Genomic DNA, 57,671 nt, shown 5'->3' with positions numbered 1-57,671 from the left:
GGGGTGTGACCGTGGACGGTAACCGGACGCTGTTCACCCATCTCGCGGTGCCGGTAATGACGCGGCTGCGCCAGCCCGAGCGCAAGGTGCTCGACACCCTCGTCGACGCAGGCGTTGCTCGATCGCGTTCCGACGCGCTCGCCTGGACGGTCCGGCTCGCCGGCGAACACGCACAGGAATGGCTCGACGAACTCCGGACCGCCATGTCCAAGGTGGACGATCTGCGCTCCGAGGGCCCCAAGCTCTGAAGTGTGCCCAGCTCCAGCCGGTGCGAGGCGAAACACGTTGCACTCGGCGCGCCGGGGCCGATACCGTGGGAGTGTCTTGTCGTCGACGATCGGAGCGGAAGTTGCTCACTCGGAGGTAACGCTCGCGTAGCCCGCACACCGCGCGCTGCACTCGTTCGCACCTCTGGAGCACATTCGTGTCCACCATCATCCTTTCGGATCTGTCCTTCGCCTGGCCCGACGGCACCCCGGTTTTCGGCGGTCTCGATGCCGTATTTCCCAGCGGCCACACCGGTCTCGTCGGTCTCAACGGCACCGGCAAATCCACGCTGCTGCGACTCATCGCCGGTGAGCTGCGCCCCGCCCGCGGCTCGGTCACGGTGCCGGGCCGGCTTGCCTACCTGCCGCAGGACGTCACGATTCGCACCGACACCGCGGTCGACGTGGTACTCGGCATCGCGGACAAGCGAACCGCGTTGCACCGCATCGAGTCCGGTGCGGGCATCGACGCGGACTTCGAACTCGTCGGAAACGACTGGGACATCGAGGAACGCGCCGTCGCGCTGCTCGGCAGCCTCGGTCTCGGCCATCTCGTCGACGGCACCGACGGGCTCGACCGCACAGTCGCCACCATGTCCGGCGGAGAGACGACGCTGCTCGGACTCTCGGCGCAGTTGCTCGCCGAACCCGATGTGCTGCTGCTCGACGAGCCGACCAACAATCTCGATCTTGTTGCGCGGCAACGTCTCTATGACGCCGTCGATCGATTCGGCGGCGCCGTCGTCGTGGTCAGCCACGACCGCGCACTGCTCGATCGCTGCGGCAACATCGCCGAATTGCGCCGCGGCGAGGTGCGCATGTTCGGCGGTAATTTCACCCACTACGAGGAAATCGTCGCCGCCGAACACGAGGCGGCGCTCGCCGCGGTGCGCGACGCACGCAGCGATGTGCGCAAGCAGAGCCGCGAACTGGTGGAGGCGCGGATCAAAATCGATCGCCGGCAACGCTACGGCCGCAAGATGAGCGAGCAGAAGCGCGAGCCGAAGATCGTCATGGGCTTGCGCAAGATGGCGGCCGAGGAATCGGCGGGCAAGCTGCGCAACACGCACACCGAACGGCTGGAGAGCGCCAAGGAGGAACTATCGAGCGCCCAGGATCAGGTGCGCGACGACCGTGAGATCCGCATCGATCTGCCTGCCACACAGGTGCATCCGGGGCAGATCGTCGTCGAGCTCGAACCCAGGACGCTGCTGCCCGGCGGACCCGAGGTGACGCTCGCGGTGCACGGTCCGGAGCGGATCGCGCTGATCGGTCCGAATGGAATCGGCAAGACGACGCTGCTGCAGGCCATCGCGGGCACGCCGCCACGGGTGCCGTGGAAACTGCTGCCGCAGCGGCTCGACATCTTCGACCCGAATTCGACATTGGTGGACAACGTTTCTCGCGCTGCTCCACACCGCGATGCGGAGCAGATCCGAGCGAGCCTGGCCCGCTTCCTGTTCCGCGGCGCAGATGGTGATGCGTTGGCGTCCACCCTTTCCGGTGGTGAGCGGCTGCGGGCGGCGCTGGCGATGCTGCTGGGCGCCGAACCCGCCCCGCGGTTGTTGCTGCTCGACGAGCCGACGAACAATCTCGACCTGCCCAGCCTCGCGCACCTCACCCAGGCCCTCGCGGCGTTCCGGGGCGCGATGATCGTGGTCAGCCACGACGTGGCGTTCCTGCGCGATCTGGCCCCGACGCGGTGGATCGAACTGAGCGCGGACGGACTGGGGGACGTAGCGCCGCGCTGATCGGGCAGCCGGACAGGCAGACTGGCGGGATGCGCACCGCAGCCAATCCCACCGACGGGGTCCGCATCGCCTACGACATGTTCGGCGAGGGTCCGCCGTTGCTGCTTGTGCACGGCAGCGTGCTGACCCGCTCGATCTGGCGGGCGTACGGGTACGTGCGTGCACTGCGCGACGAACATCGCCTGATCCTGGTCGACCTGCGCGGACACGGCCGCAGCGACAAGCCACACGAGCGCGCGTCCTACCGCCTCGAACGTTTCGTCGGCGACCTACAGGCGGTGCTCGACGACCTCGACCTGGCGCGGGTGCACTGCTTCGGCTACTCGTTCGGTGCGCGCGCCGCGCTGTCGCTGGCGATCGCCGCACCGGACCGCGTGGACACCCTGATCCTCGGCGGTGGCAGCCACCGGCACCGGACCGGGGTCTGGGACAAGCTGTTCTTCCCCGGCTGCGTCGAGGTACTCGAAACCGAGGGCTGGGATGCGTTCCTGGCCGACTGGGAGCACGTCAAGGGCGGCGAGATCGACTCGGGAACCCGCGCGGTCTTCGCCGCGAACGACCCCAAGGCCATCGTCGCCTACTTCCGCGAGACCGAGGCCATGCCGAGCATTTCCGACGACGACCTGCGCGCCGTCGCGCAGCGGACGCTGCTGTTCGCGGGCTCCGGCGACCCGCAGCGACTTTCCGACTCGCAGGACGCGGCCGCGCTGATCCCGGACGCACGCTGTCACCCGATCGAGGGGTATGACCATGGCACGACGCCCGCGGCGACCGACGAGGTGCTCGCGCTGGTCCGGCCGTTTCTGCACCGGGCGAGCTAGCGGGAATCGAGTATTGCGGGTTGCTACGGTTTGACCATGGCCGAACAGCGTCCGATCCTCGTCCTCAACGGACCGAACCTGAACATGCTCGGTACGCGCCAGCCCGAGGTGTACGGCTCGTCGACCCTCGATGACGTGGTCGCGCTGTGCGAAAAGACGGCCGCCAAACACGGGCGCACCATCGCGCACTTCCAGTCCAATCACGAGGGCGCGATCATCGACCGGATCCATCGGGCCCGCGGGCAGGAATCCGCGATCGTGATCAATCCCGGCGGGCTCACGCACACTTCTGTCGCGCTGCGGGATGCGCTGGTCATTCCGGAGGTACCGATCGTCGAGGTGCACATCAGCAACGTGCATGCCCGCGAGGAATTCCGGCACCACTCGTTCGTGTCACCGATCGCTACTGCGGTGATTGCCGGTCTCGGTATCCTGGGTTACGCCTCGGCAATCGAGTTCGTCGCCACGCGCTGACGAGTTCGGCCGAGCCCGACCCAAGGAGCCGCCATGGCCAAGGTCAAACAGGGACGCTGGACCGCCGAGATCGAAGGCGACTTCGTCGTGTTCCTCATCGGCACCCGGCTCAATTCGCCCCGGCAGGCGCTGCGCTGGTTCTTCGACATCGGCGGACGCCGCGGCATGCCGCACATGCTGAAACATTTGATGCAGCACCCCGAAAAGGGACTACTCGGTTTCAAGAACTTCGGGCTCACCAACGTCCAGTACTGGCGCTCGTTCGAGCATCTCGAGGCGTTCGCCAAGGATCCGGATGACCCGCACTCCGCGGCGTGGCGCAACTACTGGACACGGGTCGGCAAAAGCACCCGCAGCGGCATCTGGCACGAGACGTTCCTGGTCCGCGCAGGCGAATACGAGGCGGTCTACGGCAACATGCCGCCAACCGGGCTGGGCAAGGCGAGTCGCCTGGTGCCGATATCCGGATCGACGTCCGCCCGCAAACGCCTGCGCCGCAAGGCAAGCTGAGCCAGCCGAGCGCCGGAGGCGCATCAAGTCGGCTCGAGTCCCGCCGCGATATCCCGACCCACCGCGCGCAGCAACTCCGCCGCGTTGGCCATCGACCGGCGGGCATCGGGCTCCCGGGCGGTCAGGGTGTACAACTTATCGAAACCCGCTGCTAGAAAATAGCTTTCGTCGAGCAGACTGCGCCCGGCAACCACCAGCACGGGCAGGTTGGCGCGCCGAGCCGCGGCAAGCACCCCGACCGGCGCCTTGCCGTGCAACGTCTGTTCGTCGATCGATCCCTCGCCGGTGATCACCAGGTCCGCACCCGCGACGACATCGTCGAACCCGATGAGGTCGAGCACGATATCGATGCCCGCCCGCGACTGCGCGCCGAGCACCGCGACCGCGCCGAAGCCGGTGCCGCCCGCCGCGCCCACGCCGCGTGTCAGCGAGACGTCGGAACCCGTTGCTGCGGTGACGATTCCACCCCAGCGCATCATCGCCGACTCCAGGATGCGCAGCTGATCCGGGTCGGCGCCCTTCTGCGGCCCGTAGACGAAGGTCGCGCCGTGCGGCCCGAGCAGCGGGTTGTCGACATCGCACGCGAGCACGAACCGCGCCGACCGCGTGCCGGGATGCAGGCCGCCGAGGTCGAGTGCTGCGGCGTCGAGAAGTGCGGCACCACCGCGCCCGAGCGGTGCTCCGGACCGGTCGAGCACCCGGGCACCGAGCGCTGTCAGCATGCCTGCACCACCGTCGGTGGAGGCGCTGCCACCGAGACCGAGCACAATCTCGGTCACGCCGTTATCGAGGGCGTGCGCGAGCAACTGGCCGAGCCCGAACGTGCTTGCGCCCAAGGCATCCGGCCGGCCGTCCGGCAGGGCCACCAGCCCGACCGCGGCCGCGAGTTCGACCACCGCGGTGTCGCCACGTCTGGCATACCTCGCCGGATGCGGCACCCCGGTCGGCCCGTCCACCTCGACCTCGACGGCCGACCAACCCGCCGCGACGAACGCGTCGACGGTGCCGTCGCCACCGTCGGCCACCGGAACTTCGACGACGGTCCAATCCGGTTGCTCGGCATGGATTCCCGCGGCCAGCGCACCGGCGACACCCGCCGCGCCGAGGGAGCCCTTGAACTTGTCGGGCGCGACGACGATGCGCACGGTCAGGCCGGTGGGTCGATCGGCGCCTCGTCGGCGTGGTCGATCGGGACGGTCCCGGAGTCGAGGTAGGTCAGCACCGCGTCGTCGACGGCCCGGTTGCCGCGGGCGAACAGCCCGTGGTCACCGCCCTCCACTGTCACCAGCGACCCGCCGAGTGTGGCGGCCATCGACGGCCCGCCCGGATACGGCGTTGCCCCGTCGCGCCGGCTCTGCAACACAATCGGCGCGGTCCGCAGGTCTGCACCCGACAGCGCCACCGGGGTCGTGACCGGATCCCATTGCGCGCAGTCCAGGCCGGCCCGAACCAGATCGGCTCTGGCATCGAGCGAGTCGCCGCCGCTCGCGAACTTCGCCAGCGCCGAGGCGATCATCTCCGGCCGGCCGGGGATCGCGTTCTCGTTGCAGGTCACCGCCGACAGGACGTTCGAGTTCGCGGAGTCCATCGGCATCCGGTCGACGATGTCGCGGATCGCGTCGGTGTCCGCCGGATCGGCGGACAGCGCGCCGAGCGCGGCAGCAAAGACCGGCCAGGAGGCGCGCGAGTAGCTGGCGATCGAGGTGGCCGCGAGCACCGGCACCGTCGCGGAGGCACCCTCGGTAAACGTGCGCACCACGTTGCGGAGCTTCTCGAGTTGCTCGCGCGAGCCCGTGAACCCGTCGCGCACAATGTCTTCGATGGCCTCGGGCAACGTCGCCGGGGCCTCGATCGACACCGGTGCGGCAGCAAGGTTCGCATACCACCCGCCGCCCTCGCGCTCCACGAGGTCCTGCCACGTGTCCTGCACGGCGCGGGCGTTGTCACCGAGTCCGTAGGCATCGTCGTGGGCGGCGATCCAGGCGAACATGTCGTGGTAGCGGTCACTGCGCGCGGACTGCTGCTGCGCGAACAGTTCGGTCCAAACCCACTCGGGGTCGACGTTCGAATCGAGGATCATTCGGTCGACCCGATCGCCGAACAACGAGCTGTACACGGCGCCGAGATAGGTGCCGTAGGACAGCCCCCAGTAGCTGATCCGGTCGATCCCGAGCGCCGAGCGCACCGCGTCGAGATCGCGCGCGGTGTTCTCGGTGGTGATGGTGTCGAGATAACCGGGCTGGGCAGCGGCGCAACGCTGCCGAAGCGACGTACGCGGTGCGGTCACGTCCGGTGCGCCGGCCTGCGCGCCGGACGGATCCGGGTCGCAGTACAGCGGGGTGGACCAGCGCAGGCCGCGCGGCTGCACGGCCAGCCGGTCGTAGTGGTCGATGATCTCGGCGGCCAGGCCCTTCGCCCTGGTCGCCCAGTAACCGAGCACGTCGGCACCCGGGCCGCCGGGATTGACGAACATGGATCCACGGCGATGCGACGGGTCGGCGGCGCGGATCCTGCTCACCGTCACGTCGATCGTCGGCCCGTGCGGGTCGGCGTAGTTCATCGGCACCGAGACGACCGCGCACTGGGTGCCGCTGGCCGGGTCGATGTCCGCCTCGGCGGGGCAATCGCCGAACTTCGGTCCCGACGGCGCCGCCGTCGCCACCGTCCTACCCGCGCCGGTGGCGACGAGCACAGCGGCGACCACGACTGCGGCGGCGAGTACCGCCTGCGTCTTTACTGCCGGCCACCCCGCACCCGAGCGCGTCATGTCACCCACTTCCAGCAAGGCACGCCCCCATCACCAAACGCGCCGTCTCGCACAGACAGTACCGTCGCAGTCATGGACACGCGGGTCGACCACAACGCTGCACTGCACCGCTACGAGATCTACGTAGGTGACGAGCTCGCCGGCTTTGCCACCTACGAGGACGCCGGCGCCAATCGCGCCTTCGTACACACCGAGATCGATGCCAAGTTCGAGGGCAAGGGTCTGGCGAAACAGCTGATCCGCGACGCACTCGACGACACCCGCGCCGCCGGACTCGGCGTGCTGCCGTTCTGCCCCTTCGTGCACCGGTTCGTCTCGAAGGACGAGGACTACCTCGCGCTCGTCCCGACCTGGGCCCGCGAGCGGCTGGGTCTGCCCGCCGCTTGAGCGTCAGTACCGCGCGACCGCTCCGGTGAGCGCGTCCTGCATGTGCGCGCGGACGAGTCGGGTGATCTCCGCGGGCTTGGTGGGAATGTCGGTGACGGGTGCGCCGAAGTAGTAGCTCGCCGATTTCACTTGGTCGCCGCGTGGCCCGTAGCTGAGCCCGACGAACACCAGCGCGGGTTCGACGCCGAGTTTGCGCGCCCGGAAGACGATGTGCCCGATACCGCTGCCAACGGGCTGCACCTGGGTGACGTCCTCGTAGTTGCAGGTGCCCTCGGGGAAGATCGCGAGGTCGTCCCCGTGCGCCATCCGGGTCGCACAGACATCCATCATCTGCTGACCGGCCGTGGCAACCGCCCGCACGCCGTGGTTCTTACCGCGGAACACCGGAATCGCGCCCATCATCTCGACCCGCTTGCGCTGCTTCGCGTCGAGGAAAAGTTCGTCCTTCGCCAGCACCCGCACCCGCCCGATGATCGGCCGCAGCGGGCTGCGCCAGGCCGCGGCGGCGAGCGTGTACGGGTCCTGCTCGGATAGGTGATTCACCGAGATCACCAGTCGCCGCCCGGCCACGACCAGCCGTTTCAGCTGTTCCTTCGCGCCATCGGCATAGGTCACTCTGGGATGGAATCGACGACCGAGGAGCGCGTAGGCACCCATCGCCTGCAATCGGTTCTGTCTGTGCCGCAAGTAGTACTCGTAGACCGCGTCGCTGTTCTCCAGGCGCACTTCCGGGGCAGGCATAGCCGAGACTGTACGGACCGTGACCGCCCGATACCTCGCGGGAATAGCCAATGCGTGAACCGGTTGTACACTCTGTTAGTTGAACTCTCAATCAGCGGAGGTGGAACATGCCAGCGGTGGGAGTGCAAGACATCCTTACATTGCCGAGGCTCGACGTTGCCGATCGCGATGCGCGGCCCCGTCCGGTGGTCAGCCTGACCACGGCGCCACGCGGCTTCGAGGGCGAGGGCTTCCCGGTGCGCCGCGCGTTCGCGGGCATCCCGATGCAATTGCTCGACCCGTTCATCCACATGGATCAGATGGGCGAGGTGGAGTACGCCCCCGGCGAGCCGAAGGGCACGCCCTGGCACCCGCACCGCGGCTTCGAGACCGTGACCTACATGATCGACGGCATCATGGAGCACCAAGACTCCAACGGCGGCGGCGGCACGATCGGCGGCGGCGACACCCAGTGGATGACCGCAGGCGGCGGCATTCTGCACATCGAGACCCCGCCCGAGCACCTCGTCGTCTCCGGTGGCCTGTTCCACGGCGTGCAGTTGTGGGTGAACCTGCCGCGCTCGAACAAGTTCGCCGCGCCGCGCTACCAGGACATCACCGGCGCGAAGGTGACACTGCTGTCCTCGCCGGACGGCGGTGCCCTGATCCGGGTGATCGCCGGTGAAATCGGCGGATATCACGGGCCGGGGTCGACCTACACACCTATTGCGCTGACGCACATCACGATCGCGCCCGGTGCGAGCCTGACCCTGCCGTGGAACCCGGAGTTCAACGCGGTGTTGTACGCGCTCGCCGGCGCGGGCACCGTCGGCGCCGAGCAGCGCCCGATCCAGATGGGTCAGACCGCCGTCTTCGGACCGGGTCATACCGGCGAAACCATCACGGTCACAGCGTCCGAGACGCAGGACGATCGTGCCGGCGCGCTCGAGGTATTCATCCTGGGCGGCAAGCCGATTCGCGAACCGATCGCGATGGCCGGACCGTTCGTGATGAACACCAGGCAGGAAGTGATCGACGCGTTCGAGGACTTCCAGGCCGGGCGACTCGGCACCATTCCCGCCGAGCACGCGGCGCTATAGCCGCCCGCAGTGGCGGTCCCTATCCGGGGCCGCCGCGCGTTGTGCTGCCGTAGTCTGGATTCACGTTCGGAGTACAGCAGAGGAGGTCGGGTGTGGCCGCGCCAGTGACACCGCACATCGATATTCACCGCGGCGGTGATCGGCTGAAAACCCGCGTGTCCTGGCTGGATTCGAAACACTCGTTCTCATTCGGCGCGAACTACGATCCCGAAAATACGCATCACGGTTTGCTGTTGGTGAACAACGACGATGTCGTAGCCCCTGGTGCCGGATTCGAGACCCATCCGCACCGCGACATGGAGATCGTGACCTGGGTGCTCGACGGTAGCCTCGTGCACCAGGACTCACTGGGCCACAGCGGCGTCGTCTATCCCGGTCTGGCCCAGCGGATGAGCGCCGGATCCGGCATCCTGCACTCGGAGAAGAACGATGCGAGCTCGCTTCGTGCGAGCGAAAACAACATCGCACCAGTGCATTTCGTGCAGATGTGGGTCGTGCCCGACGAGGCCGGACTCACCCCGGGCTACCAGCAACTCGAGATCGACGACGAGCTGCGTTCCGGCGACCTCGTCACCGTCGCCTCCGGTATGGCCACGCACCGCAACTCGACCGCAATCACGATCAACAGCAAACACTCCGCGCTGCATGTCGCAAGAATGACCGGTGAACGTGCGGTCAACGTGCCGAGCGCGCCCTTCGTCCACGTGTTCGTCGCGGCCGGAGCGGTCGACATGGAAGGTGCCGGACGCCTGCACGCCGGCGATGCCGTTCGACTGACCAACACCGGTGGACAACGGATCGAATCCGATGGCCCGGCCGAGGTGCTGATCTGGGAAATGCACGCCCGGCTCGGGATGCCGGACTGACGCGGGAGGACGACACATGACCCAGCCACCACCCGAAGGTCCCGGGCAGCCCAATCAGTGGGGTCCGCCGTACGGGCAACAGCCGCCGTACGGCCAGCAACCTCCGTACGGCCAGCAGCCGCAATATGGTCAGCAACCACCCCCGTACGGACAACCCCAGTACGGGCAGCAGCAGCCGCAGTACGGCCAGCCCCAGTACGGCCAGCAGCCCTACGGGCAGCCGGGCTACCCCGGATCTGGGTATTACGGAGAGCGGCGGCGCGGCGCCGGACTCGCGATCGCGGCGCTGGTGGTCGGCATCTTCGCCGTCCTGACGTGCTGGACGATCATCGGCGGGATCGGCCTTGGACTCGTCGCGCTTGTCCTCGGCCTCGTCGCAATCGGCCGGTCGCGCAAGGAGGGCGCGCCGGGGAAGGGGATGGCGATCGGCGGCATCGTCCTCGGCGTGGTGGGCATCATCGCCGCGATCGCGATGCTCGTGTTCGGAGTCTGGGTCTTCAACGAGTCCGGCGCCGGGACCTACGTCGACTGCCTCCAGAAGGCCGGCGACAATACCGCGGCCCAGCGGCGTTGCGACAACGAGTTCCAGGGCAATCTCGAGGACCGGTTCGGCGTCACCCTAGAGCCCTCCACTGCACCGACGCGCTGACGCCCAGCCCGGAACTGCGGCGATTGCCGGCCGGTGTAAATATGGTCAGATGACCGCGCAACTCTCCGGCATCGACCTTTCCCAACGCGCCACCGCGGTGCGGCCGCAGGACGACCTGTTCGTCCACGTCAACGGCTCCTGGCTCGACGGGTACGAGATTCCCGGCGACCGCGCGGTCGACGGCGCGTTCCGCACGCTGTACGACCAGGCCGAGATCGATGCACAGACGATCATCCTGGAAGCAGCAGACGCAGGCGCCGAGCGCGGCACCGACACCCAACGCATCGGCGACCTGTACACCAGCTTCATGAACGCCGCGGCCGTCGAGGCCGCCGGTATCGAGCCGATCGCCGCCGAACTGGACGCCGTTCGGTCGGTGCAGGACCGCGACTCGATGGCCGCATTGCTCGGCCGGCTGCAGCGCTGCGGCGTGCCGGGTGCCCTCGCGCACTACGTCGACACCGACGCGAAGAACTCCGAGCGCTACATCGTGCACTTCACCCAGTCCGGTCTCGGCCTGCCCGACGAGTCGTACTACCGGCTCGACGAGCACGCCGGGTTGCGCGCGGACTACGTCGCTCATATCGGGCGGGTGTTCGCGCTCGCCGGGGTGACCTACGACCCGGCCACGGTGCTGGACCTCGAAAGCAAGCTCGCCGCCGGGCACTGGGATGTGGTCAAGCGCCGCGACGCCGAGCGCAGCTACAACCTGGTCAGTTTCGACAATGTGGTCTCGGCCGCACCGAACTTCAACTGGATCGCCTGGATCGCCGGGCTCGGCGAGGGCACCGGCCACGCCACCGAGCGGTTCGCCGAGATCGTCGTACGCCAGCCGAGCTACGTGCGCGTTTTCGGTGACGTGTGGGCATCGCAGTCGCTTGCCGACTGGCAGGCCTGGGCGACGTGGCGAATTCTGCGTTCGCGGGCGCGGTTTCTGCCCGCGGCGTTCGTCGAGGAGCACTACGCCTTCTACGGCACCCGGTTGACCGGCACCAAGGAGATCCCCGAGCGCTGGAAGCGCGGCGTCGGCCTGGTGCAGGAACTGCTGGGCGAGGCCGTCGGCAAGCTGTATGTCGAACGGCACTTCCCGCCTGCCGCCAAGGAGCGGATGGTCGAACTCGTCGACAACCTGCGCGAGGCCTACCGGCGCAACATCGGCAACCTCGACTGGATGAGCGCGGACACCCGTGCCGCGGCGCTCACGAAGCTCGACAAGTTCACACCCAAGATCGGTTATCCGGACACCTGGCGCGACTACTCGTCGATCGTCATCGACCCCGACGATCCGATCGGCAACTACCGCCGCGGCTACGCCGCCGACAACGACCGCGACCTGGCCAAACTCGGCGGACCGGTGGACCGCGACGAATGGTTCATGACGCCGCAGACGGTGAACGCGTACTACAACCCGGGCCTGAACGAGATCGTCTTCCCGGCCGCGATCCTGCAGCCGCCGTTCTTCGACGCGACCGCCGACGACGCCGCGAACTACGGCGGGATCGGTGCCGTGATCGGGCACGAAATCGGCCACGGCTTCGACGACCAGGGCGCGAAGTACGACGGCGACGGAAACATGAGCGACTGGTGGAACGACGACGACCGCACCGAGTTCGGCAAGCGGACCAAGGCCCTCATCGCTCAGTACAACGAGTTCGAGCCGAAGGCGCTGCCCGGCCACCGAGTGAACGGTGAATTCACCATCGGCGAGAACATCGGTGACCTGGGCGGCCTGTCGATCGCGGTGGAGGCGTACCGAATCTCGCTCGACGGCAAGGAGGCGCCCGTCATCGACGGGCTCACCGGCCTGCAGCGGGTGTTCTACGGCTGGGCGCAGGTGTGGCGGACGAAGGCCCGCGACGAGGAGGCACTACGCCGACTCGCCGTCGATCCGCACTCGCCGCCGGAGTTCCGGTGCAACGGCGTCGTACGCAACATGGATACCTTCCACGAGGCATTCGACGTGCAGCCCGGCGACGCGCTGTACCTGGAGCCGGATCAGCGCATCAAGATCTGGTGACACGCGAAAGGGCCGCCCGCGGATGCGGGCGGCCCTTGGCGTCGGTGCGTAAGCGGCGCTGTCAACTAAGAGTTGACGATGGTCACCGCGTCGCCATTGTGCACGTTGTCGTAGTACCACTTCGCGTTCGTGGTGCTCAGGTTGATGCAGCCATGGCTGACGTTGCTGTTGCCCTGCTGATCGACCGACCACGGCGCGGCGTGCACGTAGATGCCGTCCCAGGTCAGCCGGGTTGCCCACTTGACATCGACCCGGTAGCCCTCGGGTGCGTCGACCGGCACGCCGTAGGTGGAGGAATCCATCACCACGTCGGCGTCTTTCTCCAGCACGTGGAAGGTGCCGTTCGGGGTTTCGTGGCCGGGTTTGCCGAGCGCGGCCGGGAAGGTGCGCACCACGTCGCCGCCGATCTTCACGCTGAACGTGTGCGCGGCGGCATCGCCGACGGACTCGAACGCGTCACTGATCTTGAACGCAGACTGCGCGCCCGTGGCCGCGACCGTCACTCCGGTGTTGCGCGGCCAGTAGTCGTCCGGCACCCACTGCAGGTGGCTGTCGTCGACCCAGTTGAAGTGGCCGGCGACAGGCGTCGACGGCGTGACGACGATGGTCGACTCCGCGGCGGGGCGGTCGACGATCGGTGCGCGGAAGAAGACGTCGACGGCACGCTTGGCACCGACGACCTCGCCGTTGGCCGGGAAGACCGCGGGCTGTTCCTGCGGTGCGAGCTGCTTGGGCGGTGGCGGCGTGCCGGGCAGCTGCGGCGGCGTCCAGCCCGGCGGGATCAGCGCAGGCACGCCGGGCACATCGGGGCCACCCGGCCACAATGGATCGGCCTGGGCCGGTGCCACGATGGCCAACCCGGTTACTGCAACACCTGCGACGGCGAGCACGGCGCGGGTAGCGGCCCGAGGCATGGTTCGATTCGGTCGGTTTGTCGTCATGGCGAATGCACCCATTTCCCTTAACTCTTCCGCGCGGCGTCACCGGCGGACGACAGTCCGGTCCCGCGGCAACTATGCGCCGCGCTCGGACGTTTCAACCATTAGTGCACAATCCACGCGCCTTGGCCAATCAGGACGAGCCACTTCCGGGGCCAAATGAGACGCGCGCAACACCTTTGGCGAGTACCCCGATGTGATGTAGCTCACGCAACCCGGGAGACGACGTCGAAAACGATCGGCCGCCGCGGACCGGTGCCGATGCTGTTCGGAACCGCGATCGGCGGGGCAGCAAGGCGTGTCCGCTCGGGCAGCTCGAGCCGCACCCGGGACAGCACGGTGGCGAGCACGATGCGCATTTCGTACTCGGCCAGCGCCGCGCCGATGCAGCGCCGGTGCCCACCACCGAATGGCGCGTACTCGAACGGCCCGTATTTCCGCTGGAGGAACCGGTCCGGGTCGAACCGGTCCGGGTCGGCCCACAGCTCGCGGTCGGAGTGCAGCAGCGCGAGCGAGACGCCCACCGCCGCGCCGGCCTCCCGCCGCACACCGCGCACTTCGAGCGGGGCACGCAGGCGGCGCAGCACGATCGGCACCGGTGGATGCAGCCGTAGCGTCTCGTGGCACACCGCGTCGAGGAACGGCAGCTTCACCAGCGCGAGCGGATCGTCCCCGGCGCCGGCCACCTCGTCGAGCAGCCGGTCCAGCACGGCGGGGTTCCGGTGCAGGTGAAACAGTGCCCAGACGACGGCCGTCGCGGTGGTTTCGTGCCCGGCGACCAGCAGCGAACGCAGCTGTTCGCGCAGCTCGGCGTCGCCGATCGCGGAGCCGTCGTCGTAGCGCGCGTCGAGCAGCATGCCGAGCACATCGGTCGAGCCGGTGACCCCCGCCTGCTTGCGCCGGTCGATATCGGCGGTCAACAGCGCATCGAAACGGTCCCGCAACCGCAGAAAATGTGCCCACGGACCCAAACCGAACACCTGCTTGCGCAGCGCCGGTGCGAGCATCAGCGCACCCGAGTACGAGCCGAGAAAGTCGACGACGGTCCGCGAGTACTCCTCGCGCCGGTCGTGGCTGTCGATGCCGAAAACTGCTTCGAGGATCACCCGCAGTGTGATCGCCCGCGACGCCGCCCGCGAATCGACGCGGTCACCCGGCCGCCAGCGGGCGATCTCGTGCAGCGCGGAGTCCCGGATCACCTCGGCGTAGGCGCGCATCCGGCGACCGTGAAACGTCGGCATCAGCAATGCTCGATCGCGCCGGTGTTCCTCCCCACCCACCAGGATCAGCGAGGCGTCACCCACCATCGGGGCGATCGGATTGGGTTGCGCTGCCTCGAACACGTCGATGGGCGCACGGAAGATGTCCCGAGCGCCCTCGGGGCTGCCGGTGAAGAGCACGTCGCCGAAGCGCGGAAACCGCACCACGAACGGATCGCCGTCGCAACTGCGCCGCCACTTGAAGTACCGATCCGGGTCGAGCGCGGCGGCGATCCCGTGCAGCGGCATCAGCCGCGGCGCGCGGGGATCGATCCTAGCGTTCATGCCGACAACACGTGGCGAAATGGCGTGCGGTTCACCCCGCTCATTTGTACGACCACAGTCCGACCGGGGTGGCGACGCAGAAACGCCCAGCCTGCGCATTCCAGGCCAGTGCACTCGGGCCCTGGCAGATCACGCCCTGATCCGCGTCGGCAACGAGGGCCTGCGAGTTGTTCAGCGCAAGCGCAAGCGACAGCGCCCCGCTGGCCACCGACGCGATCGCGACGCTGCCCGGACCGATCCCGACCGCGGCCGGGATGCCGCCCACGCCCTGGCTGGCACCGACACCACCGTCGAGCCCGACACCGATCGCCAGCGCGCCGCGCTGCGCCTTGGCGTAGCCGATACCGCCGTCGCCGTAGGCCGTCGCGTTGCCGGTGCCGTCGGACTCGGCGCCGCAGGCATTGATGCCGTCGATGATCGTCATGTTCGTGGCCCCGATCGAGGTGCACCTGGCCACAACGGCCCCCGCAGGCCCGGCGGCCGCGAACGGGCCGGCCACTGCGATCCCCGTGACGGCCACGCTGCACGCCAGGAATCTCACGAACATCGACGTCTCCCTTCACCCGACGTCGCCAATCACGCTACTCGTTCGAGCAGCGCAGCGCGGGCGGTTCGGCACTCGAGACGGACTCGCGGGAATGCGAATACGCTTGCCCGGCATTGTCCTTTTCGAAGGTGAACGCAAGACGACGGGCGGTGACCGGGCGTGGCCGAACAGACGATGACCGACCCCAAGCTGTTGCGTCGGCTCGTCGGCACGCTGCAGGACGCCCGCCGGGACGGGAATGCCGAATCGCTTGCCGCGGCCTTCCTGCTCGGCGCGACCGTCATCGCCCTGGTGTGGGCGAATTCGCCTTGGTCACAAACTTATTCGGACTTCTGGCACACGCCCGCCTCGGTCAGCATCGGCGACATGTCGTTGACGCTCGATCTGATGCACTGGGTCAACGACGGACTGATGACGTTGTTCTTCTTTGTCGTCGGCCTCGACGTCAAACGCGAGTTCACCACCGGTGAGCTCACCGATCGACGGCGCGCGATGGCGCCGATCATCGCCGCACTCGCGGGCCTCGCGCTGCCCGCTGCACTGTTTCTGCTGGTCAACCCGAGCGGCGAGGCGGCGAGTGCCTGGGGCGTGGTGATCTCGACCGACACCGCGTTCCTGCTCGGCGCGCTCGCGCTCATCGGCCCGGCCTGTGGTGCGCGCCTGCGGGTCTTCCTGCTCACCCTCGCGGTGGCCGACGATATCGGCGCCCTCGCGGTGATCGCCGTCGTCTACACCGACGATCTGCGCCTCGGGTGGCTCGCGGTGGCCGGCGTCGGCCTGCTCGCGATCATGTGGCTGCGGCGCCAGGGGGCATGGCGCGGCGTCGGGTACGCGGTGGTGGCGGTGGTGACCTGGGTGGCCACCTACGAGTCCGGCGTGCACCCGACGCTGGCCGGCGTGATGATCGCGCTGATCCTGCCGGTGTATGCGCCGCGACGCAGCGAGGTGGAACGGGCCGCGGAGCTGACCCGCGCATTCCGGCAGTCACCGAACCCGGAGTACGCCCGCTCGGCCCGGCTCGGCATCGACCGCGCGGTGTCGGTGAACGAGCGCCTGATGCGGCTGTACGAGCCCTACACCGCCTTCGTGATCGTGCCGCTCTTCGCCCTCGCGAACGCCGGCGTCACGCTGACCGGTGACACCCTGCGCGCGGCCGCGACCTCGCCGCTGACCTGGGGCGTGATCGTCGGACTCGTGCTCGGCAAGTTCGTCGGCATCGCCGGGGCGAGCCTGCTGTTGGCCAAACTGAAGCCGGGCAGCCTCGCGCCCGGCCTGCGGCCGACCTGGATCGCCGGCGGCGCGACGCTGTCCGGGATCGGATTCACCATCTCACTGTTCATCGTCGATCTCGCACTCGGCGACGGGCTGCTCGCCGACGAGGCGCGGGTGGGTGTGCTCGCGGCCAGCGTGATCGCCACGCTGCTCGGCTGGGCGATCTTCGCCGCCGACCGCCGGCTCAATCCCGAGTCGGACAAGCTCGGCGCTCGCCTGCTACGGCCGCTCGACTTCCGGCGCGACCATGTGCGCGGGGGTATCGGCGCACCCCTGACGCTGGTCGAGTACGGCGATTTCGAATGCCCGTTCTGCAGCAAGGCCACCGGCAGCATCCGCCAGGTGCGCACCCATTTCGGCGACGACCTGCGCTACGTGTTTCGCCACCTTCCGCTCGAGGAACACCACCCGTTCGCCCGGTATGCCGCGCAGGCGGCGGAAGCCGCTGCGGTACAAGGCAAATTCTGGGAGATGCACGACACGCTGTTCCTGCATCACGACGCGCTCGCCCCCGACGACATCCGCGAGTACGCCGCGCGGCTGGAACTGGACCTCGACCGCTTCGACGAGGATATGCGCACCGAGCGCTTCGCCGTGCGGGTGGACGACGACCAGATCGATGCGGCGTCGAGCGATATCGGCGGCACCCCAACGTTTTTCCTCGGCATCGGGGACAGCGTGCCGGTGCGGCATCGGGGGCACTACGACGCGGCGACGTTGATTGCGCGGTTGGAGGAAATACGGGCAGCGGACCTCTCGGACCACTAGCGGCAGGTTTCGGCGGGATCCCGTCAAATTCGGCCGCAACCGTTCAAGAATGTGCGCCTACTTCTTCCGGTCGGTATCCCGGCTCGGCTGCACCCGCTTCGGCTCGTCGGGCATCTTCGGATAATTCGGCGGGTACGGCAGCCCGGGCAGGCCGTTCGCCGTGTCCCGCTCGGCCATCTCCAGCAGCTTGTCGAGCGAGTGCGCGACGTCGTCGATGCTCCCCATCGGGTCGCCGCGCTTCGCCAGCAGGGCGGGCACGGTCGCGATGGTGCAGTCGTCGGGTTGCACGTCGCCGAGTTCGTCCCAGGTCACCGGTGTGGATACGGTAGCGATCGGGGTGCGGCGCACCGAGTAGGCCGACGCGATCGAACGGTCCTGGGCGTTCTGGTTGTAGTCGATGAACATCCGCTCACCGCGCTCCTCCTTCCACCACGCGGTGGTCACCCGGTCGTCGCTGCGCCGCTCGAGCTCGCGCGCGAGGGCGATCGCGGCGCGGCGCACCTCGAGGAAATTCCAGCGCTGCGCTATCCGGATGTACACGTGCAGGCCGCGACCACCGGAGGTCTTCGGGTAGCCGATGATGCCGAGTTCGTCGAGCAGCGGGTGCATCACCTCGAGCGCGACCGTGCGCGCCTCGTCGAAGCCGGTGCCCGGCTGCGGATCGAAATCGATGCGCAGCTCGTCTGGATGGTCGAGGTCCGGCGACCGGGGTGCAAGCGGATGGAACGTCACCGAGCCGAGGTTCGCGCCCCACACCACGTCGGCGGGGTTGGTGACGAGCAGCGCATCGGCGTGCCGACCGGACGGGAACGTCACGCTACAACTCTGCACATGCTCGGGACGTTTTGCGGGCAAACGCTTCTGGTAGATCTCCTCACCCTCGACGCCATCGGGGAAGCGCTGCAGGTAGGTGGGGCGATTGCGCAGCGCGGTCATAATCGCGCCGTCGAGCGCCACCGTCCGGTAGTACTCGACGAGGTGCCGCTTGGTGCCGCCGTCGGAACCCAGCTGCGGGAAGTACACCTTGTCCGGGTTGGACAGCCGCACCGCGACACCGTCGACGTCGAGTTCCTCGGCCGGCGCCTTCGGGCTCATCGGACGGCCTCCGCAGATCCGCCGGCGAGGACGTCCGCGAAGTCGTAGCGCACCGGAACCTCCAGTTGGTCATAGGTGCACGACTCCGGATCGCGGTCGGGCCGCCAGCGCACGAACCGCGCCGCGTGCCGCAACCGCGCGCCCTCCATCTGGTCGTAGGCAACTTCGACCACCCGCTCCGGGCGCAGCGGAATGAAGCTGGCGTCCGCGCTGGACCGCCAGCGGTTCACCTCGCCGGCTGCGGTGACGTCCTCGCCGACCCGCAGCGGTTCCAGCTCCGCGAGCAGTTCCTTGCGCCGGGCTTCGGTGAACGCCGACGTGCCACCGATCATGCGCAGTTCGTCGCCGTCGTAGAGCCCGAGCAGCATCGACCCGATGCCGTGAATGTTCTTGTGCATCCGGTAGCCCAGCACCACGGCGTCGGCAGTCCTGGCGTGCTTGACCTTCACCATCTCGCGCTTGTCCGACACATACCGGCCGCCGAGTCGCTTCGCGATCACGCCGTCCAGGCCGGCGCCCTCGAAATCGGAGAACCAGCGCTGCGCCGTCGCCGGGTCCATCGTCGCGACCGTGACATGTATCGACGGCCCGTCGGCGGCATGAATCGACGGCGCGTCGCCGACCACGCCGAGCAGTCGTTCCCGGCGCTCCCGCAACGGCGTCGCGGTGAGGTCCTCGTCGTCGATCGCGAGCAGATCGAAGCCGACGAACCGGGACGGGAACTCACCGGAGAGCAGCTGCACCCGGCTGTCGGCCGGATGGATCCGCGAGGACAACGCCTCCCAATCCAACCGGACCCGCCCGTCGATCTCCCGCGGCACCACCAGCTCACCGTCGACGACACAGCGCTCGGGCAGCTCCGCACGCGCCGCCTCGACCATCTCCGGGAAGTACCTGCCCAGGTCCTTGGTGTTGCGCGAGCCGAGCACCACCTCGTCGCCGTCGCGAAACACGATGGTGCGGAAGCCATCCCACTTCGGTTCGTACAACCACACCGGGTCGCCCTCGTCGGGCTGCTCGGGTACCGCGGCGGCGGCCTTCGCGAGCATCGGCTTCAGCGGTGGCCGGACGGGTAGGCGCATGGCTTCATCATGGCAGTACCGGCCGACACCGGGCCGGCAAATTTGGGGCCGCCACTACCGTGGCGCATCGCGGCGGGCGATCCACACCGTGCCGCTAGAGAGATCGATATCGCCCGCGATCGCGGCCTCCGCACGCGTAATCTGCTTGTGCTCGATCTCCTCGATCACGTGGCGATTGGACGGCGCGAACAAGTTCTGCATCTCGCCGAACATCCCCGCCGCGCCGCCCCCGCTGGACGCGGTGGTCTTGCGCCAGCGCAGCCATGCGTGTCTTTCCAGCCACAGCAACACCTGATCGAGCACCGCGCCGACCCCTATCAACGCGAGAACTGCCAGCAACGCCGTTCCCATAACGCGCACCCCCGTGCACCTGCGCCGGTATCGGCGCCGGGTCGATTGGAGCCAAGGTTACCTGCGTCGATGGCCCCGCTGCGATCCAAGCCGCGACTACAGTCGAGGGGGCACCCTGGTGAACACCGTTGGTTCCCATGCCGGGCAAGACGGTTCCGACTCGAGACAGGCACGGCACATGGGATTTCTGGCACCGATCGACTCGGTATTCCTGCTCGGCGAAAGTCGCGAGCACCCGATGCATGTCGGCGGCATGCATCTCTACGTTCCACCCGAGGGCGCAGGCCCCGACTACGCCCGCGAGATGTACGAGTCGTTCATCGCGCAACACGAAATGCACCCGCTGTACCGCAACCGTCCCGTCAACCCCGTCGGCACGCTGGGCAACATCCGGATGGTGCAGGACCAGGATGTCGACCTCGAGTATCACGTCCGGCTCTCCGCGCTACCGCGTCCGGGTCGGGTGCGTGAACTGCTCGCGCTGGTGTCCCGCATCCACGGCACGCTGCTCGACCGGCATCGGCCGTTGTGGGAGATGCATGTCATCGAGGGTCTCGAGGACAACCGTTTGGCGATCTACCACAAGATCCACCATTCGCTGCTCGACGGCATCACGGCGTTGAAGATGCTGGAACGGACGCTGTCGACGGACCCCGATGCGCGCGACTGCCCCGCGCCGTGGTCACCCCACGAAAAGCGACCGCGCACCAATTCGCGCAGCGGACCGAATCCGCTGGCGCTGCTCCGCTCGGGCGCCGATCTCATCGGTGACGTAGCCGGGCTGGCACCCACTGCGGTTCGCCTGGCCAATCAGGCACTGCGCGGCAGCGATGTCCTCGGCCCCATGCAGGCGCCGCGCTCGATGTTCAACGTGCCCATCGGTGGCGCGCGGCGGTTCGCCGCACAGACGTGGCCGATGGACCGGCTGAGCTCCGTCGCCAAGGCGACCGGCACCAAGCTGAACGATGTCGTCCTCGCGATGTGTGCTGGAGCGCTGCGCGAGTACCTGCTCGAGCAATCCGCACTGCCCGACGACCCGCTGATCACGGCCGTGCCCGTCTCCCTGCGCGCACCCGGCGATCAGGGCGGCGGCAACGCGGTCAGCATCATCCTGTGCAACCTCGCCACCGATCAAGCCGATCCGGTGCGGCGGCTCGAAACGATCGCCCACTCGATGCGGCAGAGCAAGGAGTTCATGCGCAGCGTCACCCCGTTGCAGGCGATGGCGATCGGCGCGGTCAACATGTCGTCGATCGCGCTAAACCAGATTCCCGGTTACGCCCGGTTCGCGCAGCCGTCGTTCAACATTCTGATTTCCAACGTGCCCGGCCCGACGGAGGATCTTTTCTACAACGGTGCCCGGCTCGACGGGCTGTATCCGCTGTCGATCGTGCTCGACGGGTTCGCGCTCAACATCACGCTCACCAGCCGTGCTGGTTATCTCGACTTCGGCCTCACCGGTGACCGGCACAGTGTTCCGCACCTGCAACGCCTGCTCACGCACCTCGAGGACTCGCTCACCGACCTGGAGAAGGCGACCGCATAGCGCAATCGGGACGGGCCGACTCGGCGTAGCTTGGAGCGGGTGAGCCAGCTCGAACTACCGCGGCTTCGCTCCGCACAGGGGCGATGGATTGTTCTCGCAACGGTTTTGGGCTCTTCCATCGCCATGCTGGACTCGACCGTGGTGAACGTGGCTCTCCCCGCGATCGGTCGTTCGCTCGACTCCGATATCGCCGGTCTGCAATGGGTACTCAGCGGCTACACACTCACCTTGGCCTCGTTCATCCTGCTCGGCGGAGCACTCGGCGATCGCCTCGGCCGGCGCAAGGTATTCCTTTGGGGCACCGCGGCTTTCGCGCTCGCCTCGCTATTGTGCGGTTTCGCGGTGAATATCGAGACCCTCGCCATCGCGCGCGTTCTGCAGGGCGTCGCCGGGGCGATGCTCACGCCGGGCAGCCTGGCGCTGATCTCCGCGTCCATCGACGAGCGCGACCAGGGTGCGGCGATCGGGCTGTGGTCCGGGTTCGGTGGCATCGCCGGCGCCGTCGGCCCGTTCCTCGGCGGCTGGCTGGTGGAGGCGGTGAGCTGGCGCGCGGTGTTCCTGATCAACCTGCCCCTGGCCGCGGTCGTGCTCTGGGTCGGATCGATGCACGTGCCGGAAAGCCTCGACCCCAACGCCCCGAAGCGGCTCGACCTGTTCGGCGCCGTGGTCGTCGCCGCCGGTCTCGGCAGCCTCACCTATGCACTGATCGAGCCCAACGCACTACTCGCGGTGGTCGGCATCGCACTACTGCTGCTGTTCGTGCTGATCGAGATGCACAGTGACCACCCGCTCGTGCCGCCGTCGTTGTTCGCGTCCCGCGTCTTCACCGCGGCGAATATCGTCACCCTCGCCGTCTACACCGCGCTCGGTGGGGTGTTTTTCCTGTTATTGCTGCAGCTGCAACTGGTTTCGGGATACAGCCCGATCACCGCAGGCCTGGCCACAATTCCGATCACCGTGCTCATGCTCGGCCTGTCCGCGAGCGCCGGCCGCTGGGCGCAGCGCCACGGCCCGCGGATACCAATGACAGTCGGACCGCTGGTCGCCGCCGCAGGCGTGCTGCTGATGCTGCGGATCGGGCCGGACGCGTCCTATCTACTCGACGTGTTCCCCGCGGTGGTCGTGTTCGGTCTGGGGCTCTCCGCCCTGGTTGCCCCGCTGACCGGCGCCGTACTCGGCGCGGTCCCGACCAGGGAGGCGGGCATCGCATCCGGAGTGAACAATGCCATCGCCCGTACCGCCCAACTGCTCGCGGTCGCCGCCCTCCCGGGCCTGGCCGGCATTAGCGCCGCCGGGTTCGACGACGCCACCGCGTTCGATGACGGGTTCCGGACCGCGATGCTGATTTGCGCAAGCCTGCTGATCGCCGGAAGTGTGGTTGCCGCAGTCCTGCTCGGTGGCGGGAAGGCACCTCCGCGGCGCCGGGCCGAACCCGAAGCCATTGACTGCAGGCCGCACTGCGGTATTTCCGGCCCCGCGGTCGAACCGGCTGTGCGCGTGCGGTCTGCGGGCACGTCGTGAGCGTAGTCCCGGCACTGCGGGCCTCCTTCGCGGCCGGACCGACACACGGATAGCATTGCCACCCAACGACTTCGACGCAGCCACGGCCGCGGTGCAGGCTCAGGTAGGCACCGCGGCGATCGCCGAGCGTGATTCCCCGGACCGTTCGGGCAGGGCGCCGAATGGTTCCTTGGTAGCGCGTCAGCGGGACTGCAGCGGGCGTAACGTGACTGCGATGAGCACCGGTGAACAGCAACCCACCAGCATTACGCCCGCCGGGCGCACCGGCGTCGACATCAAGCCGCGCAGCCGCGACGTCACCGACGGCATCGAGAAGACCGCTGCACGCGGCATGCTGCGCGCGGTCGGCATGGGCGACGACGACTGGGGGAAATCCCAGATCGGGGTCGCGTCGTCGTGGAACGAGATCACCCCGTGCAATCTGTCGTTGGACCGGCTCGCCAAGGCGGTGAAGGACGGGGTGCACGCGGCGGGCGGCTACCCGCTCGAGTTCGGCACCATCTCCGTCTCCGACGGCATCTCGATGGGCCACGAGGGCATGCACTTTTCGCTGGTGTCGAGGGAGGTGATCGCCGACAGCGTGGAGACCGTCATGCAGGCCGAGCGCCTCGACGGTTCGGTGCTGCTCGCCGGGTGCGACAAGTCGCTGCCGGGGATGCTGATGGCGGCCGCGCGCCTCGACCTCGCCAGCGTGTTTCTCTATGCGGGATCCATCCTGCCCGGCGTCGCGAAGATGTCCGACGGCACCGAACGCGATGTCACGATCATCGACGCGTTCGAGGCGGTCGGCGCATGCGCGCGCGGTCTCATGAGCGAGGCGGACGTCGATGCGATCGAGCGCGCGATCTGTCCCGGCGAGGGTGCGTGCGGCGGCATGTACACCGCCAACACGATGGCCAGCGCCGCCGAAGCCATGGGAATGTCGTTGCCGGGCAGCGCTTCTCCGCCCGCGACCGACCGACGGCGGGACGGCTTCGCGCGGCGCAGCGGCCAGGCCGTGGTGGAGCTGCTGCGACGCGGCATCCGGACGAGCGACATCCTCACCCGCGAGGCGTTCGAGAACGCGATAGCGGTGGTGATGGCATTCGGTGGCTCCACCAACGCGGTGCTGCACCTGCTCGCGATCGCAAACGAGGCCGACGTGCCCCTGAACCTCGACGACTTCGCCGAAGTCGGCTCGCGGGTACCGCATCTTGCCGACGTGAAACCGTTCGGTCGCCATGTGATGAAGGACGTCGACCATATCGGCGGCGTGCCGGTAATCATGAAGGCGTTGCTCGATGCCGGACTGCTGCACGGCGACTGCCTCACGGTCACCGGCCGTACGGTCGCGGAGAATCTGGCCGAGATCGCACCGCCCGACCCGGACGGCAAGGTGCTGCGCGCAATGGGCTCACCGATTCATCCCACCGGGGGCATCACGATCCTGAAGGGATCGCTCGCACCCGGCGGCGCGGTGGTGAAATCTGCCGGCTTCGACGAGTCCGTATTCGAAGGCACTGCACGCGTTTTCGAGCGCGAACGGGCCGCGATGGACGCTCTCGAGGACGGCACGATCACCGCGGGCGACGTGGTGTGCATTCGCTACGAGGGCCCGAAGGGCGGCCCCGGGATGCGGGAGATGCTCGCGATCACCGGCGCGATCAAGGGCGCCGGCCTCGGCAAGGACGTGCTCTTGCTTACCGACGGTCGCTTTTCCGGCGGCACCACCGGGCTGTGCGTGGGGCATGTCGCGCCGGAAGCGGTGGATGGTGGGCCGATCGCGTTTGTCCGCGACGGTGACCGCATCACCCTCGACGTCGCGAACGGGACACTCGATCTGCACGTGCCTGCGGACGAGCTCGCCGCGCGCAGGCAGGGGTGGGAGCCGCTGCCGCCGCGCTACCGCAAGGGCGTGCTCGCGAAATACACCAAGCTGGTCGGCTCGGCGTCCGAAGGCGCCGTCTGCCGCTAGCTCGGAGAACCCAGAACGAGGGGCCTCCCAGGTGTCTGGAAGGCCCCTCGCAGCATGCTCGAGTCGAATATTAGATCGGCCGGAATCCCGATCCCACGATGCCGCGACCGTTCAGGTCGCCCAGGATCGCGTTCATGTTGGTGCCGACCTCCGGGCCGAAGCAGGCGTAGCCGAGGTAGGCGTTCACCATTCCGACCAGCGTGGTGCCGAGCACGACCGGCGCGCCCGAGTCACCCTCGACGACGCACATCTGGGTCCACGTCTCGACGCCGGTCTGGAAGACGTCGCCCCAGGTGATGCCACAGGTGTTGCCGGTGGTGCGGCCTTCCTTGCAGACAATGTGCGGGAACGCCGCCGGGTCGCCGAGTCCGGTGATGGTGACGTTGCCGATCCGGTTCACCGGCGCCACCCTGGCCGGATCGAACTGGATCACCGCATAGTCGAGATCCGGGTTCGAGTACGTGAACGTCCCGATTTCGCCAAGGAACGGGTTCGCCTCGGACAGGACGCTGGCGCCGGCATCACCACAGTGACCGGCAGTGAGTCCGACCAGCCGACCGGCGCCATCATGGCCGATCGTGGTGACCGTGCACTCGAATTGCTTGTCGACGATGATGCCGGATCCGCCGCCGATGACAACGGAACCGCCTTGGGCCGCCGCAGGGGCCGCCCCGAACACCGCCAAGCCGAGCAGTACCGCGCCAACCACCGTGGCGAGCTTTCTGAACATGTCTCTCCAAGTCTTGGGAACCCGAACGATATCAACTCGATCGTTCGCGCCGGGTCCCTTTGTTTCGCAACTGCCGCGACGGCCCCTCGCTCGAGGCACCAAGCGCCGCGAGAGTACCCCGTGCCCGCTCCAACTGCCGAGTCAGCTCTTCTACCCGGGCCGCTGCCGCTCGGCGCGCGGTGTCGAGCGCGGCCTGCACCGCACGCAGGGCGCCCGGTTCGCCGAGTTCGGCGATGGCCTTCTCGACCGCATCGGCGTCCACCGTCACCGCCTTCCCCGGCGCCCGGTCCCCGAGTTGCACCGCCACGGTCCACGCACCGTCCAGGTCGGCGTGCAGGGTGACGGTCACCGTGGTCGGCGCCTTGCGCCGGGCGCCGCCCGCGCGCGGTGTGGGTGCGGGCTTCGCGGGCGGAGTCTCGGTCGGCGCTGGCTCGACCGTGCGCTCGGCAGGCTGCACCACGGTGGCGGGCCGCGTCTTGCGCGGAGCCTTGGGAGTCGGTGCAGCCTTTGGCGCCGGGGTCACAGCCTTTCGCGCCGGGGTCACAGCCTTTCGCGTCATCCGTAGCTCGTCGGCCTCGAAGGGCAACTCGTCGTTGACCCCGCGCGGACTGACCAGGACCGTCGCGCCGTCGACCGAGACGACCTTCGCCGAGACCGCCGCGGGCAGGCCGAGGCCGGGGACCGGGTCGCGCAGATAGACGGTCGGCCGCCGCCCCTGCGCCAACGCATCCGTGAGCTCCGCCAGATCTTCGGCCGTCAATCCGGCGCCCACCGCACCGCTCGCCATCGTCGTCCCCGCCCTTTCCGCCTTCGCACGCATCGGATCTGCAGCGGCAACTCTGGCATACAACTCCGACACGACACCCCCGCACGACAACACTGCCGAACCTGTTGGCCGGTCGAGTCGCGGACGGCATGCTGTTACCCGACACCTTCGGATGGAGAACCATGACCCCGACCGGGAGCGACGTCGCCGCCATTGTGCAGGCCGAGCTCGAGACCTACTTACTCGGTGACCACGCCTACGACCGGGATCGGCTGCTCGGCGCGGCGAACGTTCCGGTCGAGCAAGCGCGCGAGCAATGGGTCGCGATGGGGTTCCCCGTGCCACCCGACCCGGCCGCCGAGACCTACACCGAGGCCGACATCGACGCGCTCCGCACGATGACGGCGATGGTGAACGACGGGCTCATCGGCACCGAGATGCCGGTCCGGATCGCGCGCACGGTCGGCCAGTCGGTGGCTCGCCTCGCGGAGTGGCAGGTCGACATCCTCAACGCGCTCATCCTGCGGGAGATCGAGCAGTGCATGGCCGACCGCGACGGCGCGCAGCCAACCGCCGAACAACTGACCGAGCTGACCCATCGGGTCGCCGAGCGGACGGTGCCGGCGCTCGAGAAGCTCATGCAGTACACGTGGCGCAGGCATCTGGCGGCGGCGATGTCGCGGTCACTGGCCGCCGCCGAGTCCGGCGCGCTCGATGAGAGCCTCCGCACTTTGGTGGTCGGATTCGCGGACATGGTCGGCTACACCCGGCTCACGCGGCACCTGGACCGCACCGAACTGGCCGACCTCATCGAGACGTTCACCTCGCACACCACGTTCCTCATCACCAGCGCCGGTGGCTGGGTGATCAAGAATGTCGGTGACGAGGTGATGTTCGCGGTTGAGGATCCACGGGCCGCGGCCGAACTCGCACTCGATCTGCAGACCGCAACCGGACAATCCGACGCGACGCCTGCGCTGCGGATCGGGATGGCCGCCGGACCGGTCCTGCAACGTTTGGGCGACCTCTACGGGCCGGTGGTCAACACCGCCGCACGGCTCACCGGCGTCGCCCGGCCGGGCACCGTGATGATCGACGATCGCCTCGCCGAACTTTTGCACGACGACCCCAGCTACACCTTCCGCCACTTGCGCGACATCAAGGTGCGCGGAATCGACCACCTCGGGCTGCATGTTCTGCGCCGCGCACGTAAGGAAAACCACAGCTCAACCTGATAGTTACCGTTGCATGTGGACACCTTCGGCGGATGTGGGCGATTTCACAGTTATGATCCGGGTCACGACCGGGCTCCCGCCATAGACGTCTCTATTGTTAGGGTTCCCCCAAACCGCGCACTCCGACGGAAGCCGGTTGGAAGGAGTTTCGTGCACTCGACGCAGAGTCCGCCCGCCCGGTCGCAGGTCAGCGCAGCGGGAAGCTGGGCGCGTGGATACTGGCAGGACCACCCCAAGCGGTCGCTGGAGACCTTCGGTCGCCAGATCACCATGGGTGTCCAGGCCATCGTCGAGTTGTTCGTCGACCTCTTCCGCGGACGGTTTCCGTGGCAGGAATTCATCAAGCAGTGTGGCTTCATGGCCAGCGTCTCGGCGGCCCCGACGCTGCTCGTCGCCATCCCGATCGGCGTCGTCGTCTCCATCCAGGTCGGCTCGATCGCCGGGCAAGTTGGCGCCACCTCGTTCATCGGCGCCGCCAACGGACTCGGCATCATCCGGCAGGGCGCGCCACTGGTCACCTCGCTGATGATCGCCGGCGCAGTCGGATCGGCCATCTGCGCCGACCTCGGTTCGCGCACGATCCGCGAGGAAATCGACGCCATGAAGGTGATGGGCGTGGATCCGATGCGGCGTCTGGTCGCACCACGCCTGCTCTCGGCAATGCTGGTCAGCGTCCTGTTGTGCGGGTTCGTCATCTTCGTCGGCTTCCTGACCGGCTACATGTTCAACATCTTTGCCCAGAACGGAACCCCCGGTTCCTATGTCGGCACGTTCGCATCGTTCGCAGTGGCGTCCGACCTGATCGTCGCGCTGGTGAAGTCGCTGATCTTCGGTCTGCTCGCGGCGATCATCGCCTGCGACACCGGGCTGAACACCCGCGGTGGGCCGGGCGGCGTGGCGAACTCGGTGAATGCGGCGGTGGTGACCTCGGCGATCATGCTGTTCGCGGTCAACATCATCATCACCCAGCTGTACAACACCTTCTTCCCCTCACAGGTGGTGTGACGTGTCCGTTTCCACGCGCTACGTCCCACCCCTGCTGCGCCCGCTGCGTGCGCTGCGTGGGCTCGTCACCGGCCCGTTCAATCTGGTCGCCCGGATGGGCCACCAATTGGTCTTCTTCCTCAAGGCGATCGGCGCCGTCCCGCTCGCGCTGCGGCAGTACCCGAAAGAGGTATGGCGCCTGCTCTCCGACGTGACGTGGGGCAACGGCTCGCTCATAGTCGGCGGCGGCACCATCGGCGTCGTGCTGATCTTGTCCGTGTTCGGCGGCATCACCGTCGGTATGGAGGGCTACACGGCGCTGAACCTGCTTGGCATGGGCCCGCTCACCGGCGCGATCTCCGCGTTCGCGACCACCCGCGAGATCGGGCCGCTACTGGCCACGCTGGCCTTCGCGGTGCAGGCCGGCTGCCGATTCACCGCCCAGCTGGGTTCGATGCGCATCTCCGAAGAAATCGACGCGCTCGAGTCGGTCGCGATCCGCCCGATGCCCTACCTGGTCACCACCCGCATGATCGCCGCGATGATCGCGATCGTGCCGCTCTACTGCCTCGGCCTGGCCGGTGCCTACATCTCGTGCAAGCTCACCGTCACGCTGATCGGTGGCTCCTCCGGCGGCACCTATATGCACTATTTCTATCAATTCCTGGTCAGTACGGACGTGCTCTATTCACTCGCGAAAGCGATGATCTTCGTCGCGCTGACGACGTTCATCCAGTGTTACTACGGCTTCTTCGCCTCCGGCGGGCCCGAGGGTGTCGGCGTCGCGGCGGGCCGCGCGATCAAGATGTGCATCATCGTCGTGGTCTTCGCGAACATGTTCCTGACCTTGGCGATCTGGGGGATCACGCCCGGCATCAGGATTTCGGGCTGAGGGGGACCAAGTGATCATCGATCCGAGCGGACGCGGTCCGACGATCCGGCAACTTTTCGTGGCAGGCGTCGTGCTGATCGCGGTCCTGGCCTTGCTGTTGACCCTGCTGATGATGCGCTACCGCGGCGACTTCGAAGAAAAGGCCCCGGTTACCGCGTTGCTCACCACCACCGGTGACGGACTGCCCGCCGACGCCGACGTCAAGTTCCGCGGTGTGCTGGTCGGCCAGGTGGAAGGTGTGCAGGTCGCCGCCCAGGGCGAGATTCAGCGGGTGCAGATCAATATGGATCCGAACTACCTCGACGGTGTGCCGAGCAGCGTCACCGCGCGCGTCGTGCCGAGCAACATTTTCGCGGTGACTTCGGTGGAGTTGATCGACAACGGTCCGGCCACCCCGCTCGAGACCGGCGCGGAGATTCCCGAGGACAAGAGCAAGAGCACCATCGCGCTGCAGGACACCCTGACCCAGCTGCGAAATATCGCCGACCAGATCGATCCGGTACAGCTCGGGCAGGTGCTCGGCACGCTCACCACCGCGCTGGAGCCGGGCGGTCGCGCTCCCGGCTCCACCATCGCCCGGCTCGACAACTGGCTCACCGCAGTCGATGCGGCAATCCCCGATCTCGGTGCCGACCTGCAGAACTTCGGCGCGGCCGCCGCGGGGGTCAACGAGTCGATGCCCGAACTGATCGACGTGCTGAACAGCTCGGTCACCACGGCGAACACGCTTGTCGCCGAACGCGACAACCTCGTCGCGCTGCTCGCCTCCGCGGGCGGCACCGTCGACACCGTGAACGCACTGTTCGCGGCAAACCCCAACTCCGGCAAGGAACTCGTGGTCGGACTCGACAACGTCTTCGGCGCGATGGCGGGCGATCCGTCGGCGATCACGCAGACGATGGTCAATCTGAACAACTCACTCGCAGCGCTGAACACCACCTTCAACTGGGGTCCGGCCCAGCAGATGGCGTGGAGCATGGACCTCTCGTTCACGCCCTTCACGCCGTACACCCGGGCGGACTGCCCGCGCTACGGCGACATGGCCGGCCCGAGTTGCGCCACGGCGCCGATCGGCTCCAATCCCGGTGTGCTGCCCTCGGAGATGCTGCCGCGACGCCTCGACACGGCCGGCCCGGCGCCCGTCGCTGCACCGGAAGTGCCCGCGATACCCGCGCCACAGGTCCCGGCGCTGCCGCAACTGCCCAACCTCCCACTGCCCAACCTGCAGTTGCCCGCCCCGCAGTTGCCACAACTGCCCGGGCTGCAGTTGCCCAACGTGCCGCTGCCACAACTGCCCGGCGCGACCCCGGCGAACGCGACTACACCCGCATCGGTGCGGCCGGGCGGCCTGCGCGGGCAGGCAGCGGTGCAGGCGCTCTCCGGTCACCGGGCGAACGCGACCCAGCTGATGCTGCTCGGCGCTGCTCTCAAGGGTGGTGCGCTGTATCCGGTTTCGACGACAGCCGTAACGGACGGGGGTGTGCGGTGAGGACCGTCGCCAAGCCGCTGATCGGCTTCAGCCTGTTCGCGATCATCTCGATTGTGGTCACCTGGGTGACCTGGTCCACCCTGCAGCGCAACGTCGAAGGTGACACGCAGTCCTATTCCGCGACGTTCTCCGACGTGCTCGGTCTGCACGGCGGCGACGATGTCCGCATCTCGGGTGTGCGGGTGGGCCGGGTGGAGCGCATTGCGCTCGACTCGAACCACAACGCCAACGTCACTTTCGTCGTGCAGGACGATCAGCAGCTCTACTCGAACACCAAAGCTCTTGTGCGGTACCAGAATCTGATCGGACAGCGGTACCTGGCGCTGGCCCCTGGCAAGGGCGACGCCACCCCGCTCGAGGCAGGGGGCGCGATTCCCCTCGACCACACCGAGCCCTCGTTCGATATCTCCGGGCTGCTGAACGGGTTCGAGCCACTGTTCTCCACGTTGCAGCCCGAACAGGTGAATTCACTGTCCAACACGCTGATTCAGGCGCTGCAGGGTGACAACGTCTCGCTGAGCGCCTTCATCACGCAGGCCGCCGGCCTCGCCGTCACCGTTCAGCAGCGTGACGTGATTCTCGGCAGCGTCATCGACAATCTCAGCGGCGTGCTGTCCGGGTTGGCGAACCGCAGCACCGAGCTGGAATCACTGATCGCGCAGACCCAATTCCTGGTCGGCGGACTGTACGCACAGGGCCAGACGCTGCTGAACTCCACGCAACGAGTCGCCGGCGCGACCGATGCCATGGCCGACATGATCGGGCAGATTCAGCCGCAGTTGCAGACCACCTCGGACTCGACATCGACGGCGCTGAACTACCTGGTGGGCAATGGCGCCGCGCTCGACCAGGCCGCGATCGACCTACCGCCGGTGCTCACCGCGATCGCCCGAATCAGCCAGAACGGCGCCTGGGCGAACGCCTACTTCTGCAGTCTCGACGTGTCGCTGTGGGGCGTGCTGTTCCCGCCCGGTCTGTTTTCCCAGGTCGGCGGCAACTCGCATTCGGAGGTGTGCCGCTGATGGCGCGAATTCCACGGCCGGACTTCCGGCGCAACCGCCCCTTCTGGATCGGCCTGCTCGGCGCGGCCGTCATCGTCGTGCTGCTGCTCGGTTCGAGCGCGATCAAGTCCGTCGGCGTCGGCGAGAAGTCCGTCTCGGTAGAGTTCGTCCAGGCCGCAGGCATGCGCCCCGGTGACAAGGTGAAGATTGCCGGAATCGATGTGGGCCAGGTGCGGTCGGCGAAACTCGACGGCGACCACATCGTGGTGAAGCTGCAACTCGACCGCGGTCTCGCCCTCGGACCTGATGCGCACGCGACGATCAAGATGTCCACCATCCTCGGCGCGCACTACATCGACCTGGAGCCCGGTGACGGTTCCGGCTTGCCGGACAATCGGATTCGGCTGTCGAACAGCAGCGTTCCCTACGATCTCGCCGATGTCGTGCAGATCGGTACGCCGAAGTTCGAGGCGATCGATGCGAACAAGATCACCGAGTCGCTCACGCTGCTCGACCAGCAACTCGGCGACAGCCCACAGATCGCGGCGCAGGCCCTCGACAGCGTCGGCGCACTGGCCCAGGTGATCAACAACCGTCGCGACGAGGTGAACTCGCTGCTGCAGAACCTCGACCAGGTGACGTCACTGCTCGCCGACAACCGCAACAACATTCTGTCGATCATGGGCCAGGGTGAGGCGATCGGCAATCGGATCATGGAGCAGCAGGCCCTGATTGAGCAGTTGCTGGATTCGATGGCCACGCTGTCGCGGCAGTTGCAGGAGATCGGCGTCGAGAACAACGACCAGTTCGGCCCGATGCTGCAGACGCTCGACACGATGTCGCAGGGCCTGGAGAAGAACCGAGACAACCTCAATCACCTGCTGGAAATCATGCCGGTGACCGTGCGCCAGTTGAACAACGCGTTCGGCAACGGCAACTACGGTGACGTCGGTGCGCCGTGGATCTTCCCGGACAACTGGTTGTGCTTCGTCCAGGTGATCGAGGGGTGCCAGTAATGGGGTGGGTCATTCGAAACATCAAGGCACTCGCGGTGTGCGGCGTCGCGACGTTCGTTGCCGGGTGCTCGCTCGTGCCGGATTCGGTGAACGATGCACTCGGTAAGACCATCCACGTCACCGCCGACTTCGAGAATATCGCCGGAGTCTACGAGGGCAACGAAGTGGCTGTGCTCGGACTTACCATCGGCAAGATCGACAAGATCGAGCCCAAGGGTGAATACGTTCTGGTGCAGATGTCGCTGGACGGCGACACTCCGGTGCCCGCCGCGGCGATCGCGGCGTCGGTCTCGCCGTCGGTCGTGACCAACCGGCATATCGAGCTGACTCCCGCCTACGCCGGGGACGGTCCGAAACTCCAGGATGGCGACCATATTCCGCTGGGCCGCACGCGCACGCCGGTCGAAATCGGCACGCTGATCAAGACGATCGACGAGTTCGCCGCGGCGCTCTCCCCGAGCGCCGCCAACCCCACCGGGCCGCTGGCTGCCGACAACCTGTATCAGATCCTGAACGGTCACGGCGAGGACATTCGCCGCACTCTCGATGCGTTGTCGGGCGCGCTGAAGACCGGCCTCGACAACCAGGATGCCGTGTCCAACAGCATCATCAAGCTCAACGAGCTGACCCAGATGATCGCCGAGAACGATCAGACGGTCCGGGATTTCAGCAACAATCTGACCCAGATGTCCGGTCTGCTCGCCGATCAGGCGCCGGGCCTGGAGGCCGTGCTCGATCAGCTCGACGATTTCCTGACCAACACCAGTTCGGTGCTCGCCGAGAACAAGCAGGCATTCGGCGATTCGCTCACCCGGCTGACCGGAACCACGCAGCAGTTACGGCAGAACGCCCGCGGCCTCACCGAGATCGTCGACGTAGGACCGCTGCTGTTCCAGAACATCGACAACGCCGTGAGCCGCGAGGAGCGCGCCGTCCGACTGCACGCGCTCACGGACCGGGCGCTGTTCGACAACGAGTTGCTCAGCCTGTTCTGCGAACGCATCCAGATGCGGTCCGACGGTTGCCGCACGGGCAAATTGAAGGACTTCGGCCCCGACCTCGGGCTGACAGCCGCGCTACTGGGGGTGATCCGATGAGGCTGCCACGTATGGGTACGCGACCCAGAGCCCTGACCGGGCTCGTCGCCGTGGTCGCCTTGCTGGCCATACCGGCGTGCAGCGTCACCGTGGAGAACATTCCGCTCCCCAAGCCGCAGGTTGACGGTGAGACCTACACCGTTCATGCGATTTTCGAGGACGCGCTCAACCTCCCCGATCAGGCCAAGGTCAAGATCGGCGGTTCCGACGTCGGCATCGTCACCGACATCACCACCACGAATTTCACTGCCGACGTGGCGATGAAGATCCGCAAGGACGTCGCCCTGCCGACCAAGTCCACCGCGGAGTTGCGCCAGGCCACCCCCCTCGGCGACGTCTTCGTCGCCATCGCGATGCCGCCGAAAGAGCCTGGGCAGCAACTGCTTACCGACGGTTCCACAATCGAGCTCGAACAGACGTCCGCAGGCGCGACGGTCGAGGAGTTGCTGACCTCGTTGTCTCTGCTCGTCAATGGTGGCGGTCTGAACCAGCTGTCGAAGCTTGTCTCGGAAGCGGATTCGATCGTCGGTGGACGCGGACCGCAGATTTCGCACCTGGTCGTGGAGATGACCAACATCATCACCAGCCTGAACTCGCAGACCGTACACATCGACGAGACCCTCAACGGGCTGAACGCCACGCTTGGGACGATCAACCAGAACAAGGTCGCGCTCGGCCAGGTCGCCGACTCGCTGCCGGCGATGATCGGCGTTCTGGCCGAGAACAATCAGACGATCGGCGATCTGCTCGCCAAAGTGGCAGTCACCAGTGACGCACTCGGCGATTTCGCCACGACCACCCACGATCAGCTCAGCGGTCTACTCGACAACACGACGAAGCTGATGAACGGCTTGTCGGACATGGGCGACGACTTTCCGCAGACGTTGGCCACGCTGCACGAGGTGCGGCCGAAGGCGGTCGCCTCGATGCAGGGCACCACCCTCGCGGTGGGAGTGACACTGCAGTACCTCAGTGTCGGTGCGCTCAGCGACCCGTTGGGCAGCCGGGTCCCGGACGGCTCGGACGTGAAGGCCTTCATCGGCAGCTTGATCGAGGTGCTCGAGAGAGTTCAGTACCGGCTGCAGGGGGGCGCCCGATGAGTTGGGTTCGCCAACACAAGCTCTTGGTCGCCAATGTCGGACTGGTGCTCGTCCTGCTGATCGGCGCGGGCTACCTGATGCTCGGCATCGTCCGGTACAACCCGCTGCACACCACGTACACGGTGACGGTCAACATGGACCGATCCGGCGGGCTGCAACCCAACAACGACGTCACCTTGCGCGGGTCGCGGGTCGGCAAGGTGACCGGGATCGCGCTCACCGACAATGGCGTCTCGGTCACTGCGAAGCTCGATTCGAAGATCAAGGTCCCGGCCGGCGGAACCGTCGCCGTCGAGGCCCTTTCCGGTGCGGGCGAGCAGTACATCGACTTCCGCCCGGTTAGCAACGACGCGCCCTTCCTGACCGACGGTACGGTGATCGCCGCCGACCAGGTCGAGACTCCGGTGCCGTTGCCCGACCTGCTCGACCACACCAGCACCCTCATCAGCCAGATCGATCCGGCCGAGTACAAGGTGGTGCTCGATGAGCTCTACACCGCGCTCGAGGGTGGGCCGGACCAGCTGAAGAGCGTCATCGACGGCATCAGCGTGACGATGTCCGGCCTTGATTCGCTGCTGCCACAGACGACCAGCCTGATCGCGAACCTGCGCACCATTACCGCGACGACGAGCCAGATCCAGCCGGACCTGTCCACCCTGACGCGCAATACCGGCGTGCTGTTCGATGAGCTCAATGCGGCCGACGAGGAGGTTCGCCGCTTGCTCCAACTCGGTCCGGGCCAACTTGCCACAGTCGGCGGCGTGGTCGCCGACACGACGGATCCGATCACGAACCTGGTGACGAATTTCGTGGCAATCGCACAGGCGGCGCGGCTGCGTACACCCGCACTGCAGGCGCTGTTCCCGTCGCTGCGGGACGGTGCGCTGGCGCTCGGCGTCCCCGCGCACGACAACAAATTCAACGCCTTGGCCGATATCTGGGTCCGGCCGACCTGCGACTACAACACGACCCCGGTCTCGCCCGCGAACGTGGACGAGGCGCGCGTCCCGCTGTGGAACTACTGCGTGACCAACAACCCGAATATTCAGATTCGCGGTTCGGCGAATGCGCCGCGTCCGGATATACCGAACAACGGCGCGACGATTCCGCCGGACGTCGATCCGAACCAGATGTCGACCCCACTTCCGAACTGATGAGGTGGTCCACGTCGAAATGACACCCGGCATACTCGCCGGGGGACGTCCCGGGTGGCGTGCGGGGGGAGCAACCGCATCGCCCGCCGCGCGGGAAAGCTACGAGTCGGCGCGCCCGCGCCGAGGAAGTACGAGATGTATTGATGGCTGAAGACAAAACCGGACCGAACGACCAGAGCGCAGCCCAGCCGGGGGGCGATCCGGGAACGCCCGACGAACCCACCAAACGATTCGACGCGGACACCCCCAATCCGGCCGAGACGCCGGAGCCGACGCCCGCACCGGAGTCGGAGGTGGCGGCCGACACGACGTCCGACACGACACCGGTGAGTCCCGATCCGGAGGTTCCGCCGCAGCCCAAACAGCGATCCAACCGGCTGGCGTGGGTGGCGGCCGCCGTCGCCACCGTCGTCGCAATCGCGGCCATCGCCACCTCGGTCGTCTTCTACCTGAAATACCAGGACGCCCAGGACGTTCTCGACGCCCAGAGCGAGGCGCGGGATGCCATGTGCGACTACGCGAAGACGGTCGTGACCTACGACTACAACGACCTCGACACGTTCTTCACGAACGTGCTCGATGGCGCAACCGGGCAGTGGCACGACGAGTTCGATGCCAATAGCAAGGCGCTGCGCGACCCGTTGGTCGCCGGTCAGGTGCGCTCGAGCGGTGACGAGGTGCAGTGCGGTGTCCAGTCCGGCGACACCGAGAATGCGGTGATCGTCGTAGCGATCGGGCAGACGATCACCAGCCTCGGCACCCAGAATCAGCCGCAGCAGGGGCAGATCTCGCTGGTGGCGACAATGGAAAACGTCGACGGCAAGTGGCTGGTCAGCAAGATGGATGCGCCGCTGCTCAAGTCCTGAGACGCAGTCGCTATCCGATCGGCCCGGTGGTGGTGTCGTTGACACCACCGCCGGGCCGCTGCGACTAAGCGGCTGCTGCTGTTAGGAGGCCGCGGCCGGCGCCACTGCCGCGCGGGCAGCCAGGCCGGCTAGTTCGTCCGCCAGTTCGTTGAACGCGTCCCCGACATGGCCGCGGACCCAGCGGAATCGGACCGGCCCGGTTCGCTCGTCGATCGTGCGGGCCAACTGCTGAATCAGGTCCAGGTTCTTCACCGGGGCTCCCGCCGAAGTACGCCAACCGTTGCGTCGCCAGCCCGGCAACCACTGCGAGGCGCACCGGATGGCGTATTGCGAGTCGCTTTCGATGACCAGCGGCTCCGGCCCCGGATGCGCTCGCACCGCCTCCAGCACTGCCCGCAACTCCGCTATCTGGTTCGTTCCGGTGGTCGCGCCGCCGCTCGCCTTGGGGCCCTGATGGTTCACCCAGGCCCAGCCGATCGCGCCACCCGGATTCCGGAGGCAGGATCCGTCCGTGCTCACGATGATCATGAGCTCAGACCATACGCAGCGGCACCGACAGAAAGCCTGCGCCACGCGAATCAGACTGGTGCAAGAAGTTTTTCGGTGACGATTTCGGCGATCGGCAGCGCCGACGTCGCGGCCGGTGACGGGGCGTTGAGCACGTGCACCGAACGCGCTGTGCGCTCGATCAGGAAGTCGTGCACCAGCGTCCCGTCGCGCAGCACCGCCTGCGCCCGGATGCCCGCCTCGCGCGGACGCAGGTCGGCCAGCGTCAGGGACGGGCAGTACTTGCGGCACTCGGCGAGGTAGCCCCGCTTGAACAGCGAGTTGCGCAGCTCGCGTGCGCCGGTGCGGACGTTGGCACGCGCCACCCGGTAAAAGCCCGGGAAGCCGGCGATATCGCGAAGATCGCGGGCGGTGACGGAGCCCTTGCGGTAACCCTCCCGGGACAGCCCGAGTACCGCGTTCGGCCCGACGGTCAGGGTTCCCTCGATGGTGGGACTCAGATGTACCCCGAGGAACGGCAGGTCGGGATCGGGGATGGGATAGATCAACGTGCTGACCAGCCCGGCCCGTTCCGGCGGCAGTTCGTAGTACTCGCCACGGAATGGGACGATCCGGAAGTCGGTCCGGATACCCGCCGCACGCGCCAGCCGGTCCGCCTGCAGTCCGCCGCACACCACCAGCCGGCGCGCCTGCCAGGATCCGCTCGGACCCGACACCGCCACGTGGTCGTCGCTTTCGGAGATCGTGGTCACCTCACAGCCGAGCGCGATCTCACCACCGGCCGCAGTGACCAGCGCGGCGAGCGTCTCGGTAATCCCGCGATAGTCCACGATGCCGGTGCTCGGCACGAACAGCGCACCGAGTCCGGACACTTCGGGTTCACGGCGGGCCAACTCGGCCTTGTCGATAATCTCGACCTCGAGCCGGTTCTCCTTCGACCGCTCGTACAGCGCGGACATCCGCGCCATCTCGGCAGGACACGTCGCGACCAGCAGCTTGCCGCACTCGTCGTAGGCAATGCCGTGCTCGGCCGCGAAGGCCTTGGTCGCCGCGGCACCGCGCCGGCACAGCTCCGCCTTGAGGCTGCCCGGCTGGTAGTAGATGCCCGAGTGGATGACCCCGCTGTTGTGCCCGGTCTGATGCCGGGCCAGCGCGGCGCCCTTCTCGAGCAGCACGAGGCTGGCGCCGGGACGCTCCCGAAGGATCCGCTGGGCGGTGGCGACTCCGACGATCCCGCCGCCGATCACGCAGTAGTCGTACATTCCCGCAATCCTGTCAGTTGTGCTTGCCTCGCAACGCACCGACGGCGACGATCAGCTCATGCTGACGTCCGGCACCGAGATCATTCATCGGATCGATACGCGGGAACGTTTCGACGAGTTGTTTCAGACCGGTCCGACGGTCACCGCGGGAGCGCTCACCGAGCTGAAGTTCCTGATCGACCGGCAGGCGGGCCAGTTGTACTTCCTCCCGCCGACGTATCCGTTCCATTTCGTCTTCTACCAGCAGGTACTCGACGGCCGGCTCGACAACGCGGAGTTCAACACGCAGGCGTACAACCGACCCGACCGGACGTTCATCCCCGGCACCGTGACCGCCTACGACAGCTATGTGGACCCGGCCACCGGTGCGCGCGGTCAAATCTGTTTCAGCTACTGGCCCACCGACAAGTTCGATGTCGCGCTGCTCGCCGAGACGCGGGATGCGCTGCGCGGCGGTCTCGCCTTCCTCCCAGCCGCCGGCGATATCGCGTTCCGGCCCGGCGGCCCGATTCAGCAACGGATCGTCGACGAGCGGGCCGCCGAGATCGCGGCGGCTCGGCTGACAATCCGGACGAACCTGGAGATCTCGCGCGGACTGAGCTATATCGCGCTGTCGCTCGGCACGGCGATCGGGCGACTGGTGATCGTCGAACCGGGTGCCGCGGTACCGGCGCTGTCCCGGACCGATGTCGTGGCCTTCCTCGGCGACGTGCCGGCCGACGCTCCCCCGGTCGCGGCGATCTTCACCACGACGGTGCAGACCTACAACTCCCATCTCGGGATCAAGTACCGCCAGGACGACACCCCGTACTTCTACAAAGCGTTCACCCCGGAGGGGCGGGCCACTCTGCGTGGGCTGAGTGGCTTGTTCGTCTCGGTGGTCACCGACGCGCGTGACGCGACCGTCGTCGAGACCACGCAGGAACTGGCGCAGGAGTTCTTCGATCGGGTCAAACCGAGGGGTCGAATTCGGTTGGCGCCCAATCTCGGTGAGAACCGGGCCCGGGGTTTCGTCGATCTCGCCGAGCGCACGGTCGGCGCAGACGGCCGCTGGGATCCGGGCGCTTTGGCGGCGTACGGACGCAAGACGTGCGGGGTTGTCGAGTTGACCAAGCTCCATCTGGCCGGCACCTTCGCCCCAGCCGAACCCGGCGCACCCCAGGTGATTACGCCTGCCGAACCGATCGGCATCCCGGCCAACTGGTATGCCCGCTTCATGCGCAAGGCGGTCGACGGCAAGGACCGCTCGTTCGTCGACCGCACCGCGGCGCTCACCACGGATACCCGATTCGCCGACCCGGTGTGGAAAGCCCGGGCACTCGACAAACTGCGGACCGCGATCGCCGAGGCGAAGATGCCGAAGAGCCTGCGCAAGGACCTGCTCGAGCAGGTCGTGGAGCCGTATCTCGATCTGCATCCCTACGCACGCAACGCGCGGTTGCGCTCTTCGTCGCCGGTGGTCGAGGACTCCGGCACCGGGAAACTACCCAATATGGCCGGCGCCTTCGATTCCTACACAGCGCGTTGGGAATCCGGAAAGAACGACCGCAGAACCGCCGAGAACTGCCTCGATGCCATGGCGGAAACGCTGCAGCGAGTGTGGGCGTCGGTGTGGAACGACCGCGCCCTTGCCGAACTGGCTTGGCACAATGTCGATCTCGATATCGTGTCGGTGACGATGGCAGTGCTGGTGGCGCCGAACGAGGACAACGAACTCGCCAACGGAGTGGTGCGGGTGAACCGCGACCTGGCCGGCTTCTTCTCGATCACCGGGGAGACCCAGTTCGGCGAGAACCTGGTCACGAACCCCGAGTCGGGCGCCACCCCGGATACCTGGATCGACGGCAACTACGACGTCCTCGAAGGCGTCGAACGACAGGACATTTCGTACGAACGGGTGAGCAACCTGCAGCCGAGCGACCCGACACGCGTGAATTCCTTCACCGACAACGAGATTCGCGCCGTCTATGAGGCGATACGGAAGATCAGGCCGCACTTCGCGGCGCTCGATGGCCGGGCCGCCGAGGAGTACCTCGACGAATGCGAGGTCAAGATCACCGCGGCCGGACGGGTGCTGGTCAAGCAGGAGCGACGCTGGGTGGATTGAACAGGGGGGTCGATTGAACAACGAAGGATGGGTGCAGATGAGTGATTCGGCAGATCTACCGGAGGACCCGACGACGGTCGTCCGCGAGTTCCTATACGCCTTGGAGATGGGTGAGATCGACGAGGCGCTCGAACTCGTCGACCCGGATGTAGTGTGGCGCAACACCGGCCTGCCGACCGTGCGGGGGCGGGAGAGGGTGCGATGGCTGCTGATCCGGCAGTTTGCCGCGCGTATTGCCCTGTCGGCGCGGATAACCCACATCGCCGAGGATGCCGGCTCGGTGCTCGTGGAACGCATCGACGACCTGCGCTTCGGGCGTATCGACGCATCCTTCGACGTGTGGGCGCGGTTCGACATCGTGGATGGACGAATCACGCTGTGGCACGACCGCTACAGCCCGGGCGGGGTGATCGGACGTGTCCTGCTCGGTGCCGCCCGTGCTGGGCTTCCGCGGCGATCGCGTTAGATCCTGGGTGGCGGCATAGCGCCACCCAGGCGAGGACGCCAATACCGCTCGATAGGTGCGTCATTGGGGTCTGAAACTTGTCGGTGGCCCGAGATAGAGTTCGAGCATGAATTCGACCACGGATGCTGCGGGAGTGCTCGAGGCACTCCGAGCTGCGGTGTCTGCTGCGTCAGATCTGGACTTCGGGGCGATGTCGAACGAGCAGCGGCTCGGGGTGCTGCGCGAACTCGAGAGTGTCACCCGGAAGCAAGCGAGTGTCGCTCACGAGGTGTTGAACCTCCTCGCGGAGCAGCGCGTCCCGGCCGAGTTCGGCGGGGAACACACGCATCAGGTGGTGGCGGATGCGTTGCGCATCAACCGTAACGAGGCCAAGAAGCGCTTCGCCACGGCCGAGCAGCTGGCATCACGACGGTCGTTCACGGGCGAGGCCCTCGAACCCGAACTTCCCGCCACCGCCGCCGGGGTGCGCGAGGGTGTGCTCGGCGATCCGCATGTGCAGGTGATCCGGTCGTTCCTGCAGCACCTCCCGACTGCGATCGATGCGGGCACGCGGGAGCAGGCCGAGGCGCAGCTCGCTGGGTTCGCGGCCACGATGCGCCCGGATGAGTTGAAGAAGATCGCAGATCGCCTGGCTGCGTATCTGAATCCGGACGGTGAGTTCAGCGACGAGGATCGCGCCCGCGAGCGCGGAATCTGGCTCGGGAAGCAGGGCCCGGATCTGATGAGCAGCCTCACCGGCCGGATCGATCCGGAGTTGCGGGCGTATCTGGAACCGATCCTGGCCAAGCTTGCCGCCCCCGGGATGTGCAACCCCGACGACGAAACCCCCACTGTGGACGGTGAACCCGATGAGCAGATCGCCCGCCGCGATACCCGCTCGATGGGGCAGCGCCAGCACGACGCGTTGAAGGCGATGTGCCGCAGCCAGTTGGCGTCGGGTGCACTCGGGCAACATCGCGGGCTACCCGTGACGCTGCTCGTGTCGACCACGCTGCGCGAGCTCACCAACGTCGCCGGACCTGCCACGACCGCGGGCGGGTCACTACTGCCGATGCGCGACCTGATCCGCCTGGCCGCCCACGCCAACCACTACCTCGCGGTCTTCGATGACGTCGAGAACCGCCCGCTCTACCTCGGTCGCGCCAAGCGCATTGCCAGTCCTGATCAGCGAATCATGCTGCACGCCCGCGACATCGGCTGCAGCTTTCCCGCCTGCAACGTTGCGGGCTACCGCACCGAAACCCATCATGTCCACGAATGGGCAGATGGCGGTGCCACCGATATCGACAATCTGACCTTCGTCTGCCCGGAGCACCACAAGCTTGCCGGCCAGGGCACGGGCCAGTGGCGTACGACCGCCGGTCCGCGCTCACGCACCCTGTGGTATCCGCCCGAGCACACCGATCCGCGACAACGACCGCGTATCAACAGGTTCCATCATCCGGTCGAGATCCTCACCGGACACCCGAGCGACAATCCACCCTGAGTCCCGGCTCAGCCCCCACCCGCGACCTTTCGATGCGCCCTGCCGGTCATCAGCGGCAAATCGAGATAGCTCTTGATTCCGGGTTCGGCCGCGCAGACATACGGCACGGAGTTCACCAGGTGGTTCGCCGTCGCGACTATGCCGGGGTTGCGCACCAGGCCCTCCTCCGGAGTCTCCGGCTGTAACCCCTTGATAATCACCGAGATCGACGGATCGCCCTGCAACTCCATCTCGAATCGTTCGCCCGCCGATCCGAGTTCCCATGGCGGATCCAGATTCTCCTCGCCCATCAGCCAGTTCACCGCGACGCGTGCTATCACCTCACCGCCGACCACCGCGTCCCACTGGAATCGTTGGGCCGCCACCCGACCCGGCTCGATCGGGCCGATCGGCGAGTCGATCGGCGCGGTCGCGACCGCGACCTGCAGATTCGGCAGGATCTCGGCCTCGGCATCGAACCCCATGGACTGCACGATCATTCGCAGCGACTGGGTGAACCCGCCGGTCAACAAGCCGAGCATCGGCCCGGTCATCGCCTGCTCCGGCGTCGCGCCGAACTGCATGATCGACCGGACCACATCCGGTGCGTTGTAGCTGCGAATGTCGGAGAACTCTTCGGCTCGAACGAAAGTCACCTGCGAGGTAAGCGAGGAGAACACCATCGGAATGAGGTCCGTGATACCGCCCGGGTCGAGTCCGGTTCCGTGCAGCGTCACACCTGCCGTGCGCGCCGTTGCCTCGAGCCGGGCGTCCCGTTCGCCGGGCAGGAACCAGCCGAGCGGGGTGACCACGTTTTTGCCGGACTCCAGCAGCGCCGCGACTTCCTTCTTGTCCGCGACGAGCGGCGCGTAGACGACACAGTCCGCGTCGAGACGCAGCAGCTCCTCGGTATCCGTCGTCGCCGTGACTCCGAGCGACTCGATGCCAACGATCTCGCCCACGTCGCGCCCGGCCTTGTTCTCCCCGTAGACGCGGCAACCGACGAGCTCGAGTTCCGGGTGTGCGACGACGGCGCGCACCGCCGCCTGGCCGACGCCACCGGTCGCCCACTGAATCACGCGATAGACCACGGCGGACCTCCTTGTCTTCGGCCGGCACCCGGCGCGAGCGTTCCGGACATGCTAGAACACGTTCCAGGTCGCCTGGGACGATCGGGAGAACTCCCAGGTAGACGCGGTGATGGCCGCCGATTTGCGAGTAGTGCGCTACTCATGCGCCGGATGGGGCCCGACCGCACACTGATTTCCACTCGATCGCCGACTCGAAAGTCGAGGTCCCAGCCATGACGGTCATCTCCACACCACCCGACGGTCTCCCCGTGACCGGAGGCGCCGGATTCGACACCGAGCACGACCTCCAGGTGGCAGCCGCGATGCGCAGGCTCGGCGATCGTGCCGCGCCCCGTAGAGACCATGCGACTACGTTGTCCCGCACAGGTGGGATGGCCGAGGCGGATGATCCGACCCGGATCAGGAAGCGACTCGCCCGGATCGCCCGCTACTACGCGCCTGCCGAGGCCCCCAGCGAACCCGCCGAGTCGATCGACGGCGGTGTTGCGCGCACCAGCGAACTCATCGAGGTACCCGGGGCGACCCTGGAGAAGATCATCAATGCGTCGGACTTCCTCGGCGTCCGCTATCTCGACGACGGTGTCGCCGCAAGCAGAGCGGTCGGGCGCGTGCAGATCGGTATCGGTACCGGGCAACTGGCCGGCTACGGCACCGGATCGATGGTCTCGCCCACGCTGCTGCTCACCAATCACCATGTGCTGCCCGACACGCAGACCGCGCGCGAGAGCCGCATCGAGTTCGACTACCAGGACGGCCCCGGTGGCGCCGCGGTCCAACCACGCACGTTCGGGCTCGACCCGGATCGCTTCTTCATCGCCGATCGTCAGCGGGATTTCGCCCTCGTGGCGGTGACCGGCACTCCGGACGAATTGCGCCCGTTCGGGTTCAATCGTCTCACCGCCGAACAGGGCACCGTGATCATCGGTGAGTTCGTCACGATCGTGCAGCACCCGCGCGGCCGCAAGAAGCAGATCGTGCTGCGCGAGAACAAGATCCTCGACATTCCCGAAGGGTTCGTGCACTACTCGGCGGACACCGAACCGGGTTCGTCGGGCTCACCGGTCTTCAATGATCAATGGGAAGTCGTCGCACTGCACCATGCGAGCGTCCCCGCCCCGCAGCAGCCCGACTACGGCGGATTCCTGAACGAGGGCATCCGGATCAGCAGTATTCTCGCCCATCTGCAGGCCCAATCCTTTTCGCCGGAGCGGCAAGAACTCGTCGGCGAACTCGCCAATGTGCGTGAGTCCACCGAAACGCCCGGTGCCCAACCCAGTCCGGCCCCGGCCCCGGCCCCGGCCCCGGCAGACGCTGACGGTCAGGTGTGCTTGCAGGTGCCGCTCGAGATCACCGTGCGACTCGGTGCGATGCAGCACCCGGTATCGGTCTCGGCGTCGATCGCGGCCCCTGCTGGTGACACCGAGGCGATCACGATCGATCCCGACTACAGCAACCGGGCCGGGTACGACCCCGAATTCCTCGGCACTGCCGTGCCGCTTCCAGGATTTGGCAGGGCGTTGGCCGCCGCGTCGAAAGAGTTGCGCTATCACCACTTCAGCGTCGTGATGCATCGCCAACGGCGGATGGCACTGTTCACCGCCGTCAACATCGACGGCGGCGCCGCACAGAACCCGGTCCGCGAGACCGACCGCTGGATCCGCGATCCCCGCATCGCCGCCGACGAGCAAACCGACGAAGCCGTCTATGCGAGCAACCCGCTCGATCGCGGACATCTCGTCCGACGGCTCGACCCGGCGTGGGGTCCGGCCGCGAAGGCCGCCAACGACGACACCTTTCACTTCACCAATTGCACTCCGCAGCACCATGATTTCAATGCCGGCAGCACCCTGTGGCTCGGCCTCGAGGATTACGTGCTGCGCAGCGCCCAATCGAACGGCCTCAAAGTCAGCGTGTTCTGCGGTCCGGTACTGGCCGCGGACGATCCGCCGTACCGCGGTATCGCGCTACCCCGGCAGTTCTGGAAGGTGGTCACGATCGTCACCTCGGCTGGGCGACTTTCCTCGACCGGTTACCTCCTCAGCCAGGAGGCGCTGCTCGACGAATTCGCCGCGGGCGCGGAGGAGTTCTCCTACGGCGCCTACCGAACCTACCAAGTTCCGGTCCGCCGGATCGCGGACCTCACCGAACTCGATTTCGGCGCACAGACCGCCGCCGACCCGCTCGAGCGCATCGAATCCACCAGCCACGCTCGCGAACTCATTCGCGAGCAGGACATCATCGTCTAGAAAGGACAACATCATGACCACTCCAGAACTCCCCACGACCCGCCGCTGCGGCGCGATGGAGATCCACCGGCAGTTGCTCAGTGAGTCCGAGAGCTACCGCGTCGCCCGAGCCGAACTCGAGACCGAGACCATCCGCTTCGTCGGTCTCGAAATCGACAGCCACGAGGTTGCGCGAATCCCGGTCGTCGTACATGTCGTATACGCCACCGCCGCGCAGAACATTTCCGAGGAGCAGATCCACAGTCAGATCGACGTGCTCAACCGCGACTACCGGGCGACGAATCCCGATGTGTCGACTGTTCCTTCGGTTTTCGACCATCTGGTCGGCGATACGGTGGTCGAGTTCGCACTCGCCACCGTCGATCCGGACGGTAATCCGACCGACGGCATCACCCGGACCTCCACCACGGTCGGCAGTTTCGGTGCCGACGACGCCGTGAAGTCGGCGAGTAGCGGCGGTGCCGACCCGTGGCCCACCGACCGCTACCTGAACATCTGGGTGTGCAAACTCGGCGGCGGGTTGCTCGGCTACGCCCAGTTCCCCGGCGGGCCCGCGGAGACCGACGGCGTGGTCATCACCTACACCGCGTTCGGCAGCACCGGCACCGCATCGGCGCCGTTCGACCTCGGCCGCACTGCCACGCACGAAGTGGGCCACTACCTCAACCTCTTTCATATCTGGGGCGACGACGGCAGCGGATGCGGCGGAACCGACGAGGTCGACGACACGCCGAACCAGGGCAGGGAAAACGTCGGCAAACCCACGTTCCCGCATGTGAGTTGCCAGAACGGACCGAACGGCGACCTCTTCATGAATTACATGGACTACGTCGACGACGACATGATGGTCATGTTCACGGCCGGCCAGGTCACCCGGATGCGGGCCTGTCTGGACAGCGCGCGCAAGCCGCTGTGGACCGGCGCCTGATAACGACATGACCGAAGTGCATCAGCGCTGGTGGCACTCCTTCGAGGAGGACCACGACGACGTGCGGGTGTACCGGCCGGAGGGCTTCGATTTTCCGCCCGCGCGCGGCAGACGCGGCCTCGAACTCCGGCCGGACGGCACCTGCACCGAGTTCACCATCGGACGTGGGGACGCGCCCGAAACCGGACAACAGCGAACACCCGAGATCGTCCGGCTCGAACCGGATCGGCTCGAGCTCCGAACGGATGAATGAGCGCCATGACCGACACGACCACACCGCAGCTCGAGACCGCTGCCGTCGAGCACACCTGCAGACGGGGGCAGCGCCAACGCCGTCGGTATGCACCGGAGCGACCGGCGTTGGTCGCCGCTGAGCGCGACGATGCGACAGCGCAATTGATTTCGCGGCTGTCCCTGGACCGCTACGTACGGTCTCTCGCGGCATTGACCGCGTATCCCACCCGGCACTCGTTCGGGTTCGAGTTCCGCGCGGCGATGTCCGCGGCCCAGAACGAACTCGACGGCCTCGGTTACACATCGCGACGAGAGCCGTTCGTCATCGGTCGCGGCGCCTGCGAGAACCTCATCGCCGAGCGCGCCGGGACAGGTCCGGGTGAGCGGGGAATCGTCATCGTCACCGCGCATCTCGACTCGGTGAACCAGGGTGGACGCGAGCTACCCGCCCCGGGAGCCGACGACAACGCCAGCGGCTGTGCCGGCGTACTCGAACTCGCCCGCGTGCTCGTCACCGAGGAATGGCGCAACGACCTGTGCCTCATCTTGTTCGGCGGCGAGGAACAGGGTCTGTACGGCAGTCTCGCGCACGTTGCCGGGCTGTCCCGGACCGACCGTGGTCGGATCGCCGCGGTGCTCAACATGGACATGATCGCGCGCCGCAACGGCACCGCGCCCGGCGTGATGATCGAAGGTGCGGCCGTTTCCCACCGACTGATCGACCAACTCGTCACCGCCGCCGCCACCTGGACGGGACTCGAGGTGACAACCTCGCTCAACCCGTACGCGAGCGACCATGTGCCATTCATCGACGCCGGTTTGCCTGCCGTCCTCACCATCGAGGCCAACGACACGGCGAACACCGATGTGCACACCGACGGCGACGCCGCCGCCAAACTCGATCCCGCGCTGGCGATGGAAATCCTTGCCATGAACCTCGCCGCGACAGCGGCGAATCTTACGAGCGAAAGGCCAGAACAATGATCGACGACAACGACGCAAGCACCCCCGGCAGAACACCGTCCGGTGCCGGCGAACAGACCACCGGACGCCAGGTCGTGGTCTTCGCCGACACCGCCGACTTCGACGCCCAGGCCCGCCAATTGCGCAACCTGACCGGACTTACCGAGGTCGCATCGGCCCGCGAACTTCGCTCGCGCGCAGGCGGAATCGAGGAGATGGACAGCGCTGCTGCCACGGTGTTCGACCGGTTGCGGATCGCCGTCGTCGACGCCGATCCCGAACAGGTCGCCGCGCTGCACTCGGCACGCCGTGCCGGGGGCAGCGTCCTGGCAGTCGAGCCGGAATTGATCCATCACCCGCTCGCCGCGCCGGTGTTGAGCCAGGTCTGGGCGGACACCGACGCACACACCTGGGGACTGGCGGCCACCGGAGTGACCACGGCGAGCGTGGACGGAACCGGGATCAAGGTCGCGGTGCTGGACACGGGATTCGACCTTGCACATCCCGATTTCGCCGGCCGCAAGGTGACGAGCCGCTCGTTCGTACCCGGTGAGTCCGTGCAGGACGCCCACGGCCACGGCACGCACTGCATCGGCACCTCCTGCGGACCGGCTCAACCGCCGACCGGGCGGCGCTACGGTGTCGCGCCCAGGGCCGAGATATTTGTCGGGAAGGTGCTGTCCAACAGCGGTTCCGGATCCGATCGCAATATTCTCGCAGCGATCGAGTGGGCAGTCGAAGCAGACTGCGACGTGATCTCGATGTCGCTCGGCGCCGACGTGCGGCGCAAATCGATGGCCTACGAGGCGGTGGGCGGACGTGCGCTCGACGCCGGGACGTTGATCATCGCCGCGGCCGGAAACAATGCACACCGTCCCGGCGACAACGGATTCGTCGGGGTACCGGCCAACAGTTCGACGATCATGGCGGTCGGCGCCATCGATGCCCGCGAAGCACTCGGCTGGTTCTCCGCAGGGAGTACCGAGGTCGACGGCGGCCAGATCGATATCGCCGGTCCCGGCCTCGCCGTCTACTCGTCCTGGCCGATGTCGAAGCGGTACAACACGATCAGCGGCACGTCGATGGCAACACCGCACGTGTCCGGTATCGCGGCGCTATGGTGCCAGACGAGTGGAAAACGGAGCCGCGAACTGTGGGCATTGCTCATCCAGAACGCCCGGCGGCTGCCGCTCTCCTCGGCCGACGTCGGTGCCGGACTGGTGCAGGCGCCGCGCTAGCCGCCACACGCTGCAGGGAGGTCGCCGCGCAGATGACGAGTCGGATCGACGTGACCATCACGATCGACGACGCGGCACTCGGTGATGTCGACGACATCGCCGAGCACGCCCGCGCCGCAGGGATGACCGTCACCTCGGTGCTGCGTGGTCTCGGAGTGATCACCGGGTCCGTGGACCGAACCGCGATCCCGGCACTGGCCACGATTCCCGGCGTGCGCGGAGTCGAACCGGATGCCGGTATCGACGTGCCTGCACCGGACTCGCCCATCCAGTGACTCCGCCCCGCGGGATAGGGTCCCGTCGTGGTGAAACATCCAGCACAGGTCGACCTGCGCACCCGGGTTGTGGCGGACGACGTCTTCGCCCGCGGCAAGGTGTTGCGAACTGTCGTGCCGTCGAGCGCACACGACCATGCGCCGGTGGGAGCCGATCGCCCGGGCATCGTCGACTTCATCGAGGCCAGCAACGTAGGACGGCTGCCCGACCTGGTCGGACTGCGTGTCGGCCGGATGATCGCCTCCCCCTTTGCATTCTTTCGCGGCGCCGCCGGTCTGATGGCCGCCGACCTCGCCGCTTCCCCAGCCAACGGGCTCAGCGCGCAGTTGTGCGGTGACGCGCACGCCGCGAACTTCGGCCTGTACGGCAGCCCGGACGGCGAAATCGTCATGGACATCAACGATTTCGACGAAACCCTACCCGGTCCGTGGGAGTGGGATCTCAAACGACTCGCTGCGAGCCTGGTCTTGGCCGGGCGCGGGGGCGGGGTGTCCGAGGCCGCCTGCATCGACGCGGCGGAGGACGCCGTGAAGTCCTACCGTCGCACCATTCGCGGTCTGGCGGAGATACCGTTCCTGCGGTCCTGGAATGCGCTGCCGGACAAATCGGCGGTGGAGCGCGCGAAGGCGGACGAACTACTCGACGACTTCGACCGGGCCGCGCAGAAGGCACGTCGGAACACGAGCGAGAAAGTCGCCGCGAAATGGACCGAGCATCTCGAGGACCACGAAACCGGCATCCGCAAGCGGCGATTCGTGGCGGATCCGCCGATTCTCACCCCAGTGGACAGCTCGGTCGCCGAGTCCGTGATCGACGGCCTGGAGCTCTACGTCGGGTCGCTGCGCGAGTCGCGCCGGAACCTGATCATGCGGTACGCCGTATCCGACGTCGCTTTCCGGATCGTCGGAACGGGCAGTGTGGGGTTGCGCAGCTATGTCGCCCTGCTGCTCGGCAACGGAGACGAGGCGCTGGTGCTGCAGCTGAAGCAGGCGCAACCGTCCGCACTCGCACCGTATCTTCGGACCGAAGCGTCGAAGCACGAGGGCAAGCGAATTGTGCACGGCGCTCGCCTGGTTCAGGCCGAGACGGATGTCCTGCTCGGCTGGACGACGATCGACGGACTGCCCTTCATCGTGCGTCAGTTCCGAAATCTCAAGGGCGACATCGACCCCACCGCGCTGGGGGCGGACCATCTCGACGACTACGGCCGACTGGCCGGCGCGCTACTCGCGCGGGCGCACACGCGCTCGCTCGATCCCCGATTGCTCGCCGGCTACTTCGAGGGCGACGAGGACCTCGACGAGGTGATCGGGCGGTATGCCGTGCGATACGCGGATCAAACCGAAGCGGACCACGCCGCGCTCGTCGAAGCAGTGAAGTCGGGCCGTCTCGCCGCCGAGACTGCCTGACGGGCCGCGGAGCCGCCCCCGGATACTCGATGAGCAGCGCCGCGAGGCAGTAGCGTTAGCAACCCGGAACTTCCCGACTGCCAGGATGGTGGCATGCAGATGACCGAAGGATCTCCTACGGGCGGTTCGGAGACGCCGGAAGGCAAGCAAGGCCTACTCGCCCTTCTGCTGTCCATGGCGATGTTCGTCCTCGTCGTCGATACGTCGCTGATGAACGTCTCGATCTCGTACGTGGTTCGAGATCTCGACACCACCGTCAGCGGCGTGCAGGCGGCGATCGCGCTCGAGGCGCTCGTATCGGCCGCATTCATCCTGATCGGCAGCAAGGTCGGCGACCTCATCGGACGCAAACGTGCCTACGTGCTGGGTTTGCTCGGCTACGCGATAGGTGCGTCGGCGATGGTTCTCGCGCAGAACCTGACCGCGATCATCATCTTCTGGGCCATATTGGGTGGAATCGGCGCGTCGCTGTTGCTGCCCGCGATGCAGTCCCTCATTCACGGAAACTTCGAGGGAGCGGCTCAAAAGAAGGTCTACGCCCTGGTGGGGGCGGCTGCGGCAATTGCCGCGGCCGTCGGACCGCTGCTCGGCGGCTTCATCACCACCTATCTTTCCTGGCGTGTCGCGTTCGGGCTCGAGGTCGTCATCATCGCGGTCGTGCTGTCGGGCATCAAACTCGTCAAGGATGTGCCCTACACCGGAGTCCGGAGCATCGACACGGTGGGCGCGATCCTCTCCGTCCTGGGCATGGGCGGGATCGTGCTCGGCATCCTGGTGTGGCAGGAGGGCGGCGAGGCCGTCGGCGCGCTCCTCGCGACCGGTGCGATCGGCCTGGCCGGGTTGGCCTACTGGCTGGTTCGGCGTAAGCGGCAGGGCAAACCGACGCTGCTGGACCCGGAATTGTTCAAGTCGAAGGTGTTCCGGCTTGGCATCACTGCGCAGATGCTCCAGCAGATAGCGTTGGGCGGCACGATGATTGCGCTGCCGATTTACCTGCAAATGGTGCTCGAGTACAACGCGATGCAGGCGGGCCTGTCCCTCGCCCCACTATCTCTCAGCATGTTCGCCGTAGCGCTGCTCGCGGGCAAGAAGTTGGCCGGTCGCCGCGCGAGCAGCGTCGTTCGCTGGGGATTCCTGCTCCTCACCCTCGGGATCGCGATCCTGATCCCGATCGTGCCGAGGGCGGAGTTCGGCTGGGGGCTGGTGGTTCCCCTGATCATCGCGGGATCCGGACTGGGGCTGTTGGTGTCGCAACTCAACAACTACACGCTCGCCCCGATCTCGGAGGAGCGGGTCAGCGAGGCCGCAGGCACGAACTCGGCGGGCGGATCGTTCGGGCTGTCGTTCGGCCTGGCGTTCGCCGGCGCGATCATGCTGGCCACGCTGTCGTTTGCCTTCACCCAGATGGCGGAATCGAGCGACGTGCTCCCGCCGGCCGAGCAACAGCAGGTCGCGCAGGTCCTCGAGGACGACGCCGAGGTGATGAGCAACACCGCCCTGGACGCGCAGCTCGTTGATCAGCCGCCGGACATCAAGGCCGAGATCATCCGAATCAACACCGACGCACGACCACTCGCGCTTCAGGTCGCGCTGCTCGTTCCCCTGATAGCCGGTCTTCTCGGGCTGCTCAACTCCTTCCGGATGGCGCGGATTCCGGAGGCACCGCCGGCGAACTCCGGCGCCGGCCAGATGCTGGACTGACGCTCAGGCCACCTGCGGCATGACTTCCGCCGCGACCAATTCGAGATGCTCCAGGTCGGCGAGGTCGAGGGTCTGCAAGTAAACGCGCGTGGCACCCAGTTCGCCGTACCGACCGAGCTTGTCCACGACCTCGGCCGGGGTTCCCGCGGCGCCGTTCTCGCGCAGCTCGCCGACCTCGCGGCCGATGCTCGCGGCCCGCCGGGCGATCTCTTCCTCGTTTCGCCCGCAGCACAGCACGAGCGCATTCGACAGGGTCAACTCCTCGGGTGCGCGCCCAGCGGCGGCACAGGCCTCGCGCACCCGGCCGAATTGTTCCCGGGCCGCGTCGAGCGGCACGAACGGCAGGTTGAACTCGTTCGCATACCGGGCGGCGAGTGCCGGGGTGCGCTTCTTGCCCATGCCGCCGATGATGATCGGCGGTCGCGGCCGTTGCGCAGGCTTGGGCAGCGCCGGCGAATCGGTGATCGGGTAGTGCTTCCCGGCATGGTCGAACCGATCCCCGTACGGGGTTTCCCACAGCCCGGTAATGACCGCCAGCGACTCCTCGAGCCGGTCGAACCGTTCGGACACCGCCGGGAACGGAATCCCGTAGGCAGCGTGCTCGGCCTCGTACCAGCCCGCGCCGATGCCGAGTTCTACCCGCCCGCTGCTCATCGCGTCGACCTGCGCCACCGACACCGCGAGGGGGCCCGGGTAGCGGAATGTGGCCGACGTGACGAGCGTCCCGAGTCGGATTGCCGAGGTGTCGCGGGCAAGCCCGGCCAGCGTGATCCACGCGTCCGTGGGACCCGGCAGCCCGTCGACGTTCATGGCCAGGTAGTGGTCGGACCGAAAGAATGCGTTGTAGCCGAGTTCCTCGGCGGTGACCGCCACCCGAAGCAGATCGTTATAAGTCGCGCCCTGTTGTGGTTCGGTGAACACTCGCAGCTCCATGGGAGACACTGTGCCAGAACTCGCCAGGCGACCTACTCAACGCTTTTCAGCGGCGGCACTCCGGCGCGGAGTAGGCGGCAACGCCGCGGCGCCCTCCGCCGGCAATCCGATCCGGATGAGCAGCTGCCCGTGATATTGACCATCCAGCAGTTCGCGCCCGATCGCTGCTCGAATGTCGGGGAACTCGAGCGGCTCGGTGATCGGACATGTCGCCAACCCGAGCATCGTCGCGGTCAGCAGGAGCTCGCTCGCGGCCTCACCGGCGCGCAGCCGTGCCAGTATGTCGTCGCACTCGGTGCCGATCACGATGAACGTCGACCCCTCGCCGACGGAAGCGGCACCCTCCGCGAGTTTGCCGATCGCGAAGGATTGCGGCGCGATCCCGTCGTCGACGCTGCCGTGCGCACCGCCGCTCCAGGTGGCGAGCTCGATGCGGTAGTCCGGGTCACTATCGTGCCGCCTTGTCGCGGCCCGCTGCGCGGCAGCGACGAACGCGCGAGTCGCAGGGGCGGACACTGCGCGAGCAATGACCCCGTGCCCGCTCACACCGTCGATCAGCGAGCGCACGGTTTGCGGCGGGACCGGGCACGCACTGTACGGGCGCCGGTCGGAGCGCCGCTGCGTGATCGCGGCAGCGGTGGAGATGTCCTCGTCGGTAGGCACCTGAGCCACGAGCCGAATGCTGGCAAGGTGGTTCGGTTCGAACACCCTTGGCATCCTGTGCACCTGGGCGGCCCATCCGGCTGCGGCACACGCGGCACACAAATGATGCAGTGCGACACCGCAACTCAGCGTCAGATCACGGCGGTCCGGGTCGGCGTTGGGAAGCGAGACCGCCGGATCCGCGTAAAGTTCGATACCGGTATGCCCGACCCGCCATTGCCAAGGCTGGGTGTTGTGCACGGACGGCGCTCGGGTGGCGAGTTCGATCGCCCGCTCGACCGCGGCCGAGTCCATCGTGGTGTGCTGCGCCATTGCGCTCACCTTCAATCGTGTGGCTCACTTCCACCTTGGCACCGGGTGACCGCTACCGAAAGGGTCCATTGGCACCAAGATCGCTGCGTCAGGCCACCTCGGGCACCCCGGCCAGCGCGTCGCGCAGCTCCTGCTCGGACAGCGCGTCGTCGGTGAGCGATCCCGCGAGGTACTGCTGCGCCTGCTCCCAGCGCCGTGCGCGATACAGCGGCGCGGTCGCTCATCCGTTGCTCCCTTCGATATTCGTCTGCTTTGCTCGAGTGCGTCGCAGGGTCGCGGAAAGGTGGTGCTGCAGCGGTTGTCCGACCGCGCCCATGTCCACCGTGTAGGTCAGCTCGTCACCGTCGATACGGAACGAACGTCGTAGCGCGGTAACCTCTTTCGCCGTACTGGTCAGCCCGATCCGAGTGGCTGTGAGGTCGAGTTCCAGCGCGGCACCCGACACCGCAAGGGTGCCTTCCTCGATTTCCGTGACACCCGTCGGGTGGACGAATACCCATTCGATGCGATCCGCTCGGACTGCACGCAGGTAGCCGGTCTCGGCGTGCAGTGGCCGGCCGTCGTCCGCGGCCCTGGTGCGCTGCCCGTAGGCGAGAAACGGCTTGCCGACATGACCGAAGGTGATCTCTTCGAGGTAGTCGAACGACTCGATCGTCGGATACTCACCCGCACCGCGACCGGACCAGGTGCCGAGCAGCAGGGCGAGCGGGGCAAGGTCGGGGTGCAGATCGGGCACTCGGTCACCCTACGCCGGGCCCGGAAAATCGGTAGCGTGCACCGATCGCGTCCGCCATGCTTCAACTCGATGATCGATATCGACGCATTCATCGCCGACGGCTTCATCAAGGTCGCGCAGGCCGTGCCGCGTGCGGTCGCCGATGGTGCTCGCGACCTGTTGTGGCACCAGATCGGGTTGTCACCGGATGCACCCGAATCGTGGACAGCGCCCGTGGTGTGGACCCAGGACCTGTCGGGAACCGGGCCGTTCGCGCAACTCTGCTCGAGTCCGCTGCTCGCCGCCGCGCTCGACGCGGTGTGCGGCACCGCCGGCTGGGTGGCCCGCAGCGCGCTCGGCACGATTCCGGTGCGGTTCCCGGTACCTGCCACGGTCGATGACCGCGGCTGGCACATCGATCAGAACACGACGTTGTCCGACGGCAGCTGGGCGGTCAGCGGCCGTCCACACACGGTCCTCGTGCTCACGTTGCTCGCCGAAGTCGGCCCGCACGACGCGCCCACCCGGATCCGCGTCGGCTCGCACCGCGATGTCGCCCGGGTGCTCACCGCAGACCCGGTGGATATCTTCGAATTCGCCCCGCGGCTCGCGGCGGCGAGCTCGGATCGACCGGTTGCACTCGCCACCGGGCAGCCCGGGGATATGTACGTGCTGCACCCGTTCACCGTGCATGCCGCGGACGAGCATCGCGGGACGGTGCCGCGGTTCATGGCGCAGACGCCGTTCTTTCTACGCGAGCCCCTCGGCCCGGAGACGCCATCGGCGCTCGCGCAGGTGTGGCGGCAGGCGGGGGCCTGATCGAGCTCGGCCCACCCGACCCGGTTGGGCGGGGATTTCGCTATGGGCAGAGGATAAGACGACAACCGTTTGGAAAGAGCCCCTTTCTCCAATTCCGAGAAGACCATTTCAACGGTAGGAGCTACCTCGTGGATGTACTCGACCGACTACATATGGACGTACCCGTCGCACAGGCCGGGATGGGGTCGATGGCACCGGCAGAACTGGCTGCCGCGGTCGCCGCCGCGGGTGGGCTCGGCACGATCGGTTTCACCGGCCCCCACGTACTCGAAGCCGCGATCGACCGGGTGCACGACTCGGCACCGGGCCGCGCCGTCGCAGTGAACCTGCTGATGCCGTTCGCCAAGCGTCGGCATGTCGAGGTGTGCGTGCGTCGCAAGGTCCATGCGGTCGTGCTCGCGTTCGGCGGCGACGCCATGCTGGTCCGCGAACTGCAGGAGGCGAACATCTTCGTTTTCGTCCTCGTCGGCACCGAACAGGACTGCCGGCGCGCGGTCGCCTGGGGCGCCGACGGCCTGATCGCGCAGGGCGTCGAGGCCGGCGGCCACCTGGCCGGATACGAGTCCGGCGATCAATTCCTCTCGCGGGCAATAGCTTCGGCCGGAACGCGGCCGGTCTTCCGGGCAGGGGGAATAGCCACCAGCGGCGACACGAGAGCCGCGCTGGACGCCGGTGCTGCCGGTGTCGTCGCAGGCACCCGGTTCCTACTGACGCACGAGTCCGCCGCGCACCCGGCATACCAGCAACGCGTACTTTCGTCGCGGAAAACTTTGGAGACAACGCTTTTCGGCTTGAGCTGGCCCGCGCGGCACCGGGTGGTCCCGAACCGCGCCACCGACCGGTGGTGCGACACGACCGGCAAGGCATCGCGGTTGCCGTCGCTGCTCAGCGCGAAGAGTTCGCCACTCGCCCGGTTCGCTGCCGGCGGCGACGAGTCCGGCGTGCTGCAGTGGCAGCGCCCCGGTCTGCCGGTCTTCAGCCCGGCCGCCCCGGTGCGGGGGCTTCCCGACGAATGGATCGAACGTTCGGCGCTGTATGCCGGCGAGTCCGCGCTCCGGAT

General features: G+C 67.2%; 54 protein-coding genes (2 of these 54 cut by a window edge). 37 read left to right on the top strand and 17 right to left on the bottom strand.

Going from position 1 to position 57,671, the window contains the following annotated elements; translation table 11 throughout:
- The 5 genes from OG921_RS07515 to OG921_RS07495 all read left to right on the top strand — a co-directional run.
- Positions 1 to 248, top strand: partial view of a hypothetical protein gene (locus OG921_RS07515; RefSeq protein ID WP_266111764.1) — the 3' portion only. The gene continues 322 nt to the left of window position 1, outside the view; 248 of the gene's 570 nt are visible here — the last part of the coding sequence; the start codon falls outside the window, past its left edge; it ends in the stop codon at positions 246 to 248.
- Positions 249 to 424: 176 nt separating this feature from the next.
- Complete coding sequence (locus tag OG921_RS07510; protein ID WP_266111763.1) at positions 425 to 2,017, top strand: ABC-F family ATP-binding cassette domain-containing protein; 1,593 nt, start codon at positions 425 to 427, stop codon at positions 2,015 to 2,017.
- 29 nt (positions 2,018 to 2,046) lie between these two features.
- Complete coding sequence (locus OG921_RS07505; RefSeq protein ID WP_266111762.1) at positions 2,047 to 2,838, top strand: alpha/beta fold hydrolase; 792 nt, start codon at positions 2,047 to 2,049, stop codon at positions 2,836 to 2,838.
- A 36-nt stretch (positions 2,839 to 2,874) separates the two neighbouring features.
- On the top strand, positions 2,875 to 3,312 hold the full coding sequence (aroQ, locus tag OG921_RS07500; RefSeq protein ID WP_266111761.1) for a type II 3-dehydroquinate dehydratase: 438 nt from the start codon (positions 2,875 to 2,877) through the stop codon (positions 3,310 to 3,312).
- 33 nt (positions 3,313 to 3,345) lie between these two features.
- Complete coding sequence (locus tag OG921_RS07495) at positions 3,346 to 3,822, top strand: DUF4188 domain-containing protein (protein ID WP_266111760.1); 477 nt, start codon at positions 3,346 to 3,348, stop codon at positions 3,820 to 3,822.
- A gap of 23 nt (positions 3,823 to 3,845) precedes the next feature.
- On the opposite strand, the gene OG921_RS07490 is transcribed toward OG921_RS07495, so the two are convergent.
- Positions 3,846 to 4,967: a glycerate kinase gene (locus tag OG921_RS07490; protein ID WP_266111759.1), complete on the bottom strand. Its 1,122-nt coding sequence runs from the start codon at positions 4,965 to 4,967 to the stop codon at positions 3,846 to 3,848.
- Between the two features lie 2 nt (positions 4,968 to 4,969).
- Entirely contained in the window at positions 4,970 to 6,589 is a 1,620-nt protein-coding gene (locus OG921_RS07485) for an alpha/beta hydrolase (RefSeq protein ID WP_266111758.1), read from the bottom strand.
- Positions 6,590 to 6,661: 72 nt separating this feature from the next.
- Between OG921_RS07485 and OG921_RS07480 the strand changes: the two genes are divergently transcribed.
- Positions 6,662 to 6,976: a GNAT family N-acetyltransferase gene (locus OG921_RS07480; protein WP_266111757.1), complete on the top strand. Its 315-nt coding sequence runs from the start codon at positions 6,662 to 6,664 to the stop codon at positions 6,974 to 6,976.
- A 3-nt stretch (positions 6,977 to 6,979) separates the two neighbouring features.
- Here OG921_RS07480 and OG921_RS07475 read toward each other — a convergent pair whose 3' ends face one another.
- The gene (locus OG921_RS07475) at positions 6,980 to 7,717 is read right to left on the bottom strand and encodes a 1-acyl-sn-glycerol-3-phosphate acyltransferase (RefSeq protein ID WP_266111756.1); all 738 of its coding nucleotides are present in this window, start codon (positions 7,715 to 7,717) and stop codon (positions 6,980 to 6,982) included.
- Between the two features lie 107 nt (positions 7,718 to 7,824).
- Between OG921_RS07475 and OG921_RS07470 the strand changes: the two genes are divergently transcribed.
- The 4 genes from OG921_RS07470 (at position 7,825) to OG921_RS07455 (ending at position 12,328) form a co-directional block, all read left to right on the top strand.
- Positions 7,825 to 8,796: a pirin family protein gene (locus OG921_RS07470; protein WP_266111755.1), complete on the top strand. Its 972-nt coding sequence runs from the start codon at positions 7,825 to 7,827 to the stop codon at positions 8,794 to 8,796.
- 92 nt (positions 8,797 to 8,888) lie between these two features.
- Entirely contained in the window at positions 8,889 to 9,662 is a 774-nt protein-coding gene (locus OG921_RS07465; RefSeq protein WP_266111754.1) for a pirin-like bicupin family protein, read from the top strand.
- Positions 9,663 to 9,678: 16 nt separating this feature from the next.
- The gene (locus OG921_RS07460) at positions 9,679 to 10,311 is read left to right on the top strand and encodes a DUF4190 domain-containing protein (protein ID WP_266111753.1); all 633 of its coding nucleotides are present in this window, start codon (positions 9,679 to 9,681) and stop codon (positions 10,309 to 10,311) included.
- 49 nt (positions 10,312 to 10,360) lie between these two features.
- Entirely contained in the window at positions 10,361 to 12,328 is a 1,968-nt protein-coding gene (locus tag OG921_RS07455) for a M13 family metallopeptidase (protein WP_266111752.1), read from the top strand.
- 65 nt (positions 12,329 to 12,393) lie between these two features.
- Here the strand turns inward: OG921_RS07455 and OG921_RS07450 are convergent, their stop codons facing one another.
- From OG921_RS07450 to OG921_RS07440, 3 genes are all read right to left on the bottom strand, one after another.
- Positions 12,394 to 13,242, bottom strand: coding sequence for a L,D-transpeptidase (locus tag OG921_RS07450; protein WP_266111751.1), 849 nt, complete (start codon positions 13,240 to 13,242; stop codon positions 12,394 to 12,396).
- A gap of 230 nt (positions 13,243 to 13,472) precedes the next feature.
- On the bottom strand, positions 13,473 to 14,810 hold the full coding sequence (locus OG921_RS07445) for a cytochrome P450 (RefSeq protein ID WP_266111750.1): 1,338 nt from the start codon (positions 14,808 to 14,810) through the stop codon (positions 13,473 to 13,475).
- Positions 14,811 to 14,850: 40 nt separating this feature from the next.
- Positions 14,851 to 15,357, bottom strand: coding sequence for a DUF6764 family protein (locus OG921_RS07440; RefSeq protein ID WP_266111749.1), 507 nt, complete (start codon positions 15,355 to 15,357; stop codon positions 14,851 to 14,853).
- 174 nt (positions 15,358 to 15,531) lie between these two features.
- Between OG921_RS07440 and nhaA the strand changes: the two genes are divergently transcribed.
- Positions 15,532 to 17,397, top strand: coding sequence for a Na+/H+ antiporter NhaA (gene nhaA, locus OG921_RS07435; protein WP_266112266.1), 1,866 nt, complete (start codon positions 15,532 to 15,534; stop codon positions 17,395 to 17,397).
- Positions 17,398 to 17,454: 57 nt separating this feature from the next.
- On the opposite strand, the gene OG921_RS07430 is transcribed toward nhaA, so the two are convergent.
- Genes OG921_RS07430 through OG921_RS07420 form a run of 3 tightly spaced genes read right to left on the bottom strand, consistent with a single transcriptional unit; the run spans position 17,455 to position 19,925 of the window.
- Positions 17,455 to 18,492: a DNA polymerase domain-containing protein gene (locus OG921_RS07430; protein ID WP_266111748.1), complete on the bottom strand. Its 1,038-nt coding sequence runs from the start codon at positions 18,490 to 18,492 to the stop codon at positions 17,455 to 17,457.
- The gene (locus tag OG921_RS07425) at positions 18,489 to 19,574 is read right to left on the bottom strand and encodes an ATP-dependent DNA ligase (RefSeq protein ID WP_266111747.1); all 1,086 of its coding nucleotides are present in this window, start codon (positions 19,572 to 19,574) and stop codon (positions 18,489 to 18,491) included. The genes OG921_RS07430 and OG921_RS07425 overlap by 4 nt, the downstream gene beginning before the upstream one ends.
- Positions 19,575 to 19,628: 54 nt before the next feature.
- Entirely contained in the window at positions 19,629 to 19,925 is a 297-nt protein-coding gene (locus OG921_RS07420) for a DUF6191 domain-containing protein (RefSeq protein WP_266111746.1), read from the bottom strand.
- 178 nt (positions 19,926 to 20,103) lie between these two features.
- Here OG921_RS07420 and OG921_RS07415 point away from each other — a divergent pair, with 178 nt between their 5' ends.
- The 3 genes from OG921_RS07415 to ilvD all read left to right on the top strand — a co-directional run bounded on the left by OG921_RS07415 (position 20,104) and on the right by ilvD (position 24,946).
- The gene (locus OG921_RS07415) at positions 20,104 to 21,471 is read left to right on the top strand and encodes a wax ester/triacylglycerol synthase family O-acyltransferase (protein WP_266111745.1); all 1,368 of its coding nucleotides are present in this window, start codon (positions 20,104 to 20,106) and stop codon (positions 21,469 to 21,471) included.
- 39 nt (positions 21,472 to 21,510) lie between these two features.
- Positions 21,511 to 22,992, top strand: a complete 1,482-nt coding sequence (locus OG921_RS07410) for an MFS transporter (protein ID WP_266111744.1) — start codon at positions 21,511 to 21,513, stop codon at positions 22,990 to 22,992.
- Between the two features lie 214 nt (positions 22,993 to 23,206).
- Positions 23,207 to 24,946 (top strand): dihydroxy-acid dehydratase, encoded by a 1,740-nt coding sequence (ilvD, locus tag OG921_RS07405; protein WP_266111743.1) that lies wholly within the window; start codon positions 23,207 to 23,209, stop codon positions 24,944 to 24,946.
- Between the two features lie 70 nt (positions 24,947 to 25,016).
- Here the strand turns inward: ilvD and OG921_RS07400 are convergent, their stop codons facing one another.
- Together OG921_RS07400 and OG921_RS07395 are read right to left on the bottom strand one after the other, a co-directional pair.
- On the bottom strand, positions 25,017 to 25,676 hold the full coding sequence (locus OG921_RS07400; protein ID WP_266111742.1) for a serine protease: 660 nt from the start codon (positions 25,674 to 25,676) through the stop codon (positions 25,017 to 25,019).
- Positions 25,677 to 25,707: 31 nt separating this feature from the next.
- Positions 25,708 to 26,535, bottom strand: a complete 828-nt coding sequence (locus OG921_RS07395) for a translation initiation factor (protein WP_323182711.1) — start codon at positions 26,533 to 26,535, stop codon at positions 25,708 to 25,710.
- Positions 26,536 to 26,624: 89 nt separating this feature from the next.
- Here OG921_RS07395 and OG921_RS07390 point away from each other — a divergent pair, with 89 nt between their 5' ends.
- The 10 genes from OG921_RS07390 (at position 26,625) to OG921_RS07345 (ending at position 37,276) form a co-directional block, all read left to right on the top strand.
- Entirely contained in the window at positions 26,625 to 27,677 is a 1,053-nt protein-coding gene (locus tag OG921_RS07390) for an adenylate/guanylate cyclase domain-containing protein (protein ID WP_266111741.1), read from the top strand.
- 150 nt (positions 27,678 to 27,827) lie between these two features.
- Positions 27,828 to 28,682 carry an ABC transporter permease gene (locus tag OG921_RS07385; RefSeq protein ID WP_266111740.1) on the top strand — a complete coding sequence of 285 codons (855 nt, stop codon included), beginning with the start codon at positions 27,828 to 27,830 and terminating at the stop codon, positions 28,680 to 28,682.
- Position 28,683: 1 nt separating this feature from the next.
- Positions 28,684 to 29,553 carry an ABC transporter permease gene (locus OG921_RS07380; RefSeq protein WP_266111739.1) on the top strand — a complete coding sequence of 290 codons (870 nt, stop codon included), beginning with the start codon at positions 28,684 to 28,686 and terminating at the stop codon, positions 29,551 to 29,553.
- A 10-nt stretch (positions 29,554 to 29,563) separates the two neighbouring features.
- On the top strand, positions 29,564 to 31,042 hold the full coding sequence (locus tag OG921_RS07375; RefSeq protein ID WP_266111738.1) for an MlaD family protein: 1,479 nt from the start codon (positions 29,564 to 29,566) through the stop codon (positions 31,040 to 31,042).
- On the top strand, positions 31,039 to 32,064 hold the full coding sequence (locus OG921_RS07370; RefSeq protein WP_266111737.1) for an MCE family protein: 1,026 nt from the start codon (positions 31,039 to 31,041) through the stop codon (positions 32,062 to 32,064). Before OG921_RS07375 ends, OG921_RS07370 begins: the two co-directional genes overlap by 4 nt.
- Positions 32,064 to 33,059: an MCE family protein gene (locus OG921_RS07365; RefSeq protein ID WP_266111736.1), complete on the top strand. Its 996-nt coding sequence runs from the start codon at positions 32,064 to 32,066 to the stop codon at positions 33,057 to 33,059. Before OG921_RS07370 ends, OG921_RS07365 begins: the two co-directional genes overlap by 1 nt.
- Entirely contained in the window at positions 33,059 to 34,156 is a 1,098-nt protein-coding gene (locus OG921_RS07360; RefSeq protein WP_266111735.1) for an MCE family protein, read from the top strand. The genes OG921_RS07365 and OG921_RS07360 overlap by 1 nt, the downstream gene beginning before the upstream one ends.
- Before the next feature lie 11 nt (positions 34,157 to 34,167).
- Entirely contained in the window at positions 34,168 to 35,256 is a 1,089-nt protein-coding gene (locus OG921_RS07355) for an MCE family protein (protein WP_266111734.1), read from the top strand.
- Positions 35,253 to 36,410 (top strand): MlaD family protein, encoded by a 1,158-nt coding sequence (locus tag OG921_RS07350; protein ID WP_266111733.1) that lies wholly within the window; start codon positions 35,253 to 35,255, stop codon positions 36,408 to 36,410. The genes OG921_RS07355 and OG921_RS07350 overlap by 4 nt, the downstream gene beginning before the upstream one ends.
- Positions 36,411 to 36,553: 143 nt before the next feature.
- On the top strand, positions 36,554 to 37,276 hold the full coding sequence (locus OG921_RS07345) for a hypothetical protein (RefSeq protein ID WP_266111732.1): 723 nt from the start codon (positions 36,554 to 36,556) through the stop codon (positions 37,274 to 37,276).
- A gap of 81 nt (positions 37,277 to 37,357) precedes the next feature.
- Here OG921_RS07345 and OG921_RS07340 read toward each other — a convergent pair whose 3' ends face one another.
- A complete protein-coding gene (locus tag OG921_RS07340; protein WP_266111731.1) occupies positions 37,358 to 37,804 on the bottom strand; it encodes a ribonuclease H in 447 nt (148 codons plus the stop codon).
- A 50-nt stretch (positions 37,805 to 37,854) separates the two neighbouring features.
- Positions 37,855 to 39,045 (bottom strand): L-2-hydroxyglutarate oxidase, encoded by a 1,191-nt coding sequence (gene lhgO, locus OG921_RS07335; RefSeq protein WP_266111730.1) that lies wholly within the window; start codon positions 39,043 to 39,045, stop codon positions 37,855 to 37,857.
- Between the two features lie 19 nt (positions 39,046 to 39,064).
- On the opposite strand from lhgO, the gene OG921_RS07330 reads away from it, so the two are divergent.
- The 3 genes from OG921_RS07330 (at position 39,065) to OG921_RS07320 (ending at position 43,104) form a co-directional block, all read left to right on the top strand.
- Positions 39,065 to 41,152 (top strand): PEP/pyruvate-binding domain-containing protein, encoded by a 2,088-nt coding sequence (locus OG921_RS07330; RefSeq protein WP_266111729.1) that lies wholly within the window; start codon positions 39,065 to 39,067, stop codon positions 41,150 to 41,152.
- A 37-nt stretch (positions 41,153 to 41,189) separates the two neighbouring features.
- A complete protein-coding gene (locus tag OG921_RS07325) occupies positions 41,190 to 41,618 on the top strand; it encodes a limonene-1,2-epoxide hydrolase family protein (protein WP_266111728.1) in 429 nt (142 codons plus the stop codon).
- Positions 41,619 to 41,724: 106 nt separating this feature from the next.
- Entirely contained in the window at positions 41,725 to 43,104 is a 1,380-nt protein-coding gene (locus tag OG921_RS07320) for an HNH endonuclease signature motif containing protein (protein ID WP_266111727.1), read from the top strand.
- Between the two features lie 8 nt (positions 43,105 to 43,112).
- Here the strand turns inward: OG921_RS07320 and OG921_RS07315 are convergent, their stop codons facing one another.
- A complete protein-coding gene (locus tag OG921_RS07315; protein WP_266111726.1) occupies positions 43,113 to 44,174 on the bottom strand; it encodes a dihydrodipicolinate reductase in 1,062 nt (353 codons plus the stop codon).
- 212 nt (positions 44,175 to 44,386) lie between these two features.
- Here OG921_RS07315 and OG921_RS07310 point away from each other — a divergent pair, with 212 nt between their 5' ends.
- The 8 genes from OG921_RS07310 (at position 44,387) to OG921_RS07275 (ending at position 53,169) form a co-directional block, all read left to right on the top strand.
- Positions 44,387 to 46,420 (top strand): DNA/RNA non-specific endonuclease, encoded by a 2,034-nt coding sequence (locus OG921_RS07310; RefSeq protein WP_266111725.1) that lies wholly within the window; start codon positions 44,387 to 44,389, stop codon positions 46,418 to 46,420.
- Between the two features lie 13 nt (positions 46,421 to 46,433).
- Complete coding sequence (locus OG921_RS07305) at positions 46,434 to 47,348, top strand: zinc metalloprotease (protein WP_266111724.1); 915 nt, start codon at positions 46,434 to 46,436, stop codon at positions 47,346 to 47,348.
- 7 nt (positions 47,349 to 47,355) lie between these two features.
- Positions 47,356 to 47,601: a hypothetical protein gene (locus OG921_RS07300; protein WP_266111723.1), complete on the top strand. Its 246-nt coding sequence runs from the start codon at positions 47,356 to 47,358 to the stop codon at positions 47,599 to 47,601.
- Positions 47,602 to 47,606: 5 nt separating this feature from the next.
- Positions 47,607 to 48,566, top strand: coding sequence for a M28 family metallopeptidase (locus OG921_RS07295; RefSeq protein ID WP_266111722.1), 960 nt, complete (start codon positions 47,607 to 47,609; stop codon positions 48,564 to 48,566).
- A complete protein-coding gene (locus tag OG921_RS07290) occupies positions 48,563 to 49,783 on the top strand; it encodes a S8 family serine peptidase (protein WP_266111721.1) in 1,221 nt (406 codons plus the stop codon). The genes OG921_RS07295 and OG921_RS07290 overlap by 4 nt, the downstream gene beginning before the upstream one ends.
- Positions 49,784 to 49,815: 32 nt before the next feature.
- Positions 49,816 to 50,058, top strand: a complete 243-nt coding sequence (locus OG921_RS07285; protein WP_266111720.1) for a hypothetical protein — start codon at positions 49,816 to 49,818, stop codon at positions 50,056 to 50,058.
- Positions 50,059 to 50,085: 27 nt separating this feature from the next.
- Positions 50,086 to 51,468 carry a DUF2252 domain-containing protein gene (locus OG921_RS07280; RefSeq protein ID WP_266111719.1) on the top strand — a complete coding sequence of 461 codons (1,383 nt, stop codon included), beginning with the start codon at positions 50,086 to 50,088 and terminating at the stop codon, positions 51,466 to 51,468.
- A 99-nt stretch (positions 51,469 to 51,567) separates the two neighbouring features.
- Entirely contained in the window at positions 51,568 to 53,169 is a 1,602-nt protein-coding gene (locus OG921_RS07275; RefSeq protein WP_266112264.1) for an MFS transporter, read from the top strand.
- Positions 53,170 to 53,172: 3 nt separating this feature from the next.
- Here OG921_RS07275 and OG921_RS07270 read toward each other — a convergent pair whose 3' ends face one another.
- The 3 genes from OG921_RS07270 to OG921_RS07260 form a co-directional block, all read right to left on the bottom strand.
- Positions 53,173 to 54,102: an LLM class F420-dependent oxidoreductase gene (locus OG921_RS07270; protein ID WP_266111718.1), complete on the bottom strand. Its 930-nt coding sequence runs from the start codon at positions 54,100 to 54,102 to the stop codon at positions 53,173 to 53,175.
- Positions 54,103 to 54,138: 36 nt separating this feature from the next.
- Positions 54,139 to 55,077: a nitroreductase family protein gene (locus OG921_RS07265; protein WP_266111717.1), complete on the bottom strand. Its 939-nt coding sequence runs from the start codon at positions 55,075 to 55,077 to the stop codon at positions 54,139 to 54,141.
- A 220-nt stretch (positions 55,078 to 55,297) separates the two neighbouring features.
- Positions 55,298 to 55,813 carry a peroxynitrite isomerase gene (locus OG921_RS07260; RefSeq protein ID WP_266111716.1) on the bottom strand — a complete coding sequence of 172 codons (516 nt, stop codon included), beginning with the start codon at positions 55,811 to 55,813 and terminating at the stop codon, positions 55,298 to 55,300.
- A gap of 69 nt (positions 55,814 to 55,882) precedes the next feature.
- On the opposite strand from OG921_RS07260, the gene OG921_RS07255 reads away from it, so the two are divergent.
- The gene (locus OG921_RS07255) at positions 55,883 to 56,611 is read left to right on the top strand and encodes a phytanoyl-CoA dioxygenase family protein (protein ID WP_266111715.1); all 729 of its coding nucleotides are present in this window, start codon (positions 55,883 to 55,885) and stop codon (positions 56,609 to 56,611) included.
- A 128-nt stretch (positions 56,612 to 56,739) separates the two neighbouring features.
- Positions 56,740 to 57,671, top strand: the 5' portion of a protein-coding gene (locus tag OG921_RS07250; protein ID WP_266111714.1) for a nitronate monooxygenase family protein. 52 nt of this gene lie beyond the right edge of the window; 932 of the gene's 984 nt are visible here — the first part of the coding sequence; it begins with the start codon at positions 56,740 to 56,742; its stop codon lies beyond the right edge, outside the window.

Origin of the sequence: Aldersonia sp. NBC_00410, from assembly GCF_026342035.1 — a bacterium.
GTDB lineage: Bacteria > Actinomycetota > Actinomycetes > Mycobacteriales > Mycobacteriaceae > Aldersonia.
The sequence above is the reverse complement of the archived record's forward strand: the minus strand, read 5'-3'. Positions and strand labels throughout refer to the sequence as shown.

Coding starts and splice junctions, on each gene's coding strand:
- OG921_RS07350 (WP_266111733.1), top strand. CDS start 35,253: ATGAGTTGGGTTCGCCAACACAAGCTCTTGGTCGCCAATGTCGGACTG.
- aroQ (WP_266111761.1), top strand. CDS start 2,875: ATGGCCGAACAGCGTCCGATCCTCGTCCTCAACGGACCGAACCTGAAC.
- OG921_RS07475 (WP_266111756.1), bottom strand. CDS start 7,717: ATGCCTGCCCCGGAAGTGCGCCTGGAGAACAGCGACGCGGTCTACGAG.
- OG921_RS07390 (WP_266111741.1), top strand. CDS start 26,625: ATGACCCCGACCGGGAGCGACGTCGCCGCCATTGTGCAGGCCGAGCTC.
- OG921_RS07295 (WP_266111722.1), top strand. CDS start 47,607: ATGACCGACACGACCACACCGCAGCTCGAGACCGCTGCCGTCGAGCAC.
- OG921_RS07340 (WP_266111731.1), bottom strand. CDS start 37,804: ATGATCATCGTGAGCACGGACGGATCCTGCCTCCGGAATCCGGGTGGC.
- OG921_RS07430 (WP_266111748.1), bottom strand. CDS start 18,492: ATGAGCCCGAAGGCGCCGGCCGAGGAACTCGACGTCGACGGTGTCGCG.
- OG921_RS07305 (WP_266111724.1), top strand. CDS start 46,434: ATGACCACTCCAGAACTCCCCACGACCCGCCGCTGCGGCGCGATGGAG.
- OG921_RS07440 (WP_266111749.1), bottom strand. CDS start 15,357: ATGTTCGTGAGATTCCTGGCGTGCAGCGTGGCCGTCACGGGGATCGCA.
- OG921_RS07425 (WP_266111747.1), bottom strand. CDS start 19,574: ATGCGCCTACCCGTCCGGCCACCGCTGAAGCCGATGCTCGCGAAGGCC.
- OG921_RS07505 (WP_266111762.1), top strand. CDS start 2,047: ATGCGCACCGCAGCCAATCCCACCGACGGGGTCCGCATCGCCTACGAC.
- OG921_RS07415 (WP_266111745.1), top strand. CDS start 20,104: ATGGGATTTCTGGCACCGATCGACTCGGTATTCCTGCTCGGCGAAAGT.
- OG921_RS07480 (WP_266111757.1), top strand. CDS start 6,662: ATGGACACGCGGGTCGACCACAACGCTGCACTGCACCGCTACGAGATC.
- OG921_RS07300 (WP_266111723.1), top strand. CDS start 47,356: ATGACCGAAGTGCATCAGCGCTGGTGGCACTCCTTCGAGGAGGACCAC.
- OG921_RS07320 (WP_266111727.1), top strand. CDS start 41,725: ATGAATTCGACCACGGATGCTGCGGGAGTGCTCGAGGCACTCCGAGCT.
- OG921_RS07265 (WP_266111717.1), bottom strand. CDS start 55,077: ATGGCGCAGCACACCACGATGGACTCGGCCGCGGTCGAGCGGGCGATC.
- OG921_RS07455 (WP_266111752.1), top strand. CDS start 10,361: ATGACCGCGCAACTCTCCGGCATCGACCTTTCCCAACGCGCCACCGCG.
- OG921_RS07485 (WP_266111758.1), bottom strand. CDS start 6,589: ATGACGCGCTCGGGTGCGGGGTGGCCGGCAGTAAAGACGCAGGCGGTA.
- OG921_RS07445 (WP_266111750.1), bottom strand. CDS start 14,810: ATGAACGCTAGGATCGATCCCCGCGCGCCGCGGCTGATGCCGCTGCAC.
- OG921_RS07310 (WP_266111725.1), top strand. CDS start 44,387: ATGACGGTCATCTCCACACCACCCGACGGTCTCCCCGTGACCGGAGGC.
- OG921_RS07420 (WP_266111746.1), bottom strand. CDS start 19,925: ATGGGAACGGCGTTGCTGGCAGTTCTCGCGTTGATAGGGGTCGGCGCG.
- OG921_RS07495 (WP_266111760.1), top strand. CDS start 3,346: ATGGCCAAGGTCAAACAGGGACGCTGGACCGCCGAGATCGAAGGCGAC.
- OG921_RS07345 (WP_266111732.1), top strand. CDS start 36,554: ATGGCTGAAGACAAAACCGGACCGAACGACCAGAGCGCAGCCCAGCCG.
- OG921_RS07450 (WP_266111751.1), bottom strand. CDS start 13,242: ATGCCTCGGGCCGCTACCCGCGCCGTGCTCGCCGTCGCAGGTGTTGCA.
- lhgO (WP_266111730.1), bottom strand. CDS start 39,045: ATGTACGACTACTGCGTGATCGGCGGCGGGATCGTCGGAGTCGCCACC.
- OG921_RS07270 (WP_266111718.1), bottom strand. CDS start 54,102: ATGGAGCTGCGAGTGTTCACCGAACCACAACAGGGCGCGACTTATAAC.
- OG921_RS07355 (WP_266111734.1), top strand. CDS start 34,168: ATGGGTACGCGACCCAGAGCCCTGACCGGGCTCGTCGCCGTGGTCGCC.
- OG921_RS07290 (WP_266111721.1), top strand. CDS start 48,563: ATGATCGACGACAACGACGCAAGCACCCCCGGCAGAACACCGTCCGGT.
- OG921_RS07470 (WP_266111755.1), top strand. CDS start 7,825: ATGCCAGCGGTGGGAGTGCAAGACATCCTTACATTGCCGAGGCTCGAC.
- OG921_RS07460 (WP_266111753.1), top strand. CDS start 9,679: ATGACCCAGCCACCACCCGAAGGTCCCGGGCAGCCCAATCAGTGGGGT.
- OG921_RS07365 (WP_266111736.1), top strand. CDS start 32,064: ATGGCGCGAATTCCACGGCCGGACTTCCGGCGCAACCGCCCCTTCTGG.
- nhaA (WP_266112266.1), top strand. CDS start 15,532: ATGACCGACCCCAAGCTGTTGCGTCGGCTCGTCGGCACGCTGCAGGAC.
- OG921_RS07255 (WP_266111715.1), top strand. CDS start 55,883: ATGATCGATATCGACGCATTCATCGCCGACGGCTTCATCAAGGTCGCG.
- ilvD (WP_266111743.1), top strand. CDS start 23,207: ATGAGCACCGGTGAACAGCAACCCACCAGCATTACGCCCGCCGGGCGC.
- OG921_RS07275 (WP_266112264.1), top strand. CDS start 51,568: ATGACCGAAGGATCTCCTACGGGCGGTTCGGAGACGCCGGAAGGCAAG.
- OG921_RS07325 (WP_266111728.1), top strand. CDS start 41,190: ATGAGTGATTCGGCAGATCTACCGGAGGACCCGACGACGGTCGTCCGC.
- OG921_RS07360 (WP_266111735.1), top strand. CDS start 33,059: ATGGGGTGGGTCATTCGAAACATCAAGGCACTCGCGGTGTGCGGCGTC.
- OG921_RS07400 (WP_266111742.1), bottom strand. CDS start 25,676: ATGTTCAGAAAGCTCGCCACGGTGGTTGGCGCGGTACTGCTCGGCTTG.
- OG921_RS07285 (WP_266111720.1), top strand. CDS start 49,816: ATGACGAGTCGGATCGACGTGACCATCACGATCGACGACGCGGCACTC.